A 56,431-nucleotide genomic window follows, 5' to 3' on the forward strand; every position below is an offset into this window, starting at 1 on the left:
GGTCTTCATCCCAGCCTTCGCCGCGCGGACGGCCCTGCAAACCCAACCAGCGATGCCGCCCGCGCTGGCAACAAGACCGTCAATGCACTAACATTCCAGCCGGACCCGTCAGTGGGGGCTGATCAACCTCACGCAGGCGGCTTCTTTCGAAGATACGACGATTGCGTTGATGAACACCTTGGCCAAGGAAGCCCAGGGGCGCGCCGCCTCCGAAGGTGGGCACGTGTTCTTCGCTCATTTCCAACGCGACGACCGGCAATACATCCTTGTCGCCATCGTCAACGACAAGATCAGCGCTGCGTTGACCGATGCAGCCGACCTCCAGGACGTCAAGCACCTCGATGTCGACGGTTACCGTTTCGCCGGCCGGGTAAGCCTTGAGGGTTGGGCAAACAACGAGGAGCGATACGTCAGCTTCTTGAAGGGCAAAGGCAATGTCTCGGAATACTTCATGGCCTTTCTGGGTTGCGACACGACGGCTGCCAGCCGGGTCGACACTTCCAACCTGGTCAAGGCGATCAAGGATTTCGTCGACAGAAGGCCCTTCCAACCGGCAGAACGAGCTGAGTTCATGACCCGTGCGAACGATATATGCGCCAGGGACTCGAAGGCCGATAAACCAATCAACTTTGCGACTTTGGCGAATGAGTTGTATCCCGATGACCCGGAAGCCCTCATCGAAGTGTTGGCCGATCCCGATCGGGGCCTGAGCGACGGGTTCGTCGCCGATCGCAGGGCTTTGCGCGGTCTGGTGTCCTTTAAGCGTAAGACGTCGAATTGGACGGTTGAGTTCGAACGCGAGGCGCTGAATTCTGACAAGGTCAGGTATGATCCTGAGGCGAACAGTATCATCCTTTTCGATGTGCCCGACGACCTCCGTGACGACCTACTGGCAGAGAGAGCCGATGGCGAATGACACCATCACCTGGGCGGACCTTCTGGAGATATACCAGAACTGCGTGTGGGTGGATGACCATATTGCAAATCTGTCCATCGTCAGTGGCGGCATCGTTGATACGCTAAAGCTCGTCGAGACTTCTGACCGCGCCTATCACGAGGCCGACATCGCCTTGCAGGACGATCAGGCACAGCTCACGGTCGGTTCCGGCGTCGAAGTGCGTATCGGTTCACCCCACCGCAGCCTAGGCCTATTGGTCAAGGATTGGGACGCGTTGCTCGCCTCCTCGTTCTCCAGAATGCGGGAGCCGTCGGCTTTTTTCATCCGCTCCGACAAAACCCACAATGCCACCCTGCCTCTCACCGAGATGCTCCTCCAATATCGGTCGACCATGAAGCTAGTGAAGCTGCTCTCGGAATCCGCGCTGTTCGCCGATCAGCAGCAGGCCAAGCTCGTGTATTTCGCTGGCGCTCGCATCGAAGTGCCGGTAAAGTTTACCGCGAACGAACTGCGCTCCATAGATTCCGCTCAGGTCGACCTCCTCGCGAAGGCTCTTGAAGGTGAAGTCCATTCAGAACAGCGCCTCGGTATCTTGGCGGACGCAGTGTTGGAGCTTGTCTCCGGTCAGAGCGCTGCCGGCCGCTTTCAATATCTCATGCAAAACGTCGACGAACTCGTCCGTCGGGTTAACAATGGGTACCGCCTGTTCGCATCGAGCTTCTCGTACTCGAAAATCCGCAGCGAGCTTGAAAAGACCCAATCTGAATATGTATCCAGGATTCACAAGACGTTCAGCGACATCCAAGGCCAGCTTCTGGTTCTGCCCGTTGCGTCCGTCGTCGTCGCCACGCAACTGAAAGCGCCGACCGTTTGCGGCCCCGAGCTTTTGGCCAACGTTGCCGTAGTCTGCGGTGCCTGTCTCTTCGCCGCCTTGCTGATTGCATCCTGCATTAATCAATGGATGACGCTCAACGCGATATCGAGAGAGATCAAAGGCCAGAGGACTAGGCTCAACGCCGAGTTCAGCGAGATCAAAGACCTCTTCACCGGCAGCTTCGATGCTCTCGACGGCCGAATCCTGTGGCACAGGTGGGTAATGTCCATCATCGTCGGCCTGTGCGTAGTCGGTGCCGGGTTCACAGTAAGGTCCTATGTAGTGCTCACGAATGTGGATGCATGGTCGTGCCTGGTCGGGTACGGGTCCACATCGTAGTGCATGGCCAGCGCCAAACAAGGCGAACGGTTGCCGCCTATGGAGACCGTTTGAAACAGATGCTCCCAGGAGAACGTCGCCTACTCTTTGCGACATGCGAATGGCTGGGATGGGGTCGTGTATGGACGGCTCTCCGTTAGCAAGGGATTCTTTGAGCCTTTTGCATCTGCTGGGTGGTGCGGCCATGTATCCGACCTGTAGGTGCGGCTTTTCATGTGCCGCTGGCCATAATGCCATTCGCGCGTCTCAGGTCCCGATCGTCAGCTCGCACTCGAAGTGCACGGCCCCAGTGGGTTTTCCTGATCCGGCGGTTTCAACCGGCTTTGTGCATTAGCTCCTGTCCGCCCTTTCCAACCTCGTCGGCGATCGCTCGCCTTGTCTCGTTCTATGCGATGGCCGGCTCCCTGTAGCGCTCGCCGTCCGTCATCAATGTCCAGACCATTCAGGCGGTCTTGTTGGCGAGCGCAACGGCTGCCACCTTGGTGGTTCGTCGCGCCATAAGCTGCACGAGCCAGGGTCGCCTGGTCCCGTTCCGCTCGGCATAGCGGATGACCGCCATGGCTCCGACCACGAGCAGCTGTCGCAGGTAGCGATTGCCGGCCTTGGAGATACTGCCGCGTCTCTCCTTGCCACCGCTCGAATTCTGTTTGGGAACGAGCCCGATCCAGGCCGATAGGCATCGCCCCGACCTGAAGGCGTGCGGATCGGCGACGGTCGCGACGAACGCACTCGCCAACGGCGGGCCGACGCCCGGGCTTTCCATCAGCCTGCGACCCAGCTCGGTCTCTCGCGCACTCGCCCGGACCCGGCGATCGTTTTCGAGGATCTGTTGCTTCACGACCCGAAGCTGTGCCTCCAGCATCCGCGGGCAAAACCGTGCGTCAGCAGGTATCCTGGCGTCGTTCTCGTCGTTGACGACCACGAGCAGTTGTTCAATTCCATTCCGCCCGATCGGCGCCACGACACCGAACTCGGACAGGTGGGACCGAAGCGCGTTCGATATCTGAGTGCGCTGACGGTTCAGCATCAACCGGACTCGGTGCAGCATCATCACACTTTGCTGCTCTGGCGACTTAACCGGCACAAAGCGCATGGTGGGTCGGGTCACGGCCTCACAGATCGCCTCTGCGTCGGCTGCATCATTCTTCTGTCGCTTCAGATAGGGCTTTACGTACTGTGCCGGCAGCAGCCGCACATCATGACCGCGTGCGATCAGCTCGCGAGCCCAATAATGCGAAGAGCTGCAGGCCTCGATCCCCACCAGGCATCGCGGCAGGCTCTCGAAGAAGGCGATACAGCAGGGAGGGAGGAGAGCCGTCCACCGCATCATGAGCTGCCTAGGCAAACATTCCCGGCCGTTTCCCCGCAAAGGAAAACAGCCTAACCACTGGCCGGGTTTTACACCGGCGCGACAAACCAAAATGGCGCCGCTTCGTGGCCTACTTTCTCACCGCCCTGCACAGGCGGTGCAACTCGGGGCTGATCTGGCTTAAATGTCCAAAATTTGCTGACAAGTGCCCCCCAGCTCTTGGAATTTGCATTCAGTATCCGGCTACTAATCCACTTTCTTATCAGTCAATGCAACGCTTAGTCATTTACCAAGGTGATGGATAATCTGTAGGAGCTTGTGTCTTCAATCGGAACTGCAACAAGTCGCGCCTTTTCCAATGCGTCGACTTCTTCGGTTGTCTGTTACCCCGCCGATCCCCTCGACGAGGCGCGCCGCTATCGCTCGATCACCTTGAACGGCTTCCACCCGGTAGTTGATCGCTTTGCCCCTGCCGAGCGGATCTTGCACGGCATCGAAATCAGGGGAGCGGACGCAAGAGCCGCCCAGCGCCGCAAATGGACAATGCACAGCACACCATCGCGCCCGACGAGCAGATCATCACGCTCGACCGGGCATGCTCGATGTTCTTTGCCGACGCGATCAAGCCGGCTTCGTTGCGCGCCGAGGCCAAGCGTGGCAATTTGGCCGTGTCCTCCGTCGGCCGCACGCACTTCACAACGGCCTGCGCCATCCGCCAGATGATCGCCCGCAAGAGTGAGCTATGCCTCGTCCCCGCAAGCCCGCCCGACTCTACCTCCACCCCACCGAGCGAGTCTGGCTCATCCGAGACGGAGAGGACACGCTACGCGCAGGCTGCGGCGAGCATGATCGCGGAGGGGCTGAAAAAGCGCTCGCCGCGCACGTCGGCGCCAAGTTCACCGTCCGAAAGCGGGAAAGTGATCCCGCTCGGCTCTCCGTCGCGGAAGTCCTGATCGCCTATGGCTCGGAACGCGCGCCCAACGTCGGAGCACCTGCCACGATCGGCCATGCCATTTCGGCCCTGCTGCCGTTCTGGTCTGGCAAGACGCTGGTCGACGTGCGCCTCGACGCCTGCACCCGCTATGGCGAGCACCGCCGCAAGAAGATCTGGCGCGGCAAGCCGATCGGCGACGGCACCATCCGGCGCGAGCTCGGCGTGCTGGCCGCTGCCATCAACTACTGGCATGAGGCGCACGGCCCGCTTACCAGCGTTCCCGTTGTATCCATGCCCGGCGTCCCTGCCAGCCGCACGCGCTGGCTCACTCGCTCGGAAGCGGCCTTGCTGCTTGCCGCCGCGCTCGGCTTCTATCGTGAGGCGTGGAGCGACGTGGCGACGCGCAAGGTGCATGTGCGCTGGCGACGCAACCGGAAGGCCATCAGCCGCCACCTTGCCCGTTTCATCCTGCTTGGCCTTGCCACGGGATCCCGGCGCGGCGCGCTGCTCGACGTGCAGTGGATGGCGAACACGACTGGCGGCTGGATCGACGTCGATCGCGGCGTCATGCACCGGCGCGCCGAAGGGGCAGGGGAGAGCAAGAAGCGGCGCCCGCCCGTGCGGCTCGGCAAGAAGATCATCGCCCACCTGCGCCGCTGGCGGCAGATGGACCGGATCTCGCGCGCCGCGATTCGGGCGCAGGCCGCTATCCCTGACGACGCGCCGACCTTCCTGCACGTCGTTCACTATAGAGGCGTCGCCATTGCATCGGTGCATGACGCCTGGGACAACGCGCGCCAGTTCTCCTATCTCGACGGCGCCGTCACGCCGCACGTCCTGCGCCACACGCGGGCAACATGGCTCATGCAGCACGGCATCGATCCGTGGCAGGCTTCCGGTTCGCTCGGAATGTCCCGCAAGACGCTCGAGAACGTCTACGGCCACCATCACCCCGACTGGCAAAAGGAAGCTGCCGAAGTCTGATTCGGCGCTTTCCTCGCATATCTGTGCGCCGGCGCGTGTCGGCCGCCCCAGCGTTTGCGCGGTTTGTTTCTGTGCGGTTTCTGTGCGGAGTAATGAAAAAGGGCTTGGCGCGATCCGATGGAAAGACAGCCAAGCCCTTGATTTTCTGGCGGAGAGGATGGCCGCCATAGTGAGGTCTCAAGGCATATCAAAAAGCTTTGAAAACGCTCTAGTTCCTTTGAAATTGCGTGCCTTTGTCCTATCGGTCAATTGCTATCAGCACTAATTGGTGGCACAGTCATTGGTGGGTTTTATGCGGGGTTGAAAAGATGCCTGTGCGGGCTACGGAGTTCACTGCGCTTGAAGTGAAGCGAGCGATGCGTCCCGGCCTCCATGCAGTCGGGGGCGTACCGGGACTGTGTCTGCAGATCGCACCGTCTGGAGCGAAGTCATGGATTCTTCGCGTCCTCGTCAATGGGCGGCGACGGGAAATCGGTGTCGGTGGCTATCCAGACGTGATGCTTGCCGAAGCCAGGGAGCGAGCACGATCGATCCGAACGCAAATTCGAGATGGCGTCGACCCGGTCGCAGATCGTCGAGCCCGTCGCGCGGCCCAGCGCGCCAAAGTCAATGCGGTCACGTTTGAGCAAGCTGCTCGCGAATGGCACCAGAGCAAACAAAGCGAGTACCGCAATCCAAAGCACGCGGCGCAGGTTCTCAGCACAATCGAAACGTATGCTGTGCCGGTGATTGGCACCATACCCGTCGTGCAGATCGGACTGAAAGAAGTCTTGGCTGTCCTACAGCCGATATGGACGGACAAGACCGAGACTGCCTCTCGGCTTCGCGGGCGTATCGAGAGTGTGCTCGCCTGGGCCACCGTGTCCGGCCACCGATCCGGCGACAACCCCGCGCGTTGGAAAGGCAACCTCGACGCGGTGCTTGCGCAGCCTGGCAAGATCGCCCGGGTCAAGCATCATGCAGCCCTGCCGATCGAACAACTTCCCGCATTCTTCGCCCGCTTGCGCCAGCAGTCGGGCATGGCAGCGCGAGCGCTGGAGTTCCTGGTTCTAACGGCGGCGCGATCTGGCGAAGTTCGAGGTGCCAAATGGATGGAGCTGGATAGTGATGCGGGCGTATGGACCGTGCCCGCAGAACGCATGAAGGCTGGGCGTGAGCATCGGGTGCCGCTGTCCTCGCAGGCTCGACATCTCCTCGAACTGCTGCCCGAGTTCGAGGGTAGCGACTTCGTTTTCAGTGCGCCGCGCGGCGGCATGCTCTCTGACATGTCCATCTCGGCGGTAATGCGCCGGATGGATGCTGGAGCTGTGCCGCATGGGTTCCGTTCGACATTTCGGGACTGGGCTGCGGAGCACACCGAATACGCTGGCGAGATTGCAGAGATGGCGCTCGCTCACACGATATCCAACAAGGTCGAGGCAGCCTACCGCCGCGGTGATCTTCTGGCCAAGCGCCGCCAGATGATGAACGACTGGGCGGAGTATTGCCTGTCGCTCAATCGATAGATTTCCACAGCTCTTCGTTTTGATGGCATTGAGCTAACCTGGCAGATGATGTTGTATCACCCTGTGCATTTCGCACCGACGCGGCCCTATAGTCGCGGTTGACATAGCCGCGACCCAATAGGTCGCGTCCCATAAACTCACCCTACGCGCAGGACGTGCGGAAAGGTCAGTGAGCAGCCAAGCTGCTCGCGGATTTTCCGGAGACACGTCGTGCCGCAATCCAGCTCCCAGAAAACCTACCTGTCAGTCCGCCACGTCGCGGAACGCTTTGACGTGTCAGTCAACACGATCTGGCGCTGGACAGCAAGCAGTCCGACGTTCCCGCAGCCGATCAAGTTTGGTGCCGGTTGCACGCGCTGGAAGCTGGCAGATCTGGAAGCATTCGAAGCTCACCAGGCGACGTCGTCGTGACGGCCTGGATACAGTACCGCGTGCCTGTGAGTCCTCACTGATCATCCAACCGGATGAGAGGTGAAGACCGCCTCTCATCAGTCTCCGCATGAGAGAGATAGATTAATGTCAAATACCGGCAAGAAGCGGCCAGACGGCCGCGCTATTCGCGTCACCAAGACCTATACGGTTGAGGAACTCGCAGCCGCCACCAATAAGACCCAAAGTACGATATACGACTGGGTGAGCCGGGAGCTTCCCACCATCGACACGCGCAAGCCGCTGATGTTTCGTGGCAGCGAAGTAAAAGCCTGGCTGGAACAGCGCTGGGGTGGCCGTCGACACAAGCTCGCGCTCGGAGAGTCGTATTGTATGGGGTGCAAGAAGGCACGCCAGCCGCTGCCGCAGACTGTGCGTTTCGAAGCTCGGCCGAACGGTTCGATGAATGCCAAGGCTCCGTGCCCTGTGTGCAGCTCGCCGATGAACAAGGCTCTGAAGGCCTCGGATGTCGCTGCCTTCCAGAACGCGCTCGCCAGCCATGTGCAGGAACAACAGCGATTCGATGAATCGGATACTTCCCCCGTTATCCCGGAAAAGACCGCGATGAACGGTGGTCGTGCAGTTCCGGTCGGTCGCTCTGGCAAAGACCGGGGCTTCAATCCCATCAACGAGCGCCTCAAGCATGAGTTTCTTCAATATAATCGCGAGGCAGACGGTTTTGCTCCCGCGAGCGTTCGCACGCAGGAACTGGACCTCGACCGCTATGAGGCGTTCATTGAAAACCGGACCTTCGGCTCACTGACGAAGGACGAGGCAATCGCTTTCAAGAAGCATTTGCGCGAGGGAAAACTCTCGGTTCCTGTCGTCAAGGCGACCCTGAAAACTACCAAGGCCTTCTATTTCTGGCTCCGCAAGACCAAGCGGCTTGGCCAGCGGGCGTTCATGGCTATCGACTACCTCACCTTGGACGCCAAGGAAGCGCGCAAAGCCATCACGATCGAAAAGTTCGGGAAGTATCCGACGTTCGATGAGATCGACCAGGCCATCATGGCGATGCCTGCGAAGGATCTGAAAGACAGGCGCAACCGTGCGATGCTGCTCGTGCTGGCCACGACGGCCATTCGGTTGAGTGCCCTCCGGACGCTCCGTATCAAGCATCTCGACCTTGAGAACGGCTGTCTTCACCAGCTCAGCAGGGAGGTGGAAACGAAGTTCAGCAAGAGTTTCGTCTCGATCATCCTGCCGATCAAGCCGCACTGGCTGGAATTGCTCGCCGATTACAAGGCAGAGCTTCTTCAGGCCGGCTATTGTGACGAGGATCCGCTGTTTCCGAAGACTTCTTTTGTCAAGCAAGGAGGCTTCAACAATCGCGCAATGACGAAGGAGTTTCTCCGGGATGGGCAGATGATCGAAAAGATTTTCGGAGCGGCATTCACCAATGTCGGTCTGAAAAAATTTACCCCGCACTCGGTGAGAGACACCCACTTTGAGCTGGCGAACGGTCGCAACACTCCCTTCGAGTTTGCAAGGGCATTGAGTGCCAATCTGGGGCACGCTTCGCTCAAGGTTTCGGCGACGAGTTATGGCCACCAGTCGCTTGAGCAGAAGCGCGACATCCTCATTCGCCGGTGCTCGGAAACCGATGCGTCCAGCGGCAAGGACGCCATGTTCGCTGAGTTCGAAGAAGTGCTCAAGAAATACAGAGAAAAGAGCTCCTAGGGAGACCTCGAGGGCTCGCGGCGCCAACGATTGCCTCTTGGACCGCGTTAGCGGCCCGGGAGGTTTTGTTTCAGCGACTGCGCGCGCCCGCAGGTGTCCGCTGTCTATGACTTACATGCAAGATGCGCTGGTACCTCTACACATCTGCTTTGGCGCGGCAGGTCGGATTCGAAGCGCACGCAGCGCGTTAAGGATGACGGCGACGTCGATGGCTTCCTGGATCAATGCACCCTGAACGGGCGTGAGGTAGCCGAAGGCGGCGGCCACCATACCCATGACGGATAGGCCGATGCCGGCGACGACGCTTTCGAGTGCGATCCGCCGTGCTCCGTGCGCGATCTCGACGCCTGGCCCGAGCCTGTCCACTCTGTCGACGAGCAGGACGACATCGGCGGCTTCCGCGGACGCCGCTGCCCCGCGTGCCCCCATGGCCACGCCGATGTCGGCGGCTGCCAGCGCAGGAGCGTCATTCACACCGTCGCCGACCATCATCACCGGGCCGTGCTTGCGCTCCGCGAGGACCAAAAGAACCTTCTGATCGGGCGTGAGGCCGGCGCGTATGCCGTCCAGCCCGAGGCCGGCGGTCACGCGTTCCGCAACCTCATGGCGATCTCCGGTAGCCAGGAGAATGCGGTCAACCCCCTGTCGACGCAGTCCCGACAGCATGTCATGTGTGCCATCGCGCAATGGATCGGCCATGACCATGTGGCCTGCGAGCTTGCCGTCGATCCCGACCGCTACCAGCACCGAACCCGTCGACAGCGCCGGATGGTCGACCGCTGGGGCATCGACTTGTCCCACCACGAAGCCGTGTCCGCCCACGATCACACGTCGGCCCTCGACGATGCCGGTCAACCCTTCTCCAGGCGTCTCCCTGACCTCTTGGGGGACGGGCAGCGTCAATCCGCGCTGCTGCGCTTCGGCAACGATTGCCTGCGCCACGGGATGTTTTGTCGCCTGGTCTAGAGCGGCCGCAAGCCGCAGCAACTCATCTGCCTCGATGTCGATTTGGGTGCTGATCGAAACGATCCGCGGTCTGCCATCGGTCAGCGTGCCGGTCTTGTCGAGGATGAGCGTGCGCGCGCGTGCCATCGCCTCGAGCGGCCCGGCCCCCTTGATGAGCACACCATAGTGCGCAGCGCGGGACAGCCCTGCCACCAGCGCCACGGGCACCGCCAGGATCAATGGACATGGCGTTGCCACCACCAGCACCGCAACCGCCCGAATGGGATCGCTCGTGAACCACCAGGCAGCAAAGGCGATCGCCACGGTCACGAGTAGGAAGCCCAGTGACCAGCGATCCGCAAGGCGAGACATGGGAGCCTTGGAGGATTGGGCCTGTTCGACCAGGCGCACAATGCCTGCATAGGTGCTGTCGCGCGCCTCCTTGGTGGCAACGAGATCGAAGGCATCGCCCGCATTGGTCGAGCCGCTCATCGCCGCTGCGCCAGCGGCGAGCTTGACCGGCAGGGATTCGCCGGTGAGTGCGGAGGTGTCGAGGAACGCCGATACAGATGCGATCGTGCCATCCACTGGAACGATATCGCCCTGTCGGACCAGAAGCCGGTCTCCGGGCGCGATCTGATCGAGCGGCACGTCTTCGAGATGGCCATCCCGATGCCGTGTCGCAGTGCGCGGTACTCGCGAAAGCAGGTCCCGCATTTCCCGTCGCGCGCGGCCCTCGGCAAAGCTTTCGAGGAATGTGCCGCCGGAATACATGACCGCGACAACCGCGGCGGCCAGCGTCTCGCCGAACAGGAGCGCCGCGGTCATCGAGAGCGCCGCGACGATATCCAGCCCGACCTCGCCGCGCGCGAGACTTCGCAGAATCTCGACCAGCAGTGCAGCCAGCACCGGTATGACCCCGATCACCCAGGTAGTCGCAGCAAGATCCGGCCTATCCATCACGTAGGCCAGGCCGAGACCTGCCAGAAGGCCTGCCACTGCCGCCGCCAGCAGCACAATTTTCAGCGTGTCGCCCGCGGAATGTTCCATGCGCAGCTCACTCCAAGGCCGCGTGTTCGATCGTGTTACGCCCCGTGTGGGGGCCGTAGCAGCGGCGCTCCGCGGTTCAAGCTCTGTATTCTATACCGTACTCAACTCCAGACTCTTCACCGCCTCGTATTGGCTAAGGAAGACGTGACCCGTCAGTTCGGTGAGGAAGTAAGTGCGCTTCAGGCGGTCCATGACCGGGCCCTTCACCTCCGAAAGGTTTAGCGTGATGCCGGCATCCTTCAGGCGGTGGTTGATCTCCTCGAGGCTTTCGAGCGCGGAGGCGTCGATCATGTTGACGGCCGAGCACATCAGGATGACGTGCTTCAGTTGAGGACGCTCGGCGACGAGGGCGGAGATGCGATCTTCGAGGTAGCGGGTATTGGCGAAATAGAGGCTCTCGTCCACGCGCAGCGACAGGATCTGCGGCGAGGTCTCGACCTGATGGCGCTCGACGTTGCGGAAGTGCTCGGTGCCTGGCACCTGGCCGACGACGGCCATGTGCGGGCGCGAGGTGCGGTGAAGGTGGAGGAGCAGAGACAGCACGACACCCATGACGACACCTATCTCGACGCCGAGGAAGAGCGTGCCGAGGATCGTCGCGGCCATGGCCGAGAAATCGACCTTGGAATAGGTCCAGACACGCCGGATGACGGCAACATTCACCAATGACAAGACGGCGACGATGATGGTCGCAGCGAGCGTTGCCTGCGGAAGGTTGGCGAGAAGCGGGGTCAGGAACAACGTGGCCAGCGCGATGCCAATGGCTGTGTAGATACCTGCCGCCGGCGTCTCGGCCCCGGCATCGAAGTTGACGACCGAACGAGCGAAGCCGCCGGTGACCGGATAGCCTGACGAGACCGCCGAGGCGATGTTGGCCGCGCCGAGCCCGATCAGTTCCTGGTCCGGCACGATGCGCTGGCGGCGCTTGGCGGCGAGCGTCTGCGCGACCGAAACGGATTCCACGAAACCGATCAGCGAGATCAAAAGCGCGGGGACGGCGAGCGTGCGGATGAGTTCGAAATCGAAGACGGGCAAGGCCGGTACGGGCAGCCCCTGCGGAATGGCACCGACGAGGGCGACGCCTTCTTCGCCGAGATTTAGCATCGTGGCAGCAAGGATCGTCGCGGCGACGGCGGCGACGGGGCCGGCCTTGGTGGCGATGTCGGCCATGCGCGGCGACAGGCCGACCGCGACGAGCATGCGCTTGAGACGCAGCCGCACGAAGTAGAGGAATGCGAGCACCGATGCGCCGACAATCAGGGTCGGCAAATTGACGGAGCCGATGTTCTCGACGAGGCCCATGACGATCTGCGGCAATGTGTGCCCGGTGGCCGCAATGCCGAGCAGATATTTGAGCTGGCCGGCCGCGATCAGCACGCCCGAGGCCGTGATGAAGCCGGAAATAACGGGGTGGCTGAGGAAGTTCGCGACGAAACCGAGCCGGAAAAGGCCCATGGCGATCAGCATCGCGCCCGACAGGAGGGCCAGCAGCGTGGCGGCGGCCAGATAGGCCGGAGTGCCCTGAGCCGCAATCTCGCCGACCGCCGAAGCGGTCATCAGCGAGACGACCGCGACGGGACCGACGGCGAGCGTACGGCTGGTACCGAACACGGCATAGGCGACCAGCGGAAGGATCGACGCGTAAAGCCCGATCTCGGCCGGCAGGCCCGCCAGCATCGCATAGGCAAGCGATTGCGGAATCAGCATGATGGTGACGATGAGCGCCGCGACCATGTCGTTGGTCAGGGTCGCGCGGGAATAGCGCCGACCCCATTGAAGGATCGGCAGGTAATCTGCCAGCCGGTTCATTGTCGTGGTCTTTCGATCGTTGCCCGCGTCAGGCGAGGCGTGGTGCCGGGGTTCGGTCGGCCAGCAGCCTCGCGGCCCACATGCCGAGGATCATAGCGGGGATGAAGGCGAGTGTGCCGGTAGCGCCCAAGCCGAGGGCTGTCAGCGCCGGTCCGGGGCAGAAGCCGCCAAGCCCCCAGCCGATGCCGAAGATCGCGGGGCCGGCGACGATCCTGGCGTCGACGTCGCTGCGCGTCGGCAGGTGGAACTGGCTTCCAATAATCGGCTCGCCGCGCGCAAGCACCAGACGATAGCCGATGAACGTCACGACCACCGCGCCGCCCATGACGAAGGCAAGCGACGGGTCCCATGTGCCGAACAGGTCGAGGAAGTTCAGCACCTTCGCCGGGTCCGACATGCCGGAGACGACGAGGCCTGCGCCGAAGAGGAGGCCAAGCGCCAGATTGACGAGGAAGGACATGGTCTCAGGCTCCGATAACGTGGCGGACGAGGAAGACGGTGATGAAGGCCGTCGCCATGAAGATAGCCGTGGCGACGAAGGAACGCGTCGACAGCCGCGACAGGCCGCACACGCCATGTCCCGACGTGCAACCATTGCCCCAGACCGAGCCGAAGCCGACGAGGAGGCCAGCGACGATCATCAGGGGGATGTTCGAGGAAACCGTCTGGCTGATCTCGATGCCGCCGATCGCGATCATGGCGAGCGGTGCGGCGACGAGCCCGACGACGAAGCCGAAGCGCGACAGGAACGCCCCGTCGCGATAGGGCGGCAGCAGGCGGCCGGCGATGCCGGAAATACCTGCGATGCGACCTTCCCACAGCATAAGGAGTACGGCCGACAGGCCGATCATCATGCCGCCGATGAGCGAGGCGATGGGGGTGAATTCGGTCATGGGTTCGATCCTTTGGTCGGCGTTGCGCAGAACATGGCGTGCATCATCGAGATGAACTCGGAGACACGGCCGTCTTCGAGCCGGTAGAACATGTGCTTGGATTCCTTGCGGCCGACGATGAAGCCGGCCTCGCGCAGTTCGGCGATCTGCTGCGACAGGCCCGGCTGGCGGATGCCGAGCGTGTCTTCGAGGTCGCGCACTGAGCGTTCGCCGTCGACGAGCGCGCAGACGATCATCAGCCGCGAGGGATGCGCGAGCTTCTTCAAAAACTCCGCCGCCTCGCCGGCATTTTCGACCATCTCGGCGGTTTCCTGCGAGAGTTCGCGGGTCATGACGGTCAGTCCCATGCCGCACCCTCCAGCACGTCGAGGGGGAATTTGAGATAGCGCTTGCCGTTGGCCTCGGGCGCGGGCAGGCGACCGCCATTCATGTTGACCTGCAGCGCGTGCAGGATGAGCTTGGGCATCGGCAAGGTCGCGTCGCGCTTCTCGCGGACGGTGACGAACTCGTCCTTCGAGCGGCACTTCGACATGTGCGTGTTCGCCGCCTTCTGTTCGGCGACGGTCGACTCCCACCGCGGCTCGCGCCCGTCCGGCTGATAGTCATGGCCGACGAAGATGCGCGTTTCGTCCGGCAGGGCGAGGATCTGCTGGATCGAATCCCAAAGGCGCGAGGCGCTGCCGCCGGGAAAGTCGGCCCGCGCGGTGCCTGAATCCGGCATGAACAGCGTGTCGTGAACGAAGGCAGCGTCACCGATCACATAGGTGATCGAGGCGAGCGTATGGCCGGGGGAGAACAACACCTTGGCGTCGATCTCACCGACCCTGAACGTCTCGCCTTCGGCAAAGAGCTTGTCCCACTGTGAGCCGTCGGCGGGGAAATCGGGCCAGTTGTAGAAGCCCATCCAGAGCTTCTGGACCTCGACCACCTTCTCGCCGATGGCAGTCGGTGCTCCGGTCTTTTCCTTCAAATAGCGCGCGGCGGAGAGATGATCGGCGTGGGGATGGGTATCGAGAATCCACTCTACCGTCAGGCCTTCGCTCTCGATGTAGTCGAGGATCGCATCGGCGTTGATCGTCGCCGTCGCCCCTGACTTCTCGTCGAAATCAAGCACCGGGTCGACGATCGCGCACTTGTTCGTGGCGGGATCGGAGACGACGTACTGCACCGAAAAGGTACGCTTGTCGAAGAAGGCCTTCACGTCGGGTCTGTTGCTCATCATGACACTCGGTCCGAAATTTGCGTGTTGCGACTTCGTTTATCGATTATTGGCGTCAAGCCATTTGACCGCGCCCGAAAGGTCGACGCCGAGACGCTGTCCAAGCGGCATGACGTCGTCCTTTGCCATCCGGCCGTCGAGCACTTCGCCGATCGCGTACAGCGTCGCAGAGCGCGTTCCGGTCTTGCAATGGGCTAGGACAGGGCCATCGGCCCGGGCAAGCGCGGCCTGGAAGTCGGTCACGTGACCCAGTGTGATCTGGCCCGGAACGACGGGAACATGCGTGTAGCCGAGCCCTTCGGTTTGCGCGATGCGGCGGTTCTCCGACGATGTGGGCTGGCTTGGCTCTTCGCCGTCCGGGCGGTTGTTGACGATGGCCGCGATGCCGCTTGCCTTGGCGGCATGGATGTCGGCGGCGGTCAGTTGCGGGGCGATGAAAAGCTTGTCGGAAACCTGTTTCATTCGTCTCTCCTGGGGGAAGCGGCCGAGCCGCCCGTTTGATGAACTGCATATAAAAACGATTGCAAAAAAACGCAATAGATAATACGAGTTTTTATGCATACATGTCAGCACGAGCACGCAGGACCTGCAGCATGATCGAACCGCAAATCGGGATCGTCGCAAATCGCAACCAATTTGCGCATCAGCTCTTGCAGGTGCTGCTTGTGGGCCTGACGCTCGGCATGGTTCGAACCGTGGTTCCGGCGTTGGCCGAGAGCGAGTTTGACGTCGCGCGCGGTTCGATCCTGCTTTTGTCGTCGTTCGTGGTTGCCTTTGGCCTCGTGAAAGGCGTTTTGAACTTTGTCGCTGGCCGCCTGTCGGAGCGGGTCGGTCGCAAGCCCGTGCTGCTCGCCGGTTGGGTCGCCGCGTTTCCAGTTCCCTTTCTCATCTATTTCGCGCCGAACTGGTCCTGGATTGTCGCCGCGACCGTTCTTCTCGGCGTCAATCAAGGTCTTTGCTGGTCGATGAGCCAGACAGCAAAGCTCGACTTTACTCGGCCTGACCAGCGCGGCCTTACTCTTGGTCTCAACGAATTCGCCGGCTATGCAGGTGTGGCCGCCGCAGGTATCGTCACCGCTTATCTGACCCAAGGCCTTGGAATGCGCACCGGCCTTCTGGTCTTTGGCATTGCTGTCATCGCCGCCGGCACTTTACTGACCGTGTTTGGTGTCCGTGAGACGCTGCAGTTCATCCGTCCGTCCGCTGATCGGAGTCGGAGTCCGGGACAGGACGAGCCGCTGCCTGGCACCTGGGAAGTGTTCGCACTGATGTCCTGGCGGGACCGCCGCATGGCGGCGTTGTCGCAAGCGGGCCTGGTAGAAAAATTCGTCGATGCGCTTGTTTGGGTTGTTCTGCCCGTCCACCTTTTTGCAAAGGGCATCCCGCTGCCGCAGATCGGATGGATCGCGGGCACCTATGGCGTCGTCTGGGGTCTTGCCCAACTCCTGACGGGGCCGCTCTCCGACCGGATCGGCCGGCATCTCCTCAATGTCGGAGGCATGTGGGTCTGCGCCTTCGGAACATCTCTTATGGTGTTGCTCGAAGGGTTTGCGGGGTGGACCGCTTCTGCTGCCCTCACCGGGTTCGGCATGGCGATGCTCTATCCGAACCTGTCGGCCGCCGTCGCCGATATCGCCGAACCGACATGGCGGGGCTCGGCGATCGGGATCTACCGCTTCTGGCGCGATCTGGGGTATGCGGTCGGCGCGCTGGGATTTGGCCTTGCGGCAAGCCTTGCAGGCACGCTCGATGCGGCGTTCTGGTTCGTCGCAGGCTCCATGCTCGCATCTGGAGCGATGCTGGCACTGTGGGGTGGGGAATCGCATCCGGGTTTTGCTGCCCATCGCTGACAGCTGCAGTTCACTTCGGATCCTTGACTTAAGGTGCCCGCGTAGCGCCGGCGCGCCATGCGAGCAGCTCGTCCGCCACATACGAGTCGCGTCCCAATTATGCAACCGGTCGCAAAACGGGACCGTCACCAGAATTTTGGTACCGCCTTAGACCAGCAGGTGCGACATTGTCGGGTCAGGGATCACTACCAAGGGACTTCCGTCGCGCACCGTGTCGTAGAGGTGGGCGACATCTTGATTGACCAGTCGAATACATCCCGACGAGACGGCATTGCCGATTGAGGATGCTTCGGGTGTTCCGTGGAGCCGATAGAGCGTGTCGCGTCCGCCTTCGTGAATGTAGAGCGCTCGCGCGCCGAGCGGGTTATCGAGACCAGGTCCCATGCCACCATTCGCGATTGAATAGGGTTCGAGCTCCGGCTGGCGGGCAACCATGGTGTCGGGCGGCGTCCAGCGCGGCCATTTGCGCTTGTAGGCAACTATCGCCCGGCCAGCCCAGGCAAATCCGTCGCGGCCAACGCCGATACCGTAGCGTGCCGCGCGTCCGCCTGGCAGCACATGGTAGAGATACTTGCCGGGGGTATCCACGATGAGCGTGCCCGCGGGTTCGTCTGTCGGATAATTAATTTCCTGACGCCAGAACCGCGGATCGAGCTTCGTCGTGTCGACTGCCGGAATGGGAAACTCCTCGTTCAGCATGGCGGCATACATCAAGGGCGTGGGAGGCGGCGGCGGTGGTGGCGCGGCAACGAGTGCAGACTCGGGTGCTGTCGGCAGCGCCGTTGTGCAGCCGCCCAGGAAAAGCGCGCCCGCGCCGACGAGGAATGTGCGCCTTGGAACGCCAACTCGCTTCAGCAAAGGTGAACAGTCGACACGGAATCTCATGCTGGCCTCGATGTTTCTTGATTTTCGAAGCCGTGAGGCCTGCGTCAGCTTAAGCCTGCCTTAAGGGCCATCGTCAGGCTGCGGCACATCGACAACAGGCAGGACAATCATGGACCAACGACGCAACCACGCATGGACAGCACCACTTCTCGACCGCCCGGCATCCCGCCGCCAGTTCCTTCTCGGCATGGGTGCTGCGGGACTTCTCCTGGGCCTCGGCACCCTTCGCGACCGAGCGTTCGCGCAGGATCTCGATCTAGAAATGGTGCTGAACGATCCGGCTTCGCCTTTGGGCGGCAACCCGAAGGGCTCGCTCAACATCGTCACCTTTTTCGACTACAATTGCCCCTTCTGCCGCCAAGCCAGTAAGCCGCTGGGTGACGTCGTGCGGGCCGATGGAGATATTCGGCTCGTCTACAAGGAGTGGCCCATCCTGACGGATGCATCGCGAGACGGCGCTGTGCTCGCTCTGGCGGCGCATCGGCAGGGAAAGTATGAGACTGCGCACGCCGCGCTGATGGCACAGGAGGGGCGCGCCGACCCGGCTGCGATGCGGAGCGTGCTCGAAGCAACCGACATCGACATGACGCGGCTAGACGCCGACCGCGCGGCGCATTCAAAAGAAATCAATGCACATCTCGACCGTAACCTGGCGATTGCCGAGGCGCTCGGTCTGCGGGGAACACCGGCTTACCTCGTCGGGCCGTACCTCGTCGCATCGGCGCTCGACACGGCCGGCTTCGAACAGGTGATCAAGGATGCGCGGGCGCGCGGAAAGGACGGCTGAGCGGCTTAGCCCTTCTGAAAGTGGAGGGTGGCGCGGAAGCCGCCACGCTTTTCGTTCGCCAGCGTTAAGTGTCCGCCGACGCGCCTCATGATCGTATCCACAATCGCAAGGCCAAGGCCAGAACCGACCCCGTCGCGACTTGCACCGCGCCAGAAGCGCTCGCGGGCGTGCGCCAGATCATCGTCACTCATACCGGGTCCCGCATCGATGACCTCGAAGCGGGATTCCTGACTGGATGACGCAATGACGATCCGCACCCTCCCGCCGGCCGGCGAGTGAAGAACAGCGTTCTCGACGATGTTTCGAAGTGCCGTCGTCGCGAGTGCCCGGTCGCAGGAAACGGTCCGGGCATGAGCGCCCTCCAAATCGATGGTCACGCCACGGCGCGCAGCAAGGCTTTCCACCGACTGTACGCTATCGCGGACGATTGCCCCGGGATCGGCGGGCGAAATCGTCTCCCGCTCCTCATTCGCGTCGACGGCCGCCAGATCAAGCAGTTGTCGGACCAGCCGCGACGAGCGGTCGACCCCTCCTGCAATCTGTTCGAGGGCGTGTCGGCGGATCTCCGGATCATCCGATGCCAGCGCGATCTGCGCCTGTGTCTTCAGGCCGGCGAGCGGCGTCTTCAGCTCGTGGGCGGCGAAGGCCGTGAAACTCTTCTCCCGCTCCCGAGCACCCGCGACGCGGCCGAATAGACCATTGATAGCATCCAGGGCAGGCCGCAGCTCACCAGGCGCATCGGGTAGATCAACCGGCCGCAGATCGGCGGCGTGTCGCTGGCCCAGGAGACCTGCCATGCGGTCGAGCGGACGCATGCCGCGCTGAACCGACAGCCAGGTCAGGAGGCCTGCGATCGGCAGGACAACCGTCATGGGCAGCAGTGTGCCGGTCATGACATCATTCACCAGCGACTGGCGAACCTGCAGGTTGTCGCCGACCATAACCTGAACACCACGGTCGGAGTTCAGGACCGTGTAGACGCGCCAGGTCTCGCCTTTGATTGTCGTCTGCGAAAAGCCATCATCATTTGATGCCAGGCGTTCACGGGGTGCGGCTTCAGATCGGCCAACAAGCGTTCCAGCCAAGGACCATATCTGGCAGGAGAGCTGATGGCTGTAGGGCTCGTCGGTCATCGTCTCGACTTCGAGCCCTTCAATCGCGCCCGCTGCCGTTGCGATTTCGATCCGATGATCGGTGATCAGGGAATCCACCATGCGCGCGGCTTCGCGCAGCCGGGCATCCAACACCTGCTCGACACGCGCCTGGGTGCTCCAGTAAATCCACGCCGCCGCGGACAGCCAAACGGCCCCGGTCGTGAGCAGAAGGATCAGCAGCAGTCTGGTGCGCATCGACTTCATGGCTGCTCTGCGCCCACACGATAGCCGATGCCGCGCACGGTCTGGATGACGCCCGCGCCGAGCTTTGCCCTGAGATTGTGGATGTGGACCTCGACCGCATTGCTCTCCACCCCTTCCTGCCAGCCGTAGATCGTCTCCTCCAGCGTTGTCCTAGCAATGACTGCGCCGGGGCGTTCCAAGAGCAGGCGCAAAATGGTGAACTCACGTCGTGTGAGAGAGACGGGCTTGTCGTCGCGCGTGACTGACAGCATTGCGGGATCGAGAACGACATCCTGCCAGGACAAGGTCGCACACGCCCGGCCAGAGCTACGCCGCTGGATCGCGCGCAGGCGGGCGGCCAGTTCGTCGAGATCGAAGGGCTTGCCGAGGTAATCGTCGGCACCCGCGTCGAGCCCGGCAATTCGCTCGCCGACCCGGTCCCGCGCAGTGAGCAGCAGGATCGGCGTTGTGTCGCGCTCGCGTCGTCGTTGTGCCAGCAGGTCGATGCCGGACCCGTCGGGCAGCATGATGTCGAGGACGACCGCCTCGTAGTCGCTCGCGCGCAGGGCTGCATCGGCATCAGCACAAGTCGAAACCGCATCAGGACTGAAGCCGGCGAGCTTCAGTCCGACCGTCAGGCCGTCCAGCAGGATGGGATCGTCCTCGACGATGAGAATGCGCATCGCTTGCGGCGGCTCCTTCCGATTGCAGGGACCGTCTCGACGCGTCTGCTTAAGGCTGCCTTAAGTTGCCCCGCCGAGACGGCACTCCTTCGCAACGAAAGAAGGCTTGATCAAGATGCGGTTCATCCTCTCGGCTCTGATTGCCCTGATCCTCTCAGTGAGCGCTGCCCTTGCGCAGCCGGCTGCGCCGCTCGATGTCGACGAGGCCTTCGCGCTTTCAGTGGCGAGAGACGGGGAAACGTTGATGCTCCGATGGACGATTGCGTCCGGCTACTATCTCTACCGCGACAATGTCCGGATCATTCAAGGCGCGGACGCACTACCGGTCACGATCTCGAAGGGCGTCACCAAGGAAGATCCCGGCTTCGGCACTGTAGAGGTCATCTTCGACGAAGCCGTGGCAACTGTCACACCAAAGAGCGGCGAACCTCTTCGTGTGGACTATCAGGGCTGCCAGGACGGCGGCATCTGCTATCGGCCAGAGGCGCGTATGATCGCGCCGGACACGCTCGAGGTCACAAACGCCGTCAGCGGCTTCGGCGCGCCGGCGACTGCCGACGATTCGTTGGCTGCAGCAGGCATCGCAATCGCGGACGACGGCGGGGAAGCATCCTCAATCCTTGAAAGCAGCAGTGTCTTCTGGGTCACGCTCAGCTTTCTTGGCTTCGGTCTGTTGCTGGCCTTCACTCCTTGCGTCTTCCCGATCTATCCGATCGTCATCGGCATGCTCGGCCGCCAAGGCGAACGGACAAGTGCCCGCCGCGGCTTTGTTTTGTCTATCACCTACGTCTTCGGTCTGGCGCTGGCCTTCGCGATCGTCGGTGCCGTCGTCGGCTGGAGCGGCCAAAACATCCAATTCGCCCTGCAGTCGCCGCTGACCACAGTGGCAGTCACCGTGCTGTTCCTCGTCCTCGCCAGCTCCATGTTCGGTGCCTTCGAGCTTCAGCTGCCGAGTGCGTTTACATCCCGCTTCGCGGGGCGGAGCAGCGGCGGCTCTCTGGGATCGGCGGGGGCATTGGGGTTCACCTCGGCGCTGATCGTCGGGCCATGCGTAACCGCGCCGCTGGCCGGAGCGCTGGTCTACATCGCACAGGGCGGCGACTGGAGGCTCGGCGCGCTGGCGCTGTTCGCACTGGGCTTCGGCAAGGGCCTGCCCCTCATCGCCATGGCCACTTTCGGTGCTGGTCTGCTGCCGCGCGCCGGACGGTGGATGGAGGAGATCAAACGCCTGTTCGGCTTCGGCTTCGTTGCTATGGCGATCTGGGTTGCGACGCCCTTGATGCCTCTGGCGATGGACGTGTCACTTTATGCGCTGCTTGTGATCGTGGCAGCGGTTGATCTCATGTCGCGGATCTCGTCACGACGGGCAAGGGCGGTTGGCATGGGGCTGATGCTCGTTGCCGGCGTGCTGACTCTCGGAGCGCTCGATGGCAACGGCAAGCCCATGCAGGCCCTGGCGAGGATCGCGCTTCGCTCCACGCCGCCTGATCAGTCGGACCTCGCCTTCACGACGACGGCATCCCGAGAAGGCCTTCTTCATGCTTTCCAAATAGCCGGCGAGAGGGCGCAGCCGCTGATGCTCTACGTCACAGCCGACTGGTGCGTGATCTGCCGAACCATCGAGCGCAATGTCTTCCCTGCAGACGGGGTCAGGGCAGCGCTGGACGGCATCCATTTGGTGAAATTCGATGTCAGCGAATTCGACGTGGCCGCGCAGGCTGTGCTGGACGAACTTAATGTCGCCGGTCCGCCGACCATGCTGTTCTTCGATCCCGCCCGGCGGGAACGGCAAGGGACGCGCCTGATAGGAAGCGTGAAGCCATCCGACATCGTCGAGTCCGCAGCGGCACTCAAGCGATGAATGCCGTTACAGTCGGACCGTTCATGCTGTCAGTCGACCGGCTCGTCGCGCTCGCTGGCATACTCGCCTTCATCGTTGTCACGTCGGTCGCAGCGCGCAGGGTCGACCCAGGCTTCGCCCGATGGTCAACGACAGGTCTGGTCGTCGGCATCATCGCAGCGCGGATCGCTCATGTCGCTTTAAACTGGAGCACGTTCGCGGAATACCCTTGGCGTGCGGTTGCCGTCTGGCAGGGCGGGTTCTTCTGGCCCGCCGGCGTTCTCGCCGCGCTCATCCTTCTGCTGGTTCAAGTCAGGCACACGCACGGACGGATCGCAGGCATTGCCGGCGTAGCCGTCGGCCTCTTCGTCTGGAATGCCGCTTCGCTCCTGACGTCAGGCGTCGATCCGGTGCCGCTCCCCGGCAATCCGCTACAGACCCTCGCTGGAGAAGCCGTCTCGCTTCCCGAACTTGCCGGAAGGCCCATGGTGATCAACCTCTGGGCGACATGGTGTCCGCCCTGCCGTCGCGAGATGCCAATGATGGCCAACGTCGCCGCATCGTCTAGCGACGTTACGTTTGTGTTTGCCAACCAGGGAGAAGATGCGTCCCGCATCCGCCGCTATCTCTCGCAGGAAAACCTGCTTTTACCGAACGTTCTTATCGACGGTCTCGGCGAGCTGGGCCGGCACTATAGTGCACCGGGACTGCCTGCGACGCTGTTTGTGGGCGAGGATGGGCGTTTGGTCGACATTCAACTAGGAGAGGTATCGCGTGAGGCTTTGCTTCAGAAGTTGGACGACCTTTGACGAAAAGACTTGAAGTGCTGGACGTGCGGGTCAGCATTCAGTCGTCTCGGAGCATTCCGTGCGAGCCTAATGCCTCCTGACACGACGGGTCGCCTGCGCGCCCAATTAGCTGTAGATCGAGCGTAAAGCGGCCAACATCTCTCAGACAGCACGTAAACTTACGCGGCAGAGGCTGAGCGTGCATGTGAGATGGCGAGGGATGCAATGCCGCTGGCACAAGTGAAGGGCTAAATCAGTGACGGAATAAAAAGGCGGCACGAATGCCGCCTTCTGGATCGACATGCCGCGAAGGATCAGCTTCCAGCCTCGATCTCGGCGAAGATCTTTTCAGCGACCTGCTTGGCCTTGCCCGGAAAGCGGAGCTTCTTAACGTCATCGAGATTGGTCGGTTGGCCGACGACCACCGCGCCAATCATGCCCATGCCGAAATGCGGCGTGCATTGATACATGTAGACGCCTTCGGCGTTGACCGTCACCGTGATCTCTTCGTTGACCTTGCCCTTCCACTCTTCGGCACCTTCCGGCACGCCGTCCTTGATGGTTGCCGAGTTGTGGCTCTTGTCGGTGGGTGTGAACTTGATCGTGTCGCCCGGCTCGGCCATGACGATGAGCGGTTCGAAGACCATCATGGTCCCGTCGGCGCCTTTGTTGAGCATCTTCACCTCGTGCTCCGCGGAATTGGCCGCCACAGGCATGGCGAAGGCCAGGGCGAGACCGATTGCATAGACAGATTTCAATTCCATTCCTCCCGGTTGCAGACACGACGCGCATATGTGTCGTTCGAATAGAAACATTGCAATAATCGCATATGTGGTCAACCCGGATGGCAGGTCAAAAGCCCTCGGCGGCTTCCCGAGCGATTTCATCGAGCAGGGTGTTGACTTCGTCGCGGCCTGGGCCTGGCGGCAGGGAGCGGTATCCCACGACGACTTCGCCCGGCTTCTCCTCCGCCTCGTAGACGAAAAGCACGTACGGACAGAACGCGATGTTCGACAGGTCCGCTTCCATCGCCTTTCGCGAAACGACGGCCGAGCAGAACTGGAGGAACTCCGCATTCGAATAAAGCGGCTTCTCGGCCCCGACGTCACCGGCTGTTCGCGCCAGCATGTCGCCGATCTGGCCATGATAATCGACGACATACCCTCGGTTGACGATGGCGTCCTCGAGGCTTGCCGCGACGTCCTCGTAGGGCTGATCGCTGGTGTAGGTTTTCGCAGCGTCCTGCGCGTGAGCCACTGCGATGCCGGCGAGCAAAGCGGCAAATGCTGGAAGATGAATACGCATCACGGGCCTCCGATCGTTTCATGACCGACAGGCTAGCGCGGTCGATCCAAATATGCAAAAAATTAAATATGTAGGGAGGATGGACATGCGACTGACACGCAGAAATGTGCTCAACGGCCTTGCCACGTCGGGATTGTTGCTGACGGTTCCCGCGCTTGCCGTGCGCGCGGGGGCGCAGGAACTGTCCGTCGGCGATAGGAAGCTGATGACCGTCAGCGACGGCAAGCTCCAATTGCCACTCGCGTTCTCCTTCCCGGATGCCCCGCAGGACGAGCTTGCTTCCTTGCTGGCGGCCAACGACTTGCCGGCAGACATGCTGCAGCCCGACTGCAACGTGACCGTCCTGCGGTCCGGCGATCGGACGGCGATCTTCGACGTCGGCGCGGGCGCAAGCTTCATGCCGACGGCTGGCGAACTGCTCGCCAATCTGGAAGCCGAGGGTATCGACCCAGCCGACGTCACCGACGTCGTCTTTACCCATGCCCATCCGGATCATCTGTGGGGATTGACGGACGACTTCGACGAACTCGTTTTCCCCGAGGCCAACTACCACATCGGCCAGGCGGAGTGGGACTACTGGTCGGCAGAGGACACGCTGACGAAGGTCCCGGAAAACATGCAGAGCCTCGTCGTGGGAGCACAGAACCGGTTCGAGTTCATCGCCGATCGCGTGAACTTCATCGCGCCCGGCGCCGAAGTCCTTCCAGGCATCGAGGCGATGGACACCAGCGGCCATACGCCGGGCCATCTGTCATTCATCGTCCACGGGCCAGACCCGGTCATGATCCTCGGCGATGCCCTGTCCAACTCCGTCATTTCCGTCGAACAGCCGGACTGGCTGGCGGGAATGGACCAGGACCCGCAAAAGGCCATCGAGACCCGCAAAATACTGCTGGACCGATTGGCGACCGACCGCATTCGGCTGATCGGCTATCACTTTCCTAACCCCGGAGCCGGCCGTATCGAGAAGTCTCAGGCAGGTTTCGTATACGTCGCGGCGTAGTCACTCGGCCGGTTCGACGTCATGCGACCGGAATGCCGAAAATGGCGAACCCTCGAGGAGATACGACAAGCCGAGCCGCGCGCCGATCGCGATCGACAGCAGAACGAAGGGCGCCGATATCGCCAAGGTCGAAACGGCCGAGATGCCCTGACCGATGGTGCATCCCATGGCGAACACGCCGCCGATGCCCATCAATGCGCCGCCGAGCAGATGGCGACTGAGTTCGCGGGCATCGTCGCACGCTTCCCACCGTATGTCGCGTTTCAGCAAGGCGCACACGGCCGCGCCGATGGCAACTCCAATGACCAGCCCGACGCCATAGTCGGGATAGACGCCCGTGAAGGCGATCGCCTGGAGGAGCGTGTCTGCAACGGGAACGACGAACGAGCCGGATTCGAGCTGGACGATATCGAAGGAATGGCGCGAGGCGATCGTCGTCGCCCACCAGCCGAAGGTGATGACAAGACCAATGACGGTCCCCGTGATCATCGACCCGGCTTTGCGTCGATACCGCGCGTCGGCCATGATCCAGGACAGCATGGCGAAGACCACGATCGCGGCGACGATGAGGTCAAGGTCGCGCCCGGCGAGCGTGCTGGCGATGGCACCAAGCGACTGGCCGCCGACCGAAGACAGGTCGTAGGCGTTGTTGTCCGATGCGACGACGCGGAATTGCGCAATGAGCCCTTTTTGAGTGCTGAGCGCTGCGAGGCCCAGGACGATCAGGACGATCAGTGACCTGAGACTGCCGCCGCCCAGTCGCACCAGTGCGCCGAAGCCGCAGGTTCCCACCAGCGCCATTCCGACGCCGAAGGCGAGGCCTCCACCGATTGCACCGACGAGCGCCAGATCCGAACGAACGTAGAAGCTTGAAGATGCGTCGACATAACCGGCTGCCTGAAGGGCCTGCGTCGAGATAAGGGCGACAGCGGCGGCAAGCGCCCAGGTGCGCAGGCCCGAACTGTCACCCGCATACCAATGGCGTTCGAATGCCGACATGGTGCAAAAATGATTGCGCCGGGCCGCAAAGCCCATGACGCATCCTCCCAGGATGCCGGCCAGGACGAGAAACCACGGCGATGATGCCAATTCCATGCAATCCTCCCAGATCGTCAGCAGCCGTTCGTTTTGACCGCGCCCCTCCAAGCGCGACCCCTCCTGTCAGCCCGGCGATCTCACCGGCGCGCAAAACAGGTCGTAGAGCGTCGAGATGACCGACGATACTTCCTTGCTGGCGATCGAATAGTAGATCGTCCGCCCATCGCGTCGTGTGTTGACCAGGCGGTCGAAGCGCAGTCGCGCGAGCTGCTGCGACACGGCGGCCTGCGGCATCTTCATGATGTCTTCCAATTCGGAAACGGACTTCTCTCCTTCCGCGAGAAGACAAAGAATGAGCAGCCGGTTCTCGTGGGCCAGGGCCTTCAGGAGTTCGCTCGCCTTGCGCGCCTGATCGAGAAGTTTTTCGAACTCCTCGGGCGTCTGATCGGCACTCAACTTCGGCAGGCTCATGGGGTCGTTCCGCAAATACGCAATTTCGGCCATCGAGACGCTCCCGCCGTCAGTCGCCATCGGGCAAGAGCGCAAGCATCTCGCCGATACGGTACCAGAAAAACTCATCGCCGACATAGCCACGAAGGCGGGCTATTTCCTTGCCGTCCTCAACGAGTACGAAGGTCGGCGTGAACCGCTCCTTCTGCACACCCGCCAGATCCTCCGGCCAAGGCTCGGTAATGTCGACGCGGCGAAGCGGAGCGCGTTTGCCTTCGTCGGTTTTTGGCCAGGCCGGCGCGATCTCGGCATTGAACTGCGCGCACCAGACACAGCCGGGTTGTTCCAGCATCAAGAGCTCCGCGGCACGAAGGGGGCCAGGAAAGAAGACTGCCGCGGCGAGCATCGCGCTGGTCCAGATCAGGCGCATCACGGACTCCAGTTAAGATATGGATTGCCATATATATTGTTTATTGCATACTTGGCTTCAGGTCGAGAGGAGCGGAGGCACCTGATGTTTCCGACGGCCAGGGAGTCACATGCTCGATATCAGCCTTGGCGGCGCGCTCGTCGCCGGTCTTCTGTCTTTCGTTTCGCCATGCGTCTTGCCGCTGGTGCCACCCTATCTCGCCTGGCTTGCTGGCGTGAGTTTCGACGAGTTGCGCGACGAGGAGCCCGGCAGCGCGCAGCGCCGACGCATCGTCATGTCGGCACTGGCATTCGTCCTCGGCTTCTCGACCGTTTTCGTGGCGCTGGGCGCAACGGCCAGCGTTGTCGGCCGAACGATCGCGCAGCATTTCGACACGCTCGCCATGATCGCAGGTGTGCTGATCCTGATAATGGGCCTTCATTTCCTGGGGGTGTTCCGCATCGCGTTCCTGTATCGCGAGGCTCGGGTGCAGGTCGCGCGAAAGCCGGCGGGACTCGTCGGTGCGTTTCTGATCGGGCTTGCGTTTGCCTTCGGGTGGACGCCCTGCGTCGGCCCCGTCCTTGCCGCCATCCTGTTTGTCGCCGGCAGTGAAGGCACAGCGGCGCGCGGAGCGCTGCTGCTCGCGGTCTATTCGCTGGGGATCGGCATCCCGTTCCTCCTGGCGGCCGCGTTTGCAAGCCGCTTCCTGAACTGGGCAGCGAAGTTCAAGCGACACATGGGAACGGTCGAGAAGGCGATGGGCGGATTGCTGGTCTTGACCGGCATCCTTTTCATGACCGGCCAGATGTCGGTCATCTCGTTCTGGCTTCTGGATACGTTCCCGATCTTTCAAACCATCGGATAGGAGGTTCGCATGATTAAGTCCATGATCGGCCTGGCCTTTGCGGCATTCGCCTTAGTCATCGCGCCTGCCGCCGCGGCGGAAGTCGGAGAGGATGGCCTCCACAAGCAGTCATGGTTTGCGATGACATTCCGCGACATTGCCGAGGACATGGAACAGGCGCGGTCGGAGGGCAAGCGCCTCGCGATCACGTTCGAGCAGCGCGGATGCATCTACTGCGCGAAGATGCACGAAGACATCCTGTCCGACCCTGAAGTTCGCGATTACCTCGAAGAGAACTTCATGATCGTCCAGTACAACATGTTCGGCGATGAAGAGGTGACTGACCTCGATGGCGAAGCGCTCACCGAGAAGACCGCCGCGCGCAAATGGGGCTATGTCTTCACGCCAACCGTCGTTTTCCTGCCCGAGAATGCTCCAACGGAGGCCACGACCGTGCGCGATGCAGCGGTCGCGACCATGCCCGGCGCATTCGGGAAGTGGACGTTCCTCAACATGTTTCGCTGGGTCAAGGAGAAGGGCTACGAAAGCGACGAACACTTCCAGACCTACCATGCACGCATCATCCAGGAACTGCGCTCCGAGGGCCGGCTCGACGCCGAAGAATGATGCCCGCAATCGAAACATATGCAAAAATGCATATTTTTCGATTGATCGGCAGGGAACGCGCCGCTATCGTTGGAATCGGAGGATCGGTCGCCAGTCGGCCGAGGTCAGGGAGGAGCCCGAATGCTCAGTGAATTGGCAAAGCCAGTGATGGCGGCTGCGTTCGTGCTTGCTGCTGTGCAGGCATCGGCGCAGGAGGTCGCGCCGGCCGACGTCAAGATAGCCGACTACGCGGTTGCCGAGCCCTTGACCGGCACGTCCGGCGATGCCGTCGAGGGAGCCAAGACCTTCGCCAATCGCGGCCTTGGCAACTGCCTTGCCTGTCACGCCGTATCCGCGCTCGAGACCGAGCAGTTCCATGGCAATGTCGGCCCGGCACTTGACGGGGTCGCCGACCGGTGGAGCGCCGACGAGCTGCGCGCCATCGTCGTGGACGCCAAGCAGATATTCTCCGAGGAAACCGTGATGCCGGCGTTTTACTCGCTCGACTACGGCATCACGCCGCGCAAGGACCTGGTCGGAAAGACCATCTTGACTGCGCAGCAGGTCGAGGACGTCGTCGCTTATCTGGCGACTTTGAAGGAATAGATTGAGATGCGAAAGGAGGCTCACATGATGATGACCCGACGCCGTGTGCTGGCGCTCGCCGGCGGAGCGGCTGTGTTGCCGGTGCTCCAGTTCTTGCCGACATCGGCCTTTGCTTCGGTGGAAGAGACGCAGAAGATGATCGACGAGTTCGCCGGCGGCAAAGAGCTGCAGAGCGGCAAGCTCACCTTGACCGCCCCCGAAATTGCCGAGAACGGCAACACCGTGCCGATCACCGTCGAGGTCGACAGCGCCATGGAGGGCGATGATCTGGTTCAGTCGGTGATGATACTCGCCGAAGACAATCCGCGTCCCGAGGTCGCCACGTTCAATTTCACCGCCATGAGCGGTGCTGCGGCTGCCACGACGCGCATGCGCCTGGCGCGGACGCAAAATGTCGTCGCACTGGCCAGGATGGCCGACGGCACCGTCTACATGGACAAGAAGGAAGTGAAGGTCACGATCGGCGGCTGCGGCGGCTGATCGGCAATCACGGAGGATACAACAATGGCAAGTGCACCCAAGCCCCGCGTCAAGGTCCCGAAGACGGCTTCGGCCGGCGAAGTCATCGCGATCAAGACCCTGATCAGCCACGAGATGGAATCGGGACAGCGCAAGGACAAGGACGGAAACGTCATCCCGCGCAAGATCATCAACAAGTTCTCCTGCACCTTCAACGACCAAGAGGTGTTTTCATGCGATCTCGATCCCGCGATCTCGGCCAATCCCTACTTCGAGTTCAACGCGAAGGTGCCTGAGAGCGGCACGTTCAAATTCACTTGGGTCGACGATGACGGTTCGGTCTACGAAGACGAGCAGAAAATCGAAGTGAGCTGACCAACATTGCGCGGTCGATGGACCGCGCGCCATGTTCGAGAGGGAGGAGTTCGCTTGGAAAAGCTCGCGCTTGCGGCAGGGACCGCACTTTGTCTGGCAATCACTGGCGTCGTCATCGTCACGGCGTCGGCCGACCCCGTCGACGATACGCTGGAGATCGACGGCGCCGAGATGATCACGCGAGCTCCCGCCCCCGAAGGTCATCCTTTCGACGAGGTCATGTCGGGCTGGTTGTTCCGCGAGGCAGAGACGCGCGCCACGCAGGAAGATTCCTTTGAGAACCCGGGAATGCTGGCCGTCGAGCGCGGCGCGGAACTCTGGGAAACAGTCGAGGGAACCGCGGGCCAGTCCTGCGCCTCGTGCCATCAGGACGCGTCCGTCACGATGGCGAATGTCGGCGCGACCTTCCCCAGGTGGGACGCCGACAGCGGCAAGCCCATCAATGTCGAAGGTCAGATCAACAAGTGTCGCGTCGAGAACATGGGAGCGGAACCCTATGCGTTCGACGCGGAGCCGCAAGTGTCGTTGACCGCGTTCCTCAAGCATCAGTCGCTCGGCAAACCCGTGGCGATCGACCTGTCTGAAGGCGAGATGCAGGAATGGTGGGAGAAGGGAAAGGATCTCTACTACACGCGAACGGGCCAGCTCGATTTTTCCTGTTCCTCCTGTCACGAAGCCTCGATGGGCAAGTACATCCGCGCCGACCATCTCAGCCAGGGGCAGGTCAACGGTTTCCCGACCTATCGCTTCAACACGGGCGGCATGGTCTCGCTTCACAATCGTTTCCGGGGCTGTATCCGCGATACGCGCGCGGAAATGCCGGCCGCCTTTTCTGACGAACTGATGGCGCTCGAGACATACGTCACTTGGCGCGGGACCGGACTGTCCGTCGAGACGCCTGCGGTCCGGCAGTAAACTTCGCCGCCGGGGGTGTGCCCCCGGCCAATTTCGTACGATTTGCCGATCGGGACGAAGCATGCGTGTGGTCGCGCGTGCCGGCTTTCGTCGTCCGCAAATCGCCAGCACGGATTGTCCCTTTAGTGGAAATCCGAGGAGCATTCGATGGCCTACTCGCGCCGTGATTTTCTCCAGTTTTCGGTCAGCGCTTCGGCGGCGCTCGCAACGGCCGGCTATCTGGGCAATTCAACCCGAGCGCTCGCGCAGCAGCGACTGACGCAGGAAGACCTCTTGCGCTTCGACAGCAAGGGGCAGGTGACGCTGCTGCACTTCACCGACGTTCACGCGCAACTCGCGCCGGTGTATTTCCGGCCGCCCGACACCAACATCGGCGTCGGCGCCTATGCCGGCATCCCGCCGCACCTCGTCGGCGACGAGTTCCTGAAGGAGTTCGGCATCGGGCGCGGTACGCCGCTGGCCTATGCGCATACGTTCGTCGACTACGTGGACCTGGCGCGCACCTACGGCAAACTAGGCGGCCTTGATCGGACCGCGACGCTGGTCAAGGCCATCCGCGCCGATCGAGGTGACGACAAGGTTCTCTTCCTCGATGGCGGCGACACGTGGCAGGGCTCGTACACGTCCTTGAAGACCAACGGCCAGGACATGATCGAGTGCATGAAGCTCCTGAAGCCCGACGCGATGACGGGCCATTGGGAATTCACGTTCGGCTCCGAACGCTTTCTCGAAATGGTCGAGGCGATGGGCTATCCATTTCTCGCGTCCAACGTTTTCGACAGCGAATGGGACGAGCCGGCCTTCGAGAACACGGCATTCTTCGAGAAGGGGGGCGTAAGCGTCGCCGTTATCGGTCAGGCGATGCCGTATACGCCGATCGCAAATCCCCGCTGGATGTTTCCCGAATGGTCCTTCGGCATCAGGCCCGAAGTGCTGCAGCAGAACATCGACGCCGCGCGTGAACAGGGTGCCGAGGTCGTCGTACTGCTTTCTCACAACGGCTTCGACGTCGATCGAAAGCTCGCCGGCATCCTGAACGGCGTCGACGTCATCCTGACCGGACACACGCATGACGCCGTTCCGGTCGCGCTCGAGGTCGACGGCACGCTCATCATGGCGTCGGGCTCGCACGGGAAGTTTCTCGGCCGCATCGACCTTGAAGTCGCGAACGGCAAGGTGACCGGCTACAGTTCTTCGCTCATTCCCGTCTTTTCCGATGTGGTCGCGCCGGACCCCGAGATGGCCGCCAAGATCGCGGAGTTTCGCGACCCGCACCGGGCCGAATTGGAGCGAGTCCTGGCTCGTACCGACTCGCTGCTTTACCGCCGCGGCAACTTCAACGGGACGTGGGACGACCTGATTTGCCAAGGCATCATCGAGGAGCGCGACACGCAGATCTCGCTTTCGCCAGGTTTTCGCTGGGGCACGACGCTTTTGCCCGGTGACGACATCACCGTGGATGATCTCTACACCGAAACATCGATGAGCTATCCCCAGGTCTACCGAAACGAGATGACCGGGGCGCAGCTCAAGGAAATCCTCGAAGACGTCTGCGACAACCTCTTCAACAAGGATCCCTTCTTCCAGCAGGGTGGCGACATGGTTCGCGTTGGCGGCATGTCCTACACCTGTGCCGTCAACGAAACGATCGGCAACCGCATTTCGGATATGCGCCTGACGGCGAGCGGCGAGCCGCTGGACGCCTCGTCAACCTATGTCGTCGGCGGATGGGCTTCGGTCAACGAGGGCGTCGAAGGACCGGCGATCTACGATCTGATGGAAGGCTATCTGACGCGCCTCGGCACGGTGAATGTGCCGGACGAGCAATCCGTCAAGATCGTGGTGTGAACGGCCGCGTCTGCCCCTTGACGGGCTCGGCGTTACATATAAAAATTCATATGTAAGAATGGATCACATGACTCGGGAGGAGCCGATGGACGGTCCCGCAAGCACCAAGAGCGCATCGCGGCGCAGTTTCCTGAAGGGCGCTCTGACGGGCGGCGCGGCTATTGCCGCAAGCACGGCTCTCGTCGGCAGAGCCGGCGCCCAGAGTGATCCGCTGGTCACCGATATCCAGGACTGGAACCGGTATCTGGGCGAGGGGGTCGACGCGCGCCCCTACGGTACGCCTTCGCAGTTCGAGGAGCATGTGGTCCGGCGCAACGTCGCCTGGCTGACGTCCGACCCCATCTCGTCGGTGAACTTCACGCCGCTTCATGAACTCGAAGGAATCATCACGCCGAACGGACTTTGCTTCGAACGTCACCACGCAGGCATCGCCGAAATCGCGCCTGCAGACCATCGGCTGATGATCAACGGCCTCGTTGATCAGCCGCTGATCTTCACCATGGACGATCTGAAGCGGTTCCCGCGCGAGAACAAGGTCTACTTCCTCGAATGCGCTGCCAATTCCGGCATGGAATGGCGCGGCGCGCAGCTCAACGGCTGCCAGTACACGCACGGCATGGTCCACTGCGTGATGTATACCGGTGTCAGCTTGCGCACGATTCTCGAAGAAGCAGGCGTCAAGGCGAACGGCAGCTGGCTGCTGGCAGAGGGTGCGGATGCATCCGCCATGACACGCTCGATCCCCATGGAAAAGGCGCTGGACGATTGCATGGTGGCCTTTGCCATGAACGGCGAGGCGCTGCGCCCCGAGCAGGGTTACCCGCTGCGGCTGGTGGTCCCGGGATGGGAAGGCAACATGTGGGTCAAGTGGCTCCGCCGCCTCGAGGTCGGGGATCAGCCCTGGCACCATCGCGAAGAGACTTCGAAATACACCGACCTTCTCTCGAACGGGAAGGCGCGAAGGTTCACCTGGGTGATGGAAGTCAAGTCCGTCATCACCAATCCCAGCCCGCAGGCTCCGATCAAGCATGGGCGCGGGCATACGGTCCTGTCCGGCCTCGCCTGGTCGGGCAACGGCACGATCAAGCGGGTCGATGTCACGACCGACGGCGGGCGCAACTGGCACCAAGCGAGAATCGACGGCCCGAGCCTGCCGATGGCATTGCATCGCTTTTACTACGAGTTCGACTGGGACGGCTCGGAGCTCTTCCTGCAGTCGCGGGCGATCGACGACAAGGGCTTCGTGCAGCCGACGAAGGATGAGCTTCGGACGGCGCGCGGGCCGAACTCGATCTATCACAACAACGGCATCCAGACCTGGCATGTCGACAGCGACGGAGTGATCGAAAATGTCGAGATTTCGTAATCTGCTCGTCGCCGGCGGCATCGTTCTTGGAACGGCCGCTGCATTCGCCCAGTCGACGGAAACCGCGGACGAGCCTGCTGTGGAACAGTCGTCGACAGAGGCGCACGATCACGCAACCGAGGGCATGGCTGGCGGGGCTGGAAAGAACTTCGCGCTCGGACGTGTCGCGACTAACGACGAAGTCGCTGCGTGGGATATCGACGTGCGTCCGGACGGTCAGGGATTGCCGGTCGGGCGCGGAACCGTCGAGGAAGGCATCACCGTCTACGACGAGCAGTGTGCCGCATGCCACGGTGATTTCGGCGAGGCGATCGGACGCTGGCCGGTGCTGGCGGGTGGGCAGGGAACGCTCGAAGACGACCGCCCCGAAAAGACCGTCGGCTCCTACTGGCCGTATCTGTCGACCGTCTACGACTACGTCAAGCGCGCGATGCCCTTCGGCAATGCAAGGTCCTTGTCCGACGACGAAGTCTACGCACTGACGGCGTACATCCTCTACCTGAACGACATCGTCGATGACGAGGCGTTCGAACTCTCCAATGAGAACTTCGCCGATGTGCGGCTGCCCAACGAGGACAACTTCATCGACGACGACCGGCTGTCCGAGCCGCACTACGCCGCGAACCGCGAGCCATGCATGCAGGACTGTATCGAGGGAAAGGCCGAGATCACCATGCATGCAGCCGTGCTCGACGTGACGCCGGACGCTGGCGACGGCGATGAGGCTCCAGCGGCGGGTATCGATTGATGCAGCGGGTGGTCGGCTTTGGGAGGAGCGGGTGAAACGCTCGTCATCCAGGAACCTGGCAAGGGGCAGCGGTGCGGCGACCGCTGCCCTTTTTGGCATCGTGATGACCCCTGCGCCCGCCCTTGCCGACGAGGAGGCCGCGCGCCTGCTCGAGGCAGAGCAGCAGGTCACGCGCATTCTCTCGACCTCCGGCGACCCTGCTTTCGGGGCGTACTTGGGAGGGGAGTGCGCCACCTGCCATCAGCAGTCCGGAAGTGGTTCCGGCATTCCCCCCATTGCCGGGCTGCCGGCCGACTACACCGTACAGGCACTGGTCGAATACCGGCTTGGAATTCGAACCAACGAAGTCATGCAGTTGATGGCAAAGCGGCTTGCCGACGAAGAGATCGCTGCCTTGGCGGCGTATTTCGCGCAGGAGGAAGCGCAGTAGCCAAGCGGTCGAGGGAACGTTCTAGCTCACCATGGGAGGTTTGAGATGAGCAGACTGACGAGACGGCAATTCGGACTGATCTTGGGAGCGTCCACGGCGACGCTCGCGCTACCAACCTACCTGCGCGCGCAGGACAAGCCGAAGGTCGTGGTCATCGGCGGCGGGGCAGGCGGGGCGACGGCGGCAAAGTATCTCGCCAAAGACTCGAACGGCGCGCTCGACGTGACGCTGATCGAGGAGAATGACGAATTCACGACCTGCTTCTTCTCCAACCTTTATCTCGGTGATTTCCGCGACTGGGATTCGATCACCCACTCCTACGACGAACTCGTTTCCAGGTACGGCATCAAGAAGGTCACGGATCGCGCGACGGCGATTGACCGCGAGGCCAAGACCGTGTCGCTCGGCGACGGTTCGACCGTTCCCTATGATCGTCTCGTCGTCTCGCCCGGCATCGACATCATCTACGATTCGGTGCCGGGCTACTCCGAGGCTGCTGCCGAAATCGCGCCGCACGCGTGGAAGGCCGGTCCGCAAACCCGTCTTCTCAAGGAGAAGCTGGACGCACTGGAAGAGGGGCAGAACATCGTCATGCTTGCTCCCCCAAATCCCTACCGCTGCCCACCCGGTCCCTATGAGCGCGTGTCCATGATGGCGCATGTTCTGAAGGAAAAGGGTCTGACCGGGTCGAAGATCTTCGTCATCGACCCCAAGGAGACCTTCTCCAAGCAGGCGCTGTTCCAGGCGGGCTGGGAAAAACATTATCCCGGAATGGTCGAATGGTATGGCCCGGACGTTCACGGCGGCATCGTCGGCGTGGACGTCGAAGCGGGCACGGTCGAGACCGATCTCGATACGTTCGAAGGCGCGCTCCTGAACATCATTCCAGCCCAACGCGCGGGCGCGATCGCAATCGATGCCGGCCTTGCGAGCGAAAACGGATTCTGCCCGATCGATGCCGCCTCGATGCGCTCGACCATGGATGAAGCGGTCTTCGTGATCGGTGACGCTTCGATCGCCGGGGACATGCCGAAGTCCGGCTTTTCTGCCAACAGCCAGGCCAAGGTCGCAGCGCTCCACATCCGCGCGGACCTGACCCAGTCTCAGACGTTTCCGGCCCGGTACTCCAACACGTGCTGGTCACTGATCGACACGGAAGACGGCGTCAAGGTCGGGGCAAGGTACGAGCCGAAGGACGGCAAGATCACGTCGATCGAAGGGTTCGTCAGCCAGGCTGGCGAGGATGCCGCATTGCGCAAGGCGACATACGAGGAATCGATCGGCTGGTACGACGGCATCGTCGCGGACATGTTTACCTGAAGGAGCAAAAGCGAATGAAACGAGCGGCAGCAATGGTTCTGGCAATCAGCCTTGTCGGCTTTGTATCGACGTCCGCAATGGCGGGGCCGGAAGATCCATCGTCTTTCGATCCGGTCCAGTACGAAGCGCAGAAGGTGCTCTACGACTGGAACTACGACAAGCCGGAGGACGGGATCAGGGCGCTCGGCTTCATTCGAAATCACCTCAAGGCCATGGACGAGTACGGCGACCGGGAGAATTCCAAGGTCGTCATGGTCGCCCATGGCAACGAGCTTCACGCCTTTTCGCGCCTCAACCGCGATGCGTATCCGGAAGCCTACGACGCTTTGAAGGAGATGGCCGATGCCGGCGTCGAAATCCACGTCTGTGCGAATGCCGCGCGGGGGCGCGGTTATGCGCCCGAGGATTTCTACGATGTGATCACCGTCGTCCCGGCTGCCGTGATCGACATCGCGAAGTATCAGATTGAAGGTTACAGCTACATGTATCCGCAGCTCACTTCGAAGATGACGCGTGACGATGTGGTCGCCAAGCATCCCGAGCTTTCGATGGACTAGCAACGGCAACTGGCCCGCGCCGTCAACCGGCGCGGGCCACTCGAAGCCTGCGGCAACACGCAGCTGCAGGCGAGCGCGAATGGCGCCGAAGCCGAGCATCGAGCTCGTGCGCCAGGCAGGAAGTCGCGCGGCAACGTGCTATTTTCTTCGCAGACATCTTCGGAAGGAGTCGTCGGGCATATGAGCGACGTTCGCGAAGACGGCGCGCGCAATGAATTGTCGCGGGCGCTGGTTGCAGGATTCAGGTCGCATCCCGAGCGCTCGGCCGCGATCGGGGAAATCCACTCGCGTCCCCAACCGATGCTGCCAGTGCCGCGAACGCTGATCCAACTGGCATTTTCCACCGAAGGCGGCGCTGTCGTGGATGCGGCGGTCATTGCCGAGTTGTGTCGCAAGCATGCGCTATCCGCGCCGGAAAGGGCCGCGCGGCACTGCACGTTCCGCCTGCCCAACGGGAACCTCTACTGGGAACGGCACAGCGAATTTTCGACATATCTTTGGGAGGCGCCGCCGGCGGGGGCTCGACACTGGAAAATCGGCTCCCCGTTCGACGTCGGCTTCAATCCACCAGGAACGGTGATGTCCGGTGTGCGCCTGGAAATCCTGCAACTCGATCCGAACGCTTCTCCACCCTCGCTGGGACTTGATCCGGAAAGCGTCTGCCACGCTCTCGTTGAAGACGGCAATGCCGAGATCCTGACTGATTTCCGACAGGACGCAGACGGCCTTACCCGCATATTCGTCATCGATCGCGGATTGAACGAGATTCGGCGAGGTGCCCTGGCGCAGCGCCTCATCGAGATCGAGACCTATCGCGTATTCTGCATGCTGGGGCTGTCGCTCGCTCAAGTGCTGTCTGGTCATCTCAGGCGCCTCGAGGCCGATGTCGCGCAATTGACGAGCGAAATTCGACGCGGCGGGCGCGACGAGAGCGAGCGCTTGCTGGCCAGGTTGACCGATCTCGCCGCGGAACTTGAAGCGCAAGCTGCCTCCAGCCTGTTCCGGTTCGGGGCCAGCCGCGCCTACTACGATATCGTGCTCGAGCGCCTGGATGCGCTCAAGGAGGTTCCGATCGAGGGGGCGGCAAGCTGGTCGCAATTCCTGGCTCGCCGCGTTGCTCCTGCAATGCGCACCTGCCGCTCGGTGGAAGACCGTCAAGCCAACCTGTCGCGGAAGATATCCCGGACGACCCAGCTTCTACGAACCTGGGTCGACGTGGAAGTGGAACGGCAAAACCGCGACCTACTGGCTTCGATGAACGACCGCGCGCGTCAGCAACTCAGGTTGCAGCAAACCGTCGAAGGTCTCTCGGTGGCCGCCATATCGTACTACGTCGTCGGACTGATCAGCTACCTTCTGAATGGATTGCCGCCCCTGCTCGGCCTGAACCTGCCGAAGTACACCGCTGGACTGGCCGTGCCGTTTGTCATCCTCGTTGTCTGGCTCCTCGTCCGCCGTATTCGCAGACGTCATGACGAGAGCGGATCGACCGGGTTGGCTTAAACGGACGTGGTGCCGTCGTTAGCAGGGCAAAAACCGGGAAAATACTACCGTCCGGCGGTCCAAAGAACGGTTTCGAAGCACCCGTTGTCGTTCTCTATTTGCGCGACGGCAGCTTTGCGCCCCCATTTCGGTCGCTCGGCTTCAAATCGGCGCTTCCCGAAAGCTGCCGCTCTGTCCACACGATGAGCACGTCTCGGACTGGGTGATTTGCGGCGGCTATCGCGTCATGGAGGTTGACGCTACCATCGCCTACGAACGCTCGCCTCCAATCGCATCGGCGGCCGAATAGTATCTCGACTAAAGCGCGATCAATTCGACCGCGCCGCCCATTCCCGCCATCAAATCCCTTAGCCTCGGGGCCTGGGTTCGAGGCAGGGCAAGCGCCAAGAGTCGTTGCGCCCGCGACGCGCCGACATAGATCTTTCGCGCTTCCTCGTTGTCGACCGCAGCATCCCCGGTTAGAAAATCGACGATACCTTTGGCGGTGCTCGGCGACATCACTACGCAGATCGCGGGAAACTCCATCCCCTTCACGCTATGGATCGTCCGCGCGGCGTGGCCCGATGAAGGCGCAACCGACAATGCCTTATCGAGGTCGCCATTTCGGCGTAGCCGCTGGTTGATCGACTGGCCACCGGCCGGCAGAAGCGGCGCCAGCAGCCGACGCGCCTCGTCGTGCCAGGCCTCGGGTGTCGCGAACCTCTCCGGGCTGAATCGGAGCGCCTGCGCCAGGGCCAGTGCCCCGGGCCGCCAAGCATCCAGACCGACATCGGCGTCCGCGAGATGCTGATGGTAGGTCCTGCCGCCCATTTGGCCACCAAGCTCGAGCATGATCCGATGGATTGCGATCAGCGCCTCCTTCCGACCGCCAAGCTCAAAAGAGAAATGAAAATCGCTTACAGCGACGGCCAGCCGGTAACTCAGGTCGCGCACGCCCGAATCCTGAGGATGCCCGAGCGCGTTAGCGCCGGTCCGGCGCGTCGCCGAAACGACCGGGCAATCTCGTGCCTCCAGCCCCATCGCCGTGACAAGTTCCTGAAATTTCGTCCCGATCGCGGCCGGAACACCCTTTCCCGAATAGGACAGGATCTGAATTGCGGTCGGCTCCTCGCGATGCTCTCCGAGCGCCTCGTCAATCGCGGCGCGCATATTGGGTGCGCGCAACGCTACCACCCCTTTAGTAATGTGTCCGCTGGACCGGAAGTTTCCGTTGATGGGCAGTCGCTCGTCCGCGCCGAATGTCTCTGCGAATTGCCCAAGCTCGTGCGAGACGCCGCCTCGAAAGCCGTAGATCGCCTGGTTCGGGTCGCAGATCACCTTCACCGGGACTCCTGCTGTCCTGAACCAGGCGATGATCTCAAGGTCGACCGGATTGCAGTCCTGCGCTTCGTCGACGATTAGCTCGAGGAAACGCCCTGCGAATGCTGGGCCAAGGACTGCGCCGCAAGCTGGATCGCGCAGCCGAACGAGCGCCACCGAGCGCGCGTCGGCAAAATCGAGCTCCCCGCGCTGAAGGAAGCGCGCACGCGTTTTTCGCGCCGCCGTCTCGTGTGCCTTGATCTTCCCGCGAAAGCCGTGACGCTGGATCATGGCGGGGATCGCATCTCCCGTAACGCGGTCGAAGCACTGCAGTGGCAAGGCCTGGGCTCCGGCGAACGGCTGTATCGTGCGGTCGTCCTTATCGGGGATGAGCCTCGGCTTTGCCGCGCAGCCGTCGATGCCAAACGGTGCAATCAGAAACTGCCAAAGGAACGCGTCAAACGTCCCGATGAAGTGCGGGAACGCCGGTGTCGCGACGAGTCCCTCTCGGCGCAGGCGGTCTTCCAGCTCCGATACAGCGGCGATCGTGAAGGACAGAAAAGCTATACCGCGGCCGGTCGGCCCTCCGCTTAGAAGTGAACGTGCGCGCTCGACCATGACGCGGGTTTTGCCAGCTCCCGGGCACGCCGCAATGAAAGCCGAGCCCGGATGATCGATCACACGTCGTTGCTCAGCGGTCGGCCTAAACGGCGCAGCGATCATTTCACGAGCGCCTCGATCGCCGCTTTCAGATAGGCAGGTACGGCGAATACCTTGCCGCTGTTGATTTCCTCGGCGATGAGCTGCGCGAAATCGCCCTTGCGGGTGGTCTCAAAGAGCTTCTGGATTGCGACCGCCTGGGCAGCTCCGGCCTGCGCGACCGCCACGTCCCATTTGTCCGCTGATCGAGGATGAAGCTTGACGTAGACCTCTTTGAGGAGCGCCGCATTGCCCGCGCGGACTAATTCCGTCTCCAGGGAGTAGTCGTTGATGACGACCTCAAGGAGATCGCCCGCGCCGAGCCCCGCGGCCGTCGCCTCCAGGTCACGCTTGCGTCCGGCGCCCGGGGTCATCGCTCCTTCTGCCACCTCGCCGCCATCCCCATCGGTCAAGACGACCAGCCGGTCGGCGATCCGGACCTCGTTGAATGGAGTGAGAAGCAGCTTGGTGTATGGCCCAAAATCGACGCCGTCGATTGGCACGAAGACCGCGGAGCGAAACAAGCGGAGCTTGTCCGCGTCATCTTTCAACACGATCTTCTTCGCCATGACGGGAAGCAGAAGCGCTTCGGCGATGCCTTCCACCAAAAGCACACGCCCTCCGAATAGCAAGGCCGACTTGGTTACATCCAGGTATCGATCGACCTTGCGCCGTTCGACTAGCTCGAGCGCCAGCTCCGCGAGCGGGATGCAACGCGTCTCCCGTCTCGGCCTCACCGCCGGCATCACAGGGTTCGGCTCTGTATCCGGTACGTTCTCAGCGGGAACGCTGGCGAGCGGATGCGCCTTATCTTCTGCAATCGCCGGCGCGGCCGCTGCGCGCGCGGGAAGAAAGGAGCGGAAAAAGACGAGCTTCTTGCTCTCCACCCAGGCGGATAGGTTCGGCGAATGGGTCGCGACGATCACCTGCAGCTCTCCCGCTGGTCCCTGATTGTCCACGCGCGGCTTGCGCGACTTCTCGGCCTGCTCATCAAGGAAGCTGAGCACCGCGGCCTGAAGCTGCGGGTGAAGATGCGCTTCAGGCTCTTCGACGAGGAAAAGTGTCAGGTCGGCATCATTGACCTTCTCGAGTTCGACCGCGATCGTCGCCATGTAGAGAAGGTTCGCGTAGCCATGCCCGGAATAACGGAGGTCTTCCGGTTCGATACCGTGATCGGCGAGCTTAAAGCGAAGATCGCGCGCGATATCGATCAGCTTCTCATCGTTTGCAAAACCGAGAGATGCCGCCTGCCGGCGCACGCCCGCTGTCAACGCGCTCAGCCCCACTTCCACGGCGCCACCTACCTTGCCAAGGATCTCCGCTTCCACGCCGCGCCGAAGCGCCTTTGCCAGTGCTTCCGGATCGCCCCCTTCAAGAAAGTGATTCAATAGCGCGTAGATGCGAGTCGGATTGCCCGACGCGAGCGCGCGTTTGGCATCCCGCAAAGGCGGTAGATAGACGTGCCGGATCATCTCGTGGCAGCCCGGCTCCGGATTGCCCTGCTGCTGCCCAGCCCACAGAACCGGCCGAACCGGGAAGCGGCGCGTGGCCTCGTCGTATTTGAGGCCGAAGATGCATCCGGAAATAGCAGCGTCAGTGGCGGCCGAAATCATGCGGCCTTGTTGCGCGGGGTTAAGCTCGGCGAACGTAGCGGTCAGCTCGAATTTTCGGTCCGCACTTCCAAATCGGATATCCGTCGCTTCGCAATAGAGCTCGCGTCGCCCGCCGAGCGGCGCGGTCAGGAGCCGTATCGCATCGATGGCATTGCTTTTTCCGCCGTTGTTCTCTCCGACCAGGATCGTCAGATCTTTACAAAGCGGAATCTCTAACTGACTAAATGAACGAAAATTATTCAAACCTAGATTCTTAAGATACATGCCCCCTCCCGCTCGGCGAAGCTTACCGAGTGCCGCAACTCTTTGTTCTATTTGAACCAACGCGGTGTCGATCGCCAATGGCAATCTACGCGAGAAACCATTGCGGCTGCGCGAAACTGAACTTGTTTTCGCTGTGAGAAGGACCGCGGCCGAACTTCCTTCTCTGCATTCCAACTCTCCAGTTCCGTCAAACACCTTATCTCGGTGTCCACGAAACCGGCAGCAGGCCAAATGGTGGATCTTTCCCGTCCGCTTTTGGCGGCAAATCTAGGAAAGTAGCCGTTCAGGTGCCGCCGTCATTCGATTGCAACGCGACCCCATCTCAGGTGCCGACGACAGACCGTCGTTACCGCCGAGAACAGGCAACGCAAACGAGATGCAGCGATCACTGTGCCTTCTGGCGCGCGGGCGTGGCGTTTCGGATATCCTCCGCTGCGCCGGTGAGAACGAATGCGCGATGCAGGAAATTCTCGATGATGTTGACGATATGCCCGAGGCGCGCGGCTGTCGGTGTGTAGCCGCGATGCGCCGAGGCATTCCCCGCGTCCGCCACCGCTTCCAGCGTCGTCTTCTCGTCCGCGCTAATGTGGCCTCCAGTCTGCAAGGCCAACAACTTGCCCTCGAATCCGCCGCGCGGATCCCCGATCAGAAGATAGCCGGCGCGGTCGAGCAAGGTGCGGGCCCCGACCGAGGCGAGCACGTTCAGCCCGGCATTCAGCGCGGCATAGAGCTCATCCAACACGTTTCTGAGAACCTCATCGGTGATGGTGTCGGACCATTCCGGCTTCGCGCGCACGCTCGGCGCCGGGTAATAGACCTCCTTGATCCCTGGGCGCATCACCATGCGCCCATACGCGTCATAGTCCATCTCGTCCCATTCCGAGAACCAATGCTCCTGGCGAACCGACAGCGTGTCACAGCCGCAGCACTGCAGCACCTCGAAGCTGTCGCTCCATGAGATCGGCCCGTCATTCCCGGTCACGGTGTGTTCCGCGCGCACCCACGAATTGGTTAGGCCGCGGCACTTGTTGCAGTGCGCCTTGATGATCCGATCGACCTTAGCAACGGCGTCGGCCGCAGACGGAGCTGTCACCGGCTCCGCCTTTTCCGCGCCTGGCGCCTGCAGCCTGGTCCAGCCACGTGTTGTGATGCTGATGCAATCGTCCGGCACGAAAACGATCAGGCCTTCGCCCTCGGCTCGCGAGATCAATTCGTCGACCCGCCTGCCGTCGATTGTCCCGATCACCCCTGTGAGATCTTCTTCGTCCGGAAGCTCCACGGCCCCGAGATGGTCGTCTTCTAGTTGTCCTGCCGTCCAGACCAGAAGGTTGGTCATCTGCCGGTCGATGGTCGGCAGTGGGCGCTTGAGCATGTCATCCAAATTGACCGAGTTGATTTCCGGCCACTCGGCATCCGTCGTCGAGGCCATCAATCTGGTGGCATGACTGAGCCGAGCGACCACCTTCCTGTCGTCGGCGGGCAGGCGCGTCTCCAGCATCGACAGTGCACTTCCCGTGATCTGGTACTTGCCGCACTTGCGGCACTGCACTCGCCGATAGTCCCCGCCGTTCGGCTGCTCAAGGTTTGCCGACGTCTTGCAGATCGGGCAGAATCCCATCCACCGCTCTCCATACGTTTTTCCGGCCAAGCCGATTGCGCTGGCCCAACCGGCAATTGATGATCCAAATATTGTAACTTGGATGATTGTCGTATCGGGGGGATCATGTCGAAACAACCAAACAGGCCCACACGGCTATACAAGTACCGCGCCTTCAGCAATCGCCTCCTCGACATGCTGGTGGACGACGAACTCTACTATGCCAATCCCAGCGACTTCAACGATCCCCTCGATAGCCGGCCTACGCTCGCTGCCGACCTTGATGTCCATCAATTGGAGCAGGTACTGAGCCGCCTCGTTGAGCAGCGGACCAAGGAGGAGATGACCGCCGCAGCAAAGGCCATAAAGTATCGTGGTCCGAGAACAATAGACCACATTGCCCGCCACAGCCGCACAAAGGCTGACCAGCTTGTCAGGGAGGTCGAATACGCTGCCGGCAATCCGATCTATGAGGTGATGGATCCGCACAAGTTCCTTCTCGGGCGGTATCTCGAGGAGGAATTGCTACGCCGCTATGACAGAGGAATTGTCTCCTTTGGTTCGCGCGCAACCTGCCCGCTAATGTGGAGTCACTACGCCGACCAGCATCGTGGAATTTGCGCCGGCTACTCGGTCCCCGCCGATGCGACCGATCAGCTTCACAAGATCAACTACGGTGGCAGCCGCAACGTCAGGGCAAGCGACGTCGCCGTTATGGACACCGACACAGACGCCCGCCGCCGCGTCGATGAAGCTGTGCTGCTCCGCAAGGCGGCCAGTTGGCGCTATGAGCGCGAATGGCGCTTGATCGGAACCCGCGGCTCGCAGCCGTCGCGCCTCGAACTGGAGGAAGTGGTCTTCGGTATCCGGTGCAAGCCCACCGTGAAATTTGCGATCGTCAAGGCGCTTGAGAACCGCCGCCGGCCGGTGCGGTTCAGCGAGATGCACGAGGTCTCAGGCACGTTCCTGCTTCGCAAGCGTCGTCTCGACGTCGACGAACTCGGGATGTCGCTTCCCCGTCGCTCTCGCGACGCTCTGGAAGCCTTCGAAAACCTCGACATCCCTCTGCCGCCCAAACCGCACGACGATACGACGGGCCGTCCCCAAACGGCAGAACCACAACTATGACCACGGGCACCAATACTACCGACTTCGAGGCCTTGCTGCGACCAGAGTTTCGCTGGCCGACAAGGGGCGACCAGGCCTTCACCACATCCGACCGGTGGCAGAACAATTCCTATATCGATCGCCACGGTCATGGACGCTTTGTCATGATGATGACCGGCTACAAGATGGCTGCCGATCTCATGGTCGCGCATGTAGCCGACGCGCAAAACGACGGCGACGCCCTGGTGTTCCCGGTCATCTTCAACTATCGGCAGTTCGTCGAACTGTCGCTCAAATACCTGATTGCCACCTACGGCCACACCGTCGGCACTGACGCACAGTGGAACACCCACGACCTCGGCATTTTGTGGGCCACATTTGTCGAGGTCCTCGACGCTTATGGCCACGAGGATACGGAAGGCACGGACGGTGTGGTCGGCGACATCATCGCCGAGTTCGCCAGGGTCGATCCCAGATCCTTTTCGTACCGCTATCCGGTCGACACCAAGGGCAAGCTCGTCAATCTCGCCCACGATGAGGTCGATCTTCATCGCCTTGCCGATGTGATGAAAGGGCTCGAAGGTTACTTTTCCGGGTGCGACGGCTATCTCGACAGCCTGCAGAGTGCCGGGCCATAGCGCGCAATATCCGTTAACCGCGCTGACGCAGACCCGAGTTCAGCCGTCCAGCCGCCCGAAGTACAGATCGTCGGTGAACGCCTCGAACGGCTCTGATGTCGGTTTGCGAAAATACGAAGATGTCACTCCACGGCGGCCATCCGTATGCGGCGGGTAAACGGCAGGTTTCGGGCCGTGGTGGGCGTGGCCTAAGATTTCCTTCTGGGGTCGTTGGCTGAACGCCGGCTTTCTCGCTTCTCGCGCCAGAACCGGACTGGCAGCAGACGGCCCCGTAGGCGCCGATATGATGGGTGTCCTTGAGTGCGATGCAACGGCTGTGGGACTGATCAAGGCGCAGGGCCACAATACATTGCGCAGCCGATGGAACGGCCATGGCAGTATCGCCCCGTGCCATGATGGTCGGTCAGCCTTCCGTCTGATCGCGCGGTGTAGAAGCGCTCGACATGGCGCCGTATCTTCGGGGCACATCAATATTTAACACGAGTGTGTCGGCGCTCTTGGAGGCCTTGGCATGCAGTGCTCAGTGCTGGAAGATAACGTATGAAAACCAAGAACGTCGCCAGGGTAGCAATCGCCGGCTTCGGGGGAGTGGGGCGCGCGACGGCCAATCTTCTCCTGAGCCGCCGCCAGCGATATCGAGAGGTATACGGAGCTGAAGTCCGCCTTGTCGCCGTCTGCGGATCGCGATCCGGCTTGGCCGACGTAGGCGGCCTAGAACCTGAGAGTCTGGACGCATTTGAGCCCGGTCTGTCGGGTCCGGCATTCATCGAGGCAAGTGGCGCCGACATCGTTATCGAAGCGGGCCCAAGCGATTTCCGCACTGGTGGCCCGGGCCTCGCCTATCTCCGTTCCACCCTTTCGGCGGGGCGCGATGCCATCGTCATATCCAAGGGTGCACTGGTTCACAGCGGCCCGGAACTGCGCGCCATGGCTCGTTCCACAGGCGCGACACTTAAGCTGAGCGGCGCAGCGGCAGCCGCTCTGCCCACGATCGACCTCCTCGAGAACAGTCTGAAAGGCTGCGAGGTGCTGGAAATCTTGGGCATTTTTAACGCCACCACCAACTACCTGCTGGATGCGATGATGAACCAGAACCTCGGCTTCGAGGAGGCGCTGGCGCGCGCCCAGGCGGGCGGCTTCGCTGAAGCAGACTCACGCAACGACATCGAAGGCTGGGACACTGCCAGCAAGCTCGTCCTAATATCCAATTTTGGCCTCGATGCCGACCTGACGATGGACAACCTCTCCGTGGAAGGCATTCAGTCGGTCGCGGCGCATGACATCGAAGCATGGAGAAAGCGGGGGCTCGTTCCCAAGCTAGTGGGTAGTCTCGTCCGGGCGGAAGGCGCGACACGGGCGGCCGTCGGCGTCCGGACCTACCCACTGAGCGATCCGCTCGCGCATGTGTCTGGAAAGAACAAGGCTATCCGGATTACCACGGACGCGATGGGCGAGACGATCGCTATCGGATCAGGAACCGAGCCGCTCGCCACCGCGGCGGCCGCGCTCAAGGATCTCGAACATATTCTGACGGCACGAGCGGCTCGGGCTACCGGCTGTTCGGGGGGATTGGAATGACAATGAAGACCGTACAGGCCATCCGCCACATAGGCTTCGAGGACCTGGGCAGCTTCGCGTCCCCCTTGAGAGAGGCCGGGTGCGACATCGAGTACATCGATGTCGCAGAGCGCGATCCGGCAACGCTCGATCCTCTCGGCGCCGATCTCCTAGTGGTTCTGGGCGGTCCGATCGGCGTCTACGATCACGATGCCTATCCGGTCATCACCGAGGAGATAGGCGTGTTGCGGGCGCGGATCGCGGCCGATCGGCCAACGCTCGGAATATGCCTCGGCGCGCAACTGATGGCGGCAGCCCTCGGTGCTCGTGTCTATCCGGGGCCGGTCAAGGAAATCGGCTGGTCGGCACTCGATCTGTCGGATACGGCCGAACCCAACCCTCTCGCAGCACTGCGCGGCGTTCAAGTGCTTCACTGGCATGGGGACACGTTCGACCTGCCCAAAGACAGCACTCTGCTAGCATCGACCCCGCTTTGCACAAACCAGGCCTTTTCGCGCGGACCCAATGTGCTCGGCCTCCAATTTCATCCGGAGGTCCTTGGCGCTCGGTTCGAGCATTGGCTTCTGGGCCATGCCAATGAACTGGCCACCGCAGGGATCGACCCCGTCACGCTGCGCCACGATTCGCACCGATATGCCAGCAAGCTTGAACAAGCCGGCGCTACATTGCTCACCGGCTGGCTATCGCAACTGGCGCGCTGATCCGATCGGCAATCTTCGCCCCGCTTGGCAAAGCTATCGAAAGTCACTGCAGCGCGATGAAACGTTCGTTCGGTTCTTTGGAGACGGTGCAACTGAAGCGAATGCGTGGCGACAGGAATATGCGACCCCCACCTGTCCGGCATGCACTAGGTGACATCTCTTTCGGCGATACGGTAAAGCTCATTCCCGCCATGCAACGTCGCGAAACAGGGAACGCTGGATGAATATCGAAGACCTGCGGACATTCGTCGAAGTCGCCGACGCTGGGGGCGTTTCGGCTGCCGCACGTCGCCTTGGCGTCTCCAAGTCGATCGTCAGCCGCAGGCTTTTCCGGCTTGAGGGGGAACTCGGCGTCCAGCTTGTTGCTCGAACCACACGGGGCGCGGCGCTCACCGAAGCCGGTATCGCGTTTCGAGATCATGCAGCGAGAGTCGGCGCCGAGATCGAAGCGGCAAGGGAAACCATTCAACCCACCGGCGACCTAACCGGCCGTCTTCGCGTCGCAATGCCCCTTACCTTCGGCCCGACACACCTTGCGCCGGTGCTGGCGGAACTGGCGTGTCGCCATCCCAGACTTCATATTCATTCGTCCTACAGCGACCGCTTCGTCGATCTTATCGCCGAGGGGTTTGATTGCGCGATCCGGGTTGGACTCCTCCAGGACTCCAACATGGTCGCGAGGCGCGTTGGCACCATCCATGCGAAGTTTCTTGCCAGCCCGAACTACATAGCGGCGAATGGCGCGCCGGAGGTACCAGAGGAGATCATCCTGCACCAGGCGCTGATGCAAGGCACGGAAGCCTGGCAGTTCATGGATGGCGATAAGGTCGTGACCATCAATCCGCAGGGGCGCTACAAAGCCGACAATGGTATCGCGCTCGCGGCCGCCGCCGCGGCTGGGCTGGGCGTCGCCTGGTTGCCCGATTGTGTCACCGATCCTTATGTGGCCTCGGGCGCACTGGTTCCGATCATGACACGTTACCCGCCGCCCTCGGCGGGCGTCTACGTCGTCCGGCCGCCAGGCCAGCATCCATCTCGGAAGGTACGGGTCCTGACCGACTTGCTCATCGAATGTCTTGCGGAAGACCCACACCTTTCGAAGATCGACAGCTAGCCCCTGTCTGTCGCCTCATTTCAATGGCGTTCCACTTTTTGCGACACTGCTCAGCGGGTTGCGGAGCTAGCTGAGAGGAAGGCCAGCGGGTAGGTCACTCATCTGGCGGATGATGAAAGGATAGCGCAGATGAGTGGGAACCCTTCAATCGACCCTGGCTGTCCGGACGCGGTTGGCCCCGATGCAATCGAGACGCTCATTGTGCCGCGCTCCCGCGACCTTGGCGGCTTCGAGGTCCGGCGCGCCCTGCCGGCACCGAAGCGACAGATGGTTGGACCGTTCATCTTCTTCGATCAGGCCGGGCCGGCCGAGTTTCTGACCGGTCAGGGCGTGGATGTTCGACCGCACCCGCATATCGGTCTCGGCACGGTCACCTATCTGTTCCAGGGCGACTTCCACCACCGTGACAGCACCGGTGCCGACCAGATAATCAGGCCAGGTGCCCTTAACTGGATGGTTGCCGGGCGTGGCGTCACACATTCGGAGCGCACCTCCGCGACGGCGCGCAGCGGCCCGAACAGCCTGTTCGGCATCCAGACCTGGCTGGCCTTGCCCGACAGTCACGAGGACGTGGACGCCAGCTTCGAGCATCACGGCAAGGAGACCCTGCCTGTCATCGAAGACAAGGGCGTCTCTGTTCGGCTCATTCTCGGCAACGCCTATGGCAAGATCGCGCCCGCGAAGATGCTTTCCGAGACGTTCTACGCCGACGTAAAGCTCGAGCCGGGCAGCCGCCTGCCGATGCCGGACGATCACGAGGACCGCGGCATTTATATCGTCGAAGGCTCGATTTCGGTGGCCGGACAGGAGTTCGGGGCGGGCCAGATGATGGTGTTCCGGCCGGGTGACCGCATCACAGTGGCCGCTGGAGAGCGCGGCGCGCGGCTGATGATCCTCGGCGGCGCCACCTTCAACGGACCCCGTTACATCTGGTGGAATTTCGTCGCCTCGTCACAGGAGCGCATCGAACGCGCGAAAGCCGAATGGCGCGCCGCGAACTGGGGCAACGGCCGCTTTGACCTGCCGGCCGACGACCGGAACGAGCACATTCCCCTTCCGGAATGACCGGAACCAGCATGGAGAAACGACGATGACCAAGTGGCTCCAACTTGACTATCTCGGCTGGCGCGAAACGTGTTCGGCCTTGCATCTCTATCTGCAGATCGCAGGCAAGTACCGGCTTGCCCACACGCCATGGCTCAACCACTCGTGGAACGCGACCTTCTATGTCACGCCGAGGGGCTTGGCCTCTTCACCCATACCCGACGGCCCGGGCATCGAGATCCTGTTCGATCTGCGCGAACACAGGGTCGTCGGCACCTGCGGCAACGGCCAAACTAAATCCTTCGACCTCGGGCCGATGACGGTGGCGGCATTCCATACGAGCTTCGTGCAACTGATTACCGACCTTGGCGGCACGCCCACCTTCAACGGCAGCCCGAATGAGGTGCCATTCCCGGTTCCCTTTGCCGAGGATGATCGCGACCGGCCATATGACCGCGACGCCGTCCAACGCTTTCACCAAGCGTTGATGGCGGTCGACAGCGTGTTCAACCGGTTCCGCACGTCTTTCCTGGGAAAGTCCAGTCCCGTCCATCTGTTCTGGGGCAGCTTCGATCTTGCCCTGACGCGGTTTTCCGGGCGCCGCGCGCCGCTGCATCCGGGCGGCATTCCGTCCTTGCCGGATGACGTTGCCCAGGAGGCTTACGACCGAGAGGTCTCTTCAGCCGGCTTCTGGCCCGGTGGCGGCGGCATCGACTATCCCGCCTTCTATGCCTACGCCTATCCAGCACCCAACGGCTATCGGGCGGCGGCCGTCCAGCCTGACAGCGCGTTCTGGCATGATGGACTATCCGAATTCGTCCTCCCCTACGATGCCGTGCAGGAGGCAGCCGATCCCGACGAAGCCTTGATGGCATTCCTTGTCTCGACCTACGAGGCAGCCGCCGATCTGGGCGGATGGGACCGCGATCTCTTGGAATGTACCCAAGGCAGGCCGCGCCAAGTCCGCCCCTCGGATGCAATGCATGTAGTCACTGCGCCCTCTTTGGCGGAGGATGCTGTCGAGCGAGAGGATGGCCCGTCAAAGGGGCGCTACCGTCTTGTCGTCGACGGCGTCGAAGCAGAAATGACCTACAGCCGGGCCGGCGACGGTCTGATCATCATCGACCATACGGAAGTGCCCGCTGCTCTGCGCGGCCGCAAGGTGGGCGAGCGGCTGGTGCGCCAAGCGATCGAGGATGCGCGGCGCGATGGCGTCGAGATCATTCCACTCTGCCCGTTCGCGAAGGCGCAGATTGGCCGCCATCCGGAATGGCAGGATGTACTGCGTCGTTCGTGAGCGGATGGCTGTACAACATCGCGCTGGTTGGCGGCTCTTTATTTGCTGGCCGAGACTCTGAAGGGACCACAGGTAGGTCGCAAGGCACAGATGACTATGCACCGCGAATGGCAGCTATCTGGTAATCGCTGCCTGTGACCAGACAGTCCGCAGTCGGCCCCGATTCTGTCACGCAAAAATCGTTGGGGATCGAGCTTAAAAGAGCTCACGAATATTAGGTGACAGCTGGCCACCGGCAATCTCGATAGTTGCCAAGGTTATGGGGAGCCTGAACCTGCGCGGGCCAGCGCTTCCGGGATTGACGTACAGAACGTCATTCAACTTTTCGACGCTGGCGCGGTGAGAATGACCTGAAACCACAAGGTCAATGCCCATTTCCGCTGGAGCAATTGCAAGTTCGTTGCGATCGTGGATCACGTAGATCTTCTGGCCAAACAGGGTCGTTTGGATCGTGTCGGGCAAGGATGACGCCCACGGCTGAACATCGATATTGCCGCGAATTGCCGATACTGGAGCAACTGCTGCCAAGCGTTGGAGGATGTTCGGCTCACCGATATCACCAGCGTGGATGATGTGGTCCACACCATAGAGCAACTTGATGGCCTCTTCGCGCAGGAGCCCGTGCGTATCGGAGATAATTCCGAGAGTGTTCATGGGAATGAGCTTAGCTGTTCTCGAATCCGCTCGTGAAGCGATTGATTACGATGACGGTCCGAACCGCGAAATCGTATGCCAGCTATGCGGGCGGACGAGCCTCGGGAAGAGGTGATGAAATATCGATCGAAGGCCGAACCTCGCTCGGGCCGCGCGTCGACTCGTCACTAACGTCGAGTGCTGTTTGCTTGTCGACCAGTCTCTCCACCAGACGCCGCAAATCCGAAGGCTTGGTATGACCGGCGACGACCTCGTGATATCCGATGCCAGCGCGACGCAATGCTTCCTTCTTTACCGCATCACGCGCGGCCGCTGTTCCTTGATGATGGCCAAGTCCTTGGTATTCGACGACGTGCCGCGGGTGACAGTGCTCATCGACCAACAGCAGATCGACACGCTTGGAATTGATGCAACTAAAGGCGGCTTTGTCCTTAGTGCGGAGGATTTCCCCTAGCGAGACCTGAGCCATGACCTGCCAGAGCGGATTGTAGCCGAGAACAATGTGATCGAGTTCCTTGAACACGCGCACTTCGCTGCGATTCAGTAGAGGTTGGCTGGCGAACTCCGCGCTCATGACAATCCGTAGCTGGTCGGCCGCATCCATAATGTTCGCGGGAACTGCACCTCGAGCTTGCTGCAATGGTGGCCAGGAAGGACTGTTTATGCCGCGTTCCTTATTCCATTTGCTCTGATTGTGAGACCGCCACTTCTGACGCATGTGGTCTGCTCGCAGCTTTTCCACCATAGCGCCTGCTATTGCGGCCAAGCCAAGCGCAGCCGCGAGCGTTGCGTGTTCGTTAAAGAAGAGATAGACGTATTCAAGCATCCGCAACAATTACCACGCCCTGCCGATCTGCTTGATTAACCGCGGCGCTTCAATTGTATCGATGTGTGCGATCGATCGGCAACACATCAAGCCAAATCCGCGGGCTCTTGGTCGCCGGGAAAAAGGCAGCCCAATCAATTCGCCGTCTCAACGCGTCGGGGTCCAGAGCCGATCGCATGGTATGTGCCTGCTGACGAAGTCCTTCAGCGGCAGCTAACCATCAAAAGCTTCCCAAAAGCAGCCTGTCCGCCTCCGGCCCCATCCCTGCCGTGGAGATCATTTTCCAGCTTGCCCGCTCTGGCGCCCACGCCAGAACTGATGCCGAATGTCGGCTTTCTTCGCTTACTCGCTAGAACCGGACGGATCGCTCACGGCCCCTATGCCGACGGAAACAGATTTCCGTCTACGTGCTGACCCAGATCTTCACGGCCTCGGACAGGCAGATCCAGAGTGTATTTCGCTGAACTGTGTGCGCTAGGGGTGCGCGAGCTTTAGAAGGGAAATGGGCCATCCCCAATCCTTGCGGGGATATGGACGCTGCGAAACCCTTCCGACCAATCGTGCACCATAAAGCCGCCGCTTCCGAGGAAGAAGCCAACCGGCGCTTCGGCTCGAAAATCGAATTGAAACGTGCTGCACGGCGACGGCCCAACGATCGCCGGTATCCGGCCAGCTGCGCCTGTGGCCGAGAGGTGCAAATGGCCGCATAGGATGCGAATATCGGCGTCTGAGCCTTGCAAGACGCCTCGCAGCTTCTCGATGCCTGCAAGACCGATGCCGTCCATGAAGCGGATGCCGGACATAAAAGGTGGATGATGCATTGCCAGGAGAACTGGCCCATGGGTCGACAGAGTTTCTTCGAGGAAGCCGAGCGTCGCGTCGTCGACCTCGCCTCCGCCCGAACCTTCGACGAGGGTGTCGATACCAATGACCCTCAGACCGCCTATATCGCGAACCCAGTTGAGCCGCCCCGATTGGTCGAACAGGTCGAGATCGCGGAAGGCAGTTCGCATCGGTTCGCGAAGATCGTGATTGCCAGGGATAGCAAGAAGCGGCAGGTCAAGCGGCGCGACAATGCGCCGGAAGAGCTCATAACTTTCCATGCTGCCGTCGTCGCTAAGGTCACCGGTCACCACGACGGCATCGACCGGACCAATCCTTAAAAGGGCGGCGGCTGCGGTTGCCACGCATTCCTCAAAAAGCTTCGCCGTGTCGAGCACGCCCGATACCAGCGCTGGCGGAACGACCAAGTGTGTGTCGGTGATATGAAGGATACGGGGCATTCGTGTTCGCCAAGCCTACTTGATACCGGTGCGCAGGAACGCCTGTACGAACTGGCGTTGAAAAACGAGAAAGGCGATTAGTAGAGGCGCGACCGTCATGAGTGTCGCTGCCGAAATGACGCTGATATTGACGCCGCTTTCCGGCGCGCCGAAGATCGAGAGGCCAACTGTAAGAGGCCGCGTGTCAGCCGAATTTGTCACGATCAGCGGCCAGAGAAAGTTATTCCAGTGGGTTGAGACTGATACGAGCGCATATGCCAGATAGGTCGGGCGCGCGAGCGGAACGTAGACGCGCCAAAGTATGCCGAGCAGGCTGCATCCCTCGATCTTTGCCGCTTCATGGAGCTCAATGGGCACCGACTTGAAGGCTTGGCGCATCAGGAAGATCCCGAAAGCGCTTGCCATGTACGGCATGCCAACACCGAGAATGGTGTCAAACAATCCGAGCCGGGAGACCATGGCGTAGTTCTCGACGATGAGGACCTCTGGCAGGATAAAGAGCTGCATTAGGACGAGAATGAAGACGACGTCCTTTCCCGGAAATCTGAGTTGCGCGAACGCGAACCCAGCAAGCGTCGTCAACACGAATTGTCCGGCCAGGACAATCGTGACTAGGATGAACGTGTTGAGGAAGTAGCGCAGCCAAGGTGCGCCAGCCCATGCAATCCGGAAATTGTCCAACGTCCAAGGCGCAAGCAAATTGAAATTGATGGCGTCCGAAGTGCTGTGGAATGCCGCCCAGAAGGCAAACAGGAGCGGCGATATCCAGACCACTGCCAGGACGATCGCAACGGTCGCTTCTGCGTTTCGAACGATCCGGCTCATTGATAGTGCGTCCTGCGGTCGATGAGAAAGAACTGGATGGAGGCCACGATGCAAAGCACCAGAAGGATGAGCACGGTCATCGCTGCCGCGCTGGGCGCGTCGAAGAATGCGAAGGCCATTTCCCAGATGTAGTATAGGATCAGCTTTGAAGCATCGTTGGGACCACCCTTGGTCAGGATGAACAGGTGGTCGATCAGCTTCACCGAATTGATCATCGCATTGACCATGATGAAGAGCGTTGTCGGCATCAAGAGAGGCAGCACGATCCGCCGCGTGTAAGTCCAGCGGCTTGCGCCCTCGATATCAGCGGCCTCGCGCAAATCCTCCGGGATGGTCTGGAGCGCGGCGAGATAGAAGATCATGAAAAACCCAGCTTCCTTCCAGATCGTCACGATGATGATCGCCCAGAGTGCGGTTTCGGGCCGGCCGAGCCAGTTCACGGATTCGAGGCCAAATAGCCCGCCGATCTGGTCGAGGACGCCAAGTCCAGGCGTATAGAAAAACAGCCACAAATTGGCGGCAGCGATCATTGGCAGCACGGTCGGCGTGAAATAGGCGGTGCGCACAAAACCGCGCGCCGGAATCTTCGAGTTCGCCCACAGCGCCATGGCTAGGGCGATGCCAATCGACACAGGCACTGTGACCGCTGCATAGAGAAGGTTGTTCTGGACGACGGTCCAGAATGTCGGATCGTTGAACAGCGCGGCGTAGTTTTCGGTGCCGAGAAATTCCGACGGTCGCCGTCGGGTGCCACGCGAGAACAAGCTCGCCCAAAATGTCGCAATGGTGGGATAGAAGGCAAAAAGCGAGAGCAGTACGCCTGCCGGAAATAGCAGCAGCCACCCGTAGATTGCCTGTCGGCGACGCTCGATATTGATGCCTTTGGCCATCGTTCATCCCCCCGACGTTACGCGCCGGCCCATTGGGGCCGACGCGAATTGAAACACCGCCTAACGATAGGGTTCGAGTAGACGTTCGGCGGAGGCCTGCGCTTCTCCAAGGGCGGTCTCCGGATCCTTCGAACCGGTAAGCACAGCCTGGATCGCGTTGTTCAATCCGTCACGAACACGCG

The 56,431-nt window shown here is 61.5% G+C and carries 54 protein-coding genes and 1 pseudogene (1 of these 55 cut by a window edge); 31 read left to right on the plus strand and 24 right to left on the minus strand.

The features are described 5' to 3' along the window. Window positions 1-121 precede the first annotated feature (121 nt). Both GTK01_RS15990 and GTK01_RS15995 read left to right on the plus strand, forming a co-directional pair. On the plus strand, window positions 122-916 hold the full coding sequence (locus GTK01_RS15990) for a nucleoid-associated protein (protein ID WP_371924373.1): 795 nt from the start codon (window positions 122-124) through the stop codon (window positions 914-916). Further along, entirely contained in the window at window positions 906-2,111 is a 1,206-nt protein-coding gene (locus GTK01_RS15995; RefSeq protein ID WP_252927816.1) for a hypothetical protein, read from the plus strand. The genes GTK01_RS15990 and GTK01_RS15995 overlap by 11 nt, the downstream gene beginning before the upstream one ends. A 442-nt stretch (window positions 2,112-2,553) precedes the next feature. On the opposite strand, the gene GTK01_RS16000 is transcribed toward GTK01_RS15995, so the two are convergent. Further along, window positions 2,554-3,441, minus strand: a complete 888-nt coding sequence (locus GTK01_RS16000; RefSeq protein ID WP_371924368.1) for an IS110 family transposase — start codon at window positions 3,439-3,441, stop codon at window positions 2,554-2,556. Window positions 3,442-4,162: 721 nt separating this feature from the next. Between GTK01_RS16000 and GTK01_RS16005 the strand changes: the two genes are divergently transcribed. From GTK01_RS16005 to GTK01_RS16020, 4 genes are all read left to right on the plus strand, one after another. Next, window positions 4,163-5,338: a tyrosine-type recombinase/integrase gene (locus GTK01_RS16005; protein WP_252927820.1), complete on the plus strand. Its 1,176-nt coding sequence runs from the start codon at window positions 4,163-4,165 to the stop codon at window positions 5,336-5,338. Window positions 5,339-5,646: 308 nt separating this feature from the next. Next, window positions 5,647-6,843: a site-specific integrase gene (locus tag GTK01_RS16010; RefSeq protein ID WP_256483909.1), complete on the plus strand. Its 1,197-nt coding sequence runs from the start codon at window positions 5,647-5,649 to the stop codon at window positions 6,841-6,843. A gap of 210 nt (window positions 6,844-7,053) precedes the next feature. Next, a complete protein-coding gene (locus GTK01_RS16015) occupies window positions 7,054-7,254 on the plus strand; it encodes an AlpA family transcriptional regulator (protein ID WP_252927824.1) in 201 nt (66 codons plus the stop codon). 105 nt (window positions 7,255-7,359) lie between these two features. Next, window positions 7,360-8,952: a tyrosine-type recombinase/integrase gene (locus GTK01_RS16020; RefSeq protein ID WP_252927826.1), complete on the plus strand. Its 1,593-nt coding sequence runs from the start codon at window positions 7,360-7,362 to the stop codon at window positions 8,950-8,952. 111 nt (window positions 8,953-9,063) lie between these two features. Here the strand turns inward: GTK01_RS16020 and GTK01_RS16025 are convergent, their stop codons facing one another. The 6 genes and pseudogenes from GTK01_RS16025 to blh all read right to left on the minus strand — a co-directional run bounded on the left by GTK01_RS16025 (window position 9,064) and on the right by blh (window position 15,330). Next, window positions 9,064-10,947 (minus strand): heavy metal translocating P-type ATPase, encoded by a 1,884-nt coding sequence (locus tag GTK01_RS16025; RefSeq protein ID WP_252927827.1) that lies wholly within the window; start codon window positions 10,945-10,947, stop codon window positions 9,064-9,066. 90 nt (window positions 10,948-11,037) lie between these two features. After that, window positions 11,038-12,756, minus strand: coding sequence for a SulP family inorganic anion transporter (locus GTK01_RS16030; protein WP_252927829.1), 1,719 nt, complete (start codon window positions 12,754-12,756; stop codon window positions 11,038-11,040). A 28-nt stretch (window positions 12,757-12,784) separates the two neighbouring features. After that, complete coding sequence (locus GTK01_RS16035; RefSeq protein ID WP_252927830.1) at window positions 12,785-13,216, minus strand: DUF6691 family protein; 432 nt, start codon at window positions 13,214-13,216, stop codon at window positions 12,785-12,787. 4 nt (window positions 13,217-13,220) lie between these two features. After that, the gene (locus GTK01_RS16040) at window positions 13,221-13,649 is read right to left on the minus strand and encodes a YeeE/YedE family protein (protein WP_252927833.1); all 429 of its coding nucleotides are present in this window, start codon (window positions 13,647-13,649) and stop codon (window positions 13,221-13,223) included. Continuing rightward, window positions 13,646-13,996: a metalloregulator ArsR/SmtB family transcription factor gene (locus tag GTK01_RS16045; RefSeq protein ID WP_371924369.1), complete on the minus strand. Its 351-nt coding sequence runs from the start codon at window positions 13,994-13,996 to the stop codon at window positions 13,646-13,648. The genes GTK01_RS16040 and GTK01_RS16045 overlap by 4 nt, the downstream gene beginning before the upstream one ends. Further along, a pseudogene (blh, locus tag GTK01_RS16050) lies at window positions 13,987-15,330 on the minus strand (bifunctional sulfur transferase/dioxygenase Blh). The gene GTK01_RS16045 and the pseudogene blh overlap by 10 nt, the downstream one beginning before the upstream one ends. Before the next feature lie 131 nt (window positions 15,331-15,461). Here blh and GTK01_RS16055 point away from each other — a divergent pair. Next, a complete protein-coding gene (locus GTK01_RS16055) occupies window positions 15,462-16,718 on the plus strand; it encodes an MFS transporter (RefSeq protein WP_252927834.1) in 1,257 nt (418 codons plus the stop codon). 147 nt (window positions 16,719-16,865) lie between these two features. Here the strand turns inward: GTK01_RS16055 and GTK01_RS16060 are convergent, their stop codons facing one another. Continuing rightward, window positions 16,866-17,603, minus strand: coding sequence for a L,D-transpeptidase (locus GTK01_RS16060; protein WP_252927836.1), 738 nt, complete (start codon window positions 17,601-17,603; stop codon window positions 16,866-16,868). 109 nt (window positions 17,604-17,712) lie between these two features. Here GTK01_RS16060 and GTK01_RS16065 point away from each other — a divergent pair, with 109 nt between their 5' ends. Next, a complete protein-coding gene (locus GTK01_RS16065; protein ID WP_252927838.1) occupies window positions 17,713-18,390 on the plus strand; it encodes a DsbA family protein in 678 nt (225 codons plus the stop codon). 5 nt (window positions 18,391-18,395) lie between these two features. Here GTK01_RS16065 and GTK01_RS16070 read toward each other — a convergent pair whose 3' ends face one another. Next, window positions 18,396-19,748 (minus strand): sensor histidine kinase, encoded by a 1,353-nt coding sequence (locus tag GTK01_RS16070; RefSeq protein ID WP_252927840.1) that lies wholly within the window; start codon window positions 19,746-19,748, stop codon window positions 18,396-18,398. Further along, window positions 19,745-20,410, minus strand: coding sequence for a response regulator (locus GTK01_RS16075; protein WP_252927842.1), 666 nt, complete (start codon window positions 20,408-20,410; stop codon window positions 19,745-19,747). Before GTK01_RS16075 ends, GTK01_RS16070 begins: the two co-directional genes overlap by 4 nt. Before the next feature lie 115 nt (window positions 20,411-20,525). Here GTK01_RS16075 and dsbD point away from each other — a divergent pair, with 115 nt between their 5' ends. Then, on the plus strand, window positions 20,526-22,271 hold the full coding sequence (gene dsbD, locus GTK01_RS16080; RefSeq protein WP_252927977.1) for a protein-disulfide reductase DsbD: 1,746 nt from the start codon (window positions 20,526-20,528) through the stop codon (window positions 22,269-22,271). 23 nt (window positions 22,272-22,294) lie between these two features. After that, a complete protein-coding gene (locus tag GTK01_RS16085; RefSeq protein WP_252927844.1) occupies window positions 22,295-23,059 on the plus strand; it encodes a TlpA disulfide reductase family protein in 765 nt (254 codons plus the stop codon). Between the two features lie 293 nt (window positions 23,060-23,352). On the opposite strand, the gene GTK01_RS16090 is transcribed toward GTK01_RS16085, so the two are convergent. Both GTK01_RS16090 and GTK01_RS16095 read right to left on the minus strand, forming a co-directional pair. Further along, window positions 23,353-23,802: a pseudoazurin gene (locus GTK01_RS16090; protein ID WP_252927846.1), complete on the minus strand. Its 450-nt coding sequence runs from the start codon at window positions 23,800-23,802 to the stop codon at window positions 23,353-23,355. An 88-nt stretch (window positions 23,803-23,890) separates the two neighbouring features. Further along, a complete protein-coding gene (locus GTK01_RS16095; protein ID WP_252927849.1) occupies window positions 23,891-24,343 on the minus strand; it encodes a DUF302 domain-containing protein in 453 nt (150 codons plus the stop codon). A gap of 85 nt (window positions 24,344-24,428) precedes the next feature. Between GTK01_RS16095 and GTK01_RS16100 the strand changes: the two genes are divergently transcribed. Further along, on the plus strand, window positions 24,429-25,346 hold the full coding sequence (locus GTK01_RS16100; RefSeq protein ID WP_252927850.1) for an MBL fold metallo-hydrolase: 918 nt from the start codon (window positions 24,429-24,431) through the stop codon (window positions 25,344-25,346). Here GTK01_RS16100 and GTK01_RS16105 read toward each other — a convergent pair whose 3' ends face one another. From GTK01_RS16105 to GTK01_RS16115, 3 genes are all read right to left on the minus strand, one after another. Further along, window positions 25,347-26,441, minus strand: coding sequence for a YeeE/YedE family protein (locus GTK01_RS16105; RefSeq protein WP_252927851.1), 1,095 nt, complete (start codon window positions 26,439-26,441; stop codon window positions 25,347-25,349). A 66-nt stretch (window positions 26,442-26,507) separates the two neighbouring features. After that, entirely contained in the window at window positions 26,508-26,855 is a 348-nt protein-coding gene (locus GTK01_RS16110; RefSeq protein ID WP_252927852.1) for a helix-turn-helix transcriptional regulator, read from the minus strand. A gap of 49 nt (window positions 26,856-26,904) precedes the next feature. Then, window positions 26,905-27,264, minus strand: coding sequence for a transcriptional regulator (locus GTK01_RS16115; RefSeq protein ID WP_252927854.1), 360 nt, complete (start codon window positions 27,262-27,264; stop codon window positions 26,905-26,907). 109 nt (window positions 27,265-27,373) lie between these two features. Here GTK01_RS16115 and GTK01_RS16120 point away from each other — a divergent pair, with 109 nt between their 5' ends. The 13 genes from GTK01_RS16120 (at window position 27,374) to GTK01_RS16180 (ending at window position 38,820) form a co-directional block, all read left to right on the plus strand. Then, the gene (locus tag GTK01_RS16120; RefSeq protein ID WP_252927856.1) at window positions 27,374-28,108 is read left to right on the plus strand and encodes a cytochrome c biogenesis CcdA family protein; all 735 of its coding nucleotides are present in this window, start codon (window positions 27,374-27,376) and stop codon (window positions 28,106-28,108) included. A gap of 9 nt (window positions 28,109-28,117) precedes the next feature. Next, on the plus strand, window positions 28,118-28,714 hold the full coding sequence (locus tag GTK01_RS16125; protein ID WP_252927858.1) for a thioredoxin family protein: 597 nt from the start codon (window positions 28,118-28,120) through the stop codon (window positions 28,712-28,714). 120 nt (window positions 28,715-28,834) lie between these two features. Next, complete coding sequence (gene soxX, locus GTK01_RS16130; RefSeq protein ID WP_252927860.1) at window positions 28,835-29,299, plus strand: sulfur oxidation c-type cytochrome SoxX; 465 nt, start codon at window positions 28,835-28,837, stop codon at window positions 29,297-29,299. Window positions 29,300-29,323: 24 nt separating this feature from the next. Then, window positions 29,324-29,779, plus strand: a complete 456-nt coding sequence (soxY, locus tag GTK01_RS16135; RefSeq protein ID WP_252927862.1) for a thiosulfate oxidation carrier protein SoxY — start codon at window positions 29,324-29,326, stop codon at window positions 29,777-29,779. A 24-nt stretch (window positions 29,780-29,803) separates the two neighbouring features. Next, window positions 29,804-30,133, plus strand: coding sequence for a thiosulfate oxidation carrier complex protein SoxZ (soxZ, locus tag GTK01_RS16140; RefSeq protein WP_252927864.1), 330 nt, complete (start codon window positions 29,804-29,806; stop codon window positions 30,131-30,133). A gap of 99 nt (window positions 30,134-30,232) precedes the next feature. Further along, window positions 30,233-31,048: a sulfur oxidation c-type cytochrome SoxA gene (gene soxA / locus GTK01_RS16145; RefSeq protein ID WP_371924374.1), complete on the plus strand. Its 816-nt coding sequence runs from the start codon at window positions 30,233-30,235 to the stop codon at window positions 31,046-31,048. 147 nt (window positions 31,049-31,195) lie between these two features. Beyond that, window positions 31,196-32,896, plus strand: a complete 1,701-nt coding sequence (gene soxB / locus GTK01_RS16150) for a thiosulfohydrolase SoxB (RefSeq protein ID WP_252927866.1) — start codon at window positions 31,196-31,198, stop codon at window positions 32,894-32,896. An 85-nt stretch (window positions 32,897-32,981) separates the two neighbouring features. Beyond that, window positions 32,982-34,262, plus strand: coding sequence for a sulfite dehydrogenase (soxC, locus tag GTK01_RS16155; protein ID WP_252927868.1), 1,281 nt, complete (start codon window positions 32,982-32,984; stop codon window positions 34,260-34,262). Continuing rightward, entirely contained in the window at window positions 34,246-35,010 is a 765-nt protein-coding gene (locus GTK01_RS16160) for a c-type cytochrome (protein ID WP_252927871.1), read from the plus strand. Before soxC ends, GTK01_RS16160 begins: the two co-directional genes overlap by 17 nt. Window positions 35,011-35,041: 31 nt before the next feature. Further along, a complete protein-coding gene (locus GTK01_RS16165; protein ID WP_252927873.1) occupies window positions 35,042-35,440 on the plus strand; it encodes a c-type cytochrome in 399 nt (132 codons plus the stop codon). A 45-nt stretch (window positions 35,441-35,485) separates the two neighbouring features. Beyond that, window positions 35,486-36,760 carry an NAD(P)/FAD-dependent oxidoreductase gene (locus GTK01_RS16170; RefSeq protein WP_252927876.1) on the plus strand — a complete coding sequence of 425 codons (1,275 nt, stop codon included), beginning with the start codon at window positions 35,486-35,488 and terminating at the stop codon, window positions 36,758-36,760. Window positions 36,761-36,774: 14 nt separating this feature from the next. Continuing rightward, window positions 36,775-37,317, plus strand: a complete 543-nt coding sequence (locus GTK01_RS16175) for a DsrE family protein (protein ID WP_252927885.1) — start codon at window positions 36,775-36,777, stop codon at window positions 37,315-37,317. 180 nt (window positions 37,318-37,497) lie between these two features. Further along, entirely contained in the window at window positions 37,498-38,820 is a 1,323-nt protein-coding gene (locus GTK01_RS16180) for a DUF3422 family protein (RefSeq protein ID WP_252927887.1), read from the plus strand. A gap of 297 nt (window positions 38,821-39,117) precedes the next feature. Here the strand turns inward: GTK01_RS16180 and GTK01_RS16185 are convergent, their stop codons facing one another. From GTK01_RS16185 to GTK01_RS16195, 3 genes are all read right to left on the minus strand, one after another. After that, window positions 39,118-40,842, minus strand: coding sequence for a UvrD-helicase domain-containing protein (locus tag GTK01_RS16185; RefSeq protein WP_252927889.1), 1,725 nt, complete (start codon window positions 40,840-40,842; stop codon window positions 39,118-39,120). Next, window positions 40,839-42,695, minus strand: a complete 1,857-nt coding sequence (locus GTK01_RS16190; RefSeq protein WP_252927891.1) for an ATP-dependent endonuclease — start codon at window positions 42,693-42,695, stop codon at window positions 40,839-40,841. The genes GTK01_RS16185 and GTK01_RS16190 overlap by 4 nt, the downstream gene beginning before the upstream one ends. Before the next feature lie 385 nt (window positions 42,696-43,080). Beyond that, window positions 43,081-44,313 (minus strand): DUF4145 domain-containing protein, encoded by a 1,233-nt coding sequence (locus tag GTK01_RS16195; protein WP_252927893.1) that lies wholly within the window; start codon window positions 44,311-44,313, stop codon window positions 43,081-43,083. Window positions 44,314-44,418: 105 nt separating this feature from the next. Between GTK01_RS16195 and GTK01_RS16200 the strand changes: the two genes are divergently transcribed. The 7 genes from GTK01_RS16200 to GTK01_RS16230 all read left to right on the plus strand — a co-directional run bounded on the left by GTK01_RS16200 (window position 44,419) and on the right by GTK01_RS16230 (window position 51,771). After that, on the plus strand, window positions 44,419-45,420 hold the full coding sequence (locus GTK01_RS16200) for a DUF2971 domain-containing protein (protein ID WP_252927895.1): 1,002 nt from the start codon (window positions 44,419-44,421) through the stop codon (window positions 45,418-45,420). Further along, window positions 45,417-46,037, plus strand: a complete 621-nt coding sequence (locus GTK01_RS16205; protein WP_252927897.1) for a hypothetical protein — start codon at window positions 45,417-45,419, stop codon at window positions 46,035-46,037. Before GTK01_RS16200 ends, GTK01_RS16205 begins: the two co-directional genes overlap by 4 nt. Before the next feature lie 540 nt (window positions 46,038-46,577). Beyond that, window positions 46,578-47,615 (plus strand): homoserine dehydrogenase, encoded by a 1,038-nt coding sequence (locus tag GTK01_RS16210; protein WP_252927899.1) that lies wholly within the window; start codon window positions 46,578-46,580, stop codon window positions 47,613-47,615. Then, window positions 47,612-48,316 (plus strand): glutamine amidotransferase, encoded by a 705-nt coding sequence (locus GTK01_RS16215; RefSeq protein WP_252927901.1) that lies wholly within the window; start codon window positions 47,612-47,614, stop codon window positions 48,314-48,316. Before GTK01_RS16210 ends, GTK01_RS16215 begins: the two co-directional genes overlap by 4 nt. Before the next feature lie 220 nt (window positions 48,317-48,536). Then, the gene (locus GTK01_RS16220) at window positions 48,537-49,430 is read left to right on the plus strand and encodes a LysR family transcriptional regulator (RefSeq protein ID WP_252927902.1); all 894 of its coding nucleotides are present in this window, start codon (window positions 48,537-48,539) and stop codon (window positions 49,428-49,430) included. Window positions 49,431-49,559: 129 nt separating this feature from the next. Next, the gene (locus GTK01_RS16225; RefSeq protein WP_252927904.1) at window positions 49,560-50,495 is read left to right on the plus strand and encodes a pirin family protein; all 936 of its coding nucleotides are present in this window, start codon (window positions 49,560-49,562) and stop codon (window positions 50,493-50,495) included. A gap of 25 nt (window positions 50,496-50,520) precedes the next feature. Further along, window positions 50,521-51,771 carry a DUF5996 family protein gene (locus GTK01_RS16230; protein WP_252927906.1) on the plus strand — a complete coding sequence of 417 codons (1,251 nt, stop codon included), beginning with the start codon at window positions 50,521-50,523 and terminating at the stop codon, window positions 51,769-51,771. Window positions 51,772-51,966: 195 nt separating this feature from the next. Here GTK01_RS16230 and GTK01_RS16235 read toward each other — a convergent pair whose 3' ends face one another. From GTK01_RS16235 to GTK01_RS16260, 6 genes are all read right to left on the minus strand, one after another. Further along, window positions 51,967-52,425, minus strand: coding sequence for a metallophosphoesterase family protein (locus tag GTK01_RS16235; RefSeq protein WP_252927908.1), 459 nt, complete (start codon window positions 52,423-52,425; stop codon window positions 51,967-51,969). A gap of 82 nt (window positions 52,426-52,507) precedes the next feature. Further along, window positions 52,508-53,251 carry a DUF2726 domain-containing protein gene (locus GTK01_RS16240; RefSeq protein WP_252927910.1) on the minus strand — a complete coding sequence of 248 codons (744 nt, stop codon included), beginning with the start codon at window positions 53,249-53,251 and terminating at the stop codon, window positions 52,508-52,510. A 491-nt stretch (window positions 53,252-53,742) separates the two neighbouring features. Next, entirely contained in the window at window positions 53,743-54,534 is a 792-nt protein-coding gene (locus tag GTK01_RS16245; RefSeq protein ID WP_256483911.1) for a phosphodiesterase, read from the minus strand. A 15-nt stretch (window positions 54,535-54,549) separates the two neighbouring features. Further along, on the minus strand, window positions 54,550-55,359 hold the full coding sequence (locus tag GTK01_RS16250; protein ID WP_252927914.1) for a carbohydrate ABC transporter permease: 810 nt from the start codon (window positions 55,357-55,359) through the stop codon (window positions 54,550-54,552). Beyond that, the gene (locus GTK01_RS16255) at window positions 55,356-56,249 is read right to left on the minus strand and encodes a carbohydrate ABC transporter permease (RefSeq protein ID WP_252927916.1); all 894 of its coding nucleotides are present in this window, start codon (window positions 56,247-56,249) and stop codon (window positions 55,356-55,358) included. The genes GTK01_RS16250 and GTK01_RS16255 overlap by 4 nt, the downstream gene beginning before the upstream one ends. Window positions 56,250-56,309: 60 nt before the next feature. Continuing rightward, on the minus strand, window positions 56,310-56,431 hold the end of the coding sequence (locus GTK01_RS16260; RefSeq protein ID WP_252927918.1) for an ABC transporter substrate-binding protein. The gene runs 1,150 nt beyond the window's last position; 122 of the gene's 1,272 nt are visible here — the last part of the coding sequence; its start codon lies off the right edge, out of view — the gene reads right to left on this strand; its stop codon occupies window positions 56,310-56,312.

The sequence above is a fragment of the Aliihoeflea sp. 40Bstr573 genome (assembly GCF_024105655.1).
Lineage (GTDB): Bacteria > Pseudomonadota > Alphaproteobacteria > Rhizobiales > Rhizobiaceae > Aliihoeflea.

Excerpts from the sequence above, each read along its gene's own strand:
- GTK01_RS16210 (WP_252927899.1), top strand. The coding sequence starts at position 46,578 with ATGAAAACCAAGAACGTCGCCAGGGTAGCAATCGCCGGCTTCGGGGGA.
- soxZ (WP_252927864.1), top strand. The coding sequence starts at position 29,804 with ATGGCAAGTGCACCCAAGCCCCGCGTCAAGGTCCCGAAGACGGCTTCG.
- GTK01_RS16120 (WP_252927856.1), top strand. The coding sequence starts at position 27,374 with ATGCTCGATATCAGCCTTGGCGGCGCGCTCGTCGCCGGTCTTCTGTCT.
- GTK01_RS16215 (WP_252927901.1), top strand. The coding sequence starts at position 47,612 with ATGACAATGAAGACCGTACAGGCCATCCGCCACATAGGCTTCGAGGAC.
- GTK01_RS16075 (WP_252927842.1), bottom strand. The coding sequence starts at position 20,410 with ATGCGCATTCTCATCGTCGAGGACGATCCCATCCTGCTGGACGGCCTG.
- GTK01_RS16060 (WP_252927836.1), bottom strand. The coding sequence starts at position 17,603 with ATGAGATTCCGTGTCGACTGTTCACCTTTGCTGAAGCGAGTTGGCGTT.
- GTK01_RS16185 (WP_252927889.1), bottom strand. The coding sequence starts at position 40,842 with ATGATCGCTGCGCCGTTTAGGCCGACCGCTGAGCAACGACGTGTGATC.
- soxX (WP_252927860.1), top strand. The coding sequence starts at position 28,835 with ATGCTCAGTGAATTGGCAAAGCCAGTGATGGCGGCTGCGTTCGTGCTT.
- GTK01_RS16030 (WP_252927829.1), bottom strand. The coding sequence starts at position 12,756 with ATGAACCGGCTGGCAGATTACCTGCCGATCCTTCAATGGGGTCGGCGC.
- GTK01_RS16170 (WP_252927876.1), top strand. The coding sequence starts at position 35,486 with ATGAGCAGACTGACGAGACGGCAATTCGGACTGATCTTGGGAGCGTCC.
- GTK01_RS16055 (WP_252927834.1), top strand. The coding sequence starts at position 15,462 with ATGATCGAACCGCAAATCGGGATCGTCGCAAATCGCAACCAATTTGCG.
- GTK01_RS16005 (WP_252927820.1), top strand. The coding sequence starts at position 4,163 with ATGCCTCGTCCCCGCAAGCCCGCCCGACTCTACCTCCACCCCACCGAG.
- GTK01_RS16045 (WP_371924369.1), bottom strand. The coding sequence starts at position 13,996 with ATGGGACTGACCGTCATGACCCGCGAACTCTCGCAGGAAACCGCCGAG.
- GTK01_RS16000 (WP_371924368.1), bottom strand. The coding sequence starts at position 3,441 with ATGATGCGGTGGACGGCTCTCCTCCCTCCCTGCTGTATCGCCTTCTTC.
- GTK01_RS16180 (WP_252927887.1), top strand. The coding sequence starts at position 37,498 with ATGAGCGACGTTCGCGAAGACGGCGCGCGCAATGAATTGTCGCGGGCG.
- dsbD (WP_252927977.1), top strand. The coding sequence starts at position 20,526 with ATGCGGTTCATCCTCTCGGCTCTGATTGCCCTGATCCTCTCAGTGAGC.
- soxC (WP_252927868.1), top strand. The coding sequence starts at position 32,982 with ATGGACGGTCCCGCAAGCACCAAGAGCGCATCGCGGCGCAGTTTCCTG.
- GTK01_RS16020 (WP_252927826.1), top strand. The coding sequence starts at position 7,360 with ATGTCAAATACCGGCAAGAAGCGGCCAGACGGCCGCGCTATTCGCGTC.
- GTK01_RS16090 (WP_252927846.1), bottom strand. The coding sequence starts at position 23,802 with ATGGAATTGAAATCTGTCTATGCAATCGGTCTCGCCCTGGCCTTCGCC.
- GTK01_RS16175 (WP_252927885.1), top strand. The coding sequence starts at position 36,775 with ATGAAACGAGCGGCAGCAATGGTTCTGGCAATCAGCCTTGTCGGCTTT.
- GTK01_RS16085 (WP_252927844.1), top strand. The coding sequence starts at position 22,295 with ATGCTGTCAGTCGACCGGCTCGTCGCGCTCGCTGGCATACTCGCCTTC.
- GTK01_RS16195 (WP_252927893.1), bottom strand. The coding sequence starts at position 44,313 with ATGGGATTCTGCCCGATCTGCAAGACGTCGGCAAACCTTGAGCAGCCG.
- GTK01_RS16200 (WP_252927895.1), top strand. The coding sequence starts at position 44,419 with ATGTCGAAACAACCAAACAGGCCCACACGGCTATACAAGTACCGCGCC.
- GTK01_RS16245 (WP_256483911.1), bottom strand. The coding sequence starts at position 54,534 with ATGCCCCGTATCCTTCATATCACCGACACACACTTGGTCGTTCCGCCA.
- GTK01_RS15995 (WP_252927816.1), top strand. The coding sequence starts at position 906 with ATGGCGAATGACACCATCACCTGGGCGGACCTTCTGGAGATATACCAG.
- GTK01_RS16070 (WP_252927840.1), bottom strand. The coding sequence starts at position 19,748 with ATGAAGTCGATGCGCACCAGACTGCTGCTGATCCTTCTGCTCACGACC.
- GTK01_RS16010 (WP_256483909.1), top strand. The coding sequence starts at position 5,647 with ATGCCTGTGCGGGCTACGGAGTTCACTGCGCTTGAAGTGAAGCGAGCG.
- soxB (WP_252927866.1), top strand. The coding sequence starts at position 31,196 with ATGGCCTACTCGCGCCGTGATTTTCTCCAGTTTTCGGTCAGCGCTTCG.
- GTK01_RS16190 (WP_252927891.1), bottom strand. The coding sequence starts at position 42,695 with ATGTATCTTAAGAATCTAGGTTTGAATAATTTTCGTTCATTTAGTCAG.
- GTK01_RS16230 (WP_252927906.1), top strand. The coding sequence starts at position 50,521 with ATGACCAAGTGGCTCCAACTTGACTATCTCGGCTGGCGCGAAACGTGT.
- GTK01_RS16110 (WP_252927852.1), bottom strand. The coding sequence starts at position 26,855 with ATGAGCCTGCCGAAGTTGAGTGCCGATCAGACGCCCGAGGAGTTCGAA.
- GTK01_RS16115 (WP_252927854.1), bottom strand. The coding sequence starts at position 27,264 with ATGCGCCTGATCTGGACCAGCGCGATGCTCGCCGCGGCAGTCTTCTTT.
- GTK01_RS16255 (WP_252927916.1), bottom strand. The coding sequence starts at position 56,249 with ATGGCCAAAGGCATCAATATCGAGCGTCGCCGACAGGCAATCTACGGG.
- GTK01_RS16235 (WP_252927908.1), bottom strand. The coding sequence starts at position 52,425 with ATGAACACTCTCGGAATTATCTCCGATACGCACGGGCTCCTGCGCGAA.
- GTK01_RS16125 (WP_252927858.1), top strand. The coding sequence starts at position 28,118 with ATGATTAAGTCCATGATCGGCCTGGCCTTTGCGGCATTCGCCTTAGTC.
- GTK01_RS16105 (WP_252927851.1), bottom strand. The coding sequence starts at position 26,441 with ATGGAATTGGCATCATCGCCGTGGTTTCTCGTCCTGGCCGGCATCCTG.
- GTK01_RS16095 (WP_252927849.1), bottom strand. The coding sequence starts at position 24,343 with ATGCGTATTCATCTTCCAGCATTTGCCGCTTTGCTCGCCGGCATCGCA.
- GTK01_RS16220 (WP_252927902.1), top strand. The coding sequence starts at position 48,537 with ATGAATATCGAAGACCTGCGGACATTCGTCGAAGTCGCCGACGCTGGG.
- GTK01_RS16205 (WP_252927897.1), top strand. The coding sequence starts at position 45,417 with ATGACCACGGGCACCAATACTACCGACTTCGAGGCCTTGCTGCGACCA.
- GTK01_RS16065 (WP_252927838.1), top strand. The coding sequence starts at position 17,713 with ATGGACCAACGACGCAACCACGCATGGACAGCACCACTTCTCGACCGC.
- GTK01_RS16160 (WP_252927871.1), top strand. The coding sequence starts at position 34,246 with ATGTCGAGATTTCGTAATCTGCTCGTCGCCGGCGGCATCGTTCTTGGA.
- GTK01_RS16225 (WP_252927904.1), top strand. The coding sequence starts at position 49,560 with ATGAGTGGGAACCCTTCAATCGACCCTGGCTGTCCGGACGCGGTTGGC.
- GTK01_RS16250 (WP_252927914.1), bottom strand. The coding sequence starts at position 55,359 with ATGAGCCGGATCGTTCGAAACGCAGAAGCGACCGTTGCGATCGTCCTG.
- GTK01_RS16035 (WP_252927830.1), bottom strand. The coding sequence starts at position 13,216 with ATGTCCTTCCTCGTCAATCTGGCGCTTGGCCTCCTCTTCGGCGCAGGC.
- GTK01_RS16240 (WP_252927910.1), bottom strand. The coding sequence starts at position 53,251 with ATGCTTGAATACGTCTATCTCTTCTTTAACGAACACGCAACGCTCGCG.
- GTK01_RS16100 (WP_252927850.1), top strand. The coding sequence starts at position 24,429 with ATGCGACTGACACGCAGAAATGTGCTCAACGGCCTTGCCACGTCGGGA.
- soxY (WP_252927862.1), top strand. The coding sequence starts at position 29,324 with ATGATGATGACCCGACGCCGTGTGCTGGCGCTCGCCGGCGGAGCGGCT.
- GTK01_RS16025 (WP_252927827.1), bottom strand. The coding sequence starts at position 10,947 with ATGGAACATTCCGCGGGCGACACGCTGAAAATTGTGCTGCTGGCGGCG.
- GTK01_RS16040 (WP_252927833.1), bottom strand. The coding sequence starts at position 13,649 with ATGACCGAATTCACCCCCATCGCCTCGCTCATCGGCGGCATGATGATC.